The 57671-nt window shown below is 43.2% G+C and carries 55 protein-coding genes (1 of these 55 running past the window's edge); 43 read left to right on the plus strand and 12 right to left on the minus strand.

All coding sequences use genetic code 11. The features are described from left to right. Both T408_RS0103110 and T408_RS0103115 read right to left on the minus strand, forming a co-directional pair. The coding region (locus T408_RS0103110) for a helix-turn-helix domain-containing protein (protein WP_028118651.1) at positions 1-217 on the minus strand (217 nt) is incomplete at its 3' end. Between the two features lie 344 nt (positions 218-561). Next, complete coding sequence (locus tag T408_RS0103115) at positions 562-1215, minus strand: deoxynucleoside kinase (RefSeq protein WP_028118652.1); 654 nt, start codon at positions 1213-1215, stop codon at positions 562-564. 188 nt (positions 1216-1403) lie between these two features. Here T408_RS0103115 and T408_RS0103120 point away from each other — a divergent pair, with 188 nt between their 5' ends. Next, positions 1404-2360: an L-lactate dehydrogenase gene (locus tag T408_RS0103120; protein WP_035419966.1), complete on the plus strand. Its 957-nt coding sequence runs from the start codon at positions 1404-1406 to the stop codon at positions 2358-2360. Between the two features lie 159 nt (positions 2361-2519). On the opposite strand, the gene T408_RS0103125 is transcribed toward T408_RS0103120, so the two are convergent. After that, complete coding sequence (locus T408_RS0103125; protein ID WP_028118654.1) at positions 2520-3701, minus strand: aminotransferase class I/II-fold pyridoxal phosphate-dependent enzyme; 1182 nt, start codon at positions 3699-3701, stop codon at positions 2520-2522. A 175-nt stretch (positions 3702-3876) separates the two neighbouring features. Here T408_RS0103125 and efp point away from each other — a divergent pair, with 175 nt between their 5' ends. Beyond that, positions 3877-4443: an elongation factor P gene (efp, locus tag T408_RS0103130; RefSeq protein ID WP_028118655.1), complete on the plus strand. Its 567-nt coding sequence runs from the start codon at positions 3877-3879 to the stop codon at positions 4441-4443. Between the two features lie 54 nt (positions 4444-4497). Here the strand turns inward: efp and T408_RS0103135 are convergent, their stop codons facing one another. Together T408_RS0103135 and T408_RS0103140 are read right to left on the minus strand one after the other, a co-directional pair. Beyond that, positions 4498-6045, minus strand: coding sequence for a hypothetical protein (locus T408_RS0103135; protein WP_028118656.1), 1548 nt, complete (start codon positions 6043-6045; stop codon positions 4498-4500). A 228-nt stretch (positions 6046-6273) separates the two neighbouring features. Then, on the minus strand, positions 6274-7137 hold the full coding sequence (locus T408_RS0103140; RefSeq protein ID WP_028118657.1) for a VOC family protein: 864 nt from the start codon (positions 7135-7137) through the stop codon (positions 6274-6276). Positions 7138-7304: 167 nt separating this feature from the next. On the opposite strand from T408_RS0103140, the gene T408_RS0103145 reads away from it, so the two are divergent. The 8 genes from T408_RS0103145 (at position 7305) to T408_RS0103180 (ending at position 15185) form a co-directional block, all read left to right on the plus strand. Continuing rightward, a complete protein-coding gene (locus tag T408_RS0103145) occupies positions 7305-7862 on the plus strand; it encodes a LemA family protein (protein ID WP_028118658.1) in 558 nt (185 codons plus the stop codon). A 115-nt stretch (positions 7863-7977) separates the two neighbouring features. Then, positions 7978-8751: a hypothetical protein gene (locus tag T408_RS0103150; RefSeq protein ID WP_028118659.1), complete on the plus strand. Its 774-nt coding sequence runs from the start codon at positions 7978-7980 to the stop codon at positions 8749-8751. Beyond that, positions 8748-9839: a D-alanine--D-alanine ligase gene (locus tag T408_RS0103155; protein WP_028118660.1), complete on the plus strand. Its 1092-nt coding sequence runs from the start codon at positions 8748-8750 to the stop codon at positions 9837-9839. The genes T408_RS0103150 and T408_RS0103155 overlap by 4 nt, the downstream gene beginning before the upstream one ends. A 10-nt stretch (positions 9840-9849) precedes the next feature. Then, positions 9850-11253 carry a UDP-N-acetylmuramoyl-tripeptide--D-alanyl-D-alanine ligase gene (locus T408_RS0103160; RefSeq protein WP_028118661.1) on the plus strand — a complete coding sequence of 468 codons (1404 nt, stop codon included), beginning with the start codon at positions 9850-9852 and terminating at the stop codon, positions 11251-11253. Between the two features lie 111 nt (positions 11254-11364). Further along, complete coding sequence (locus T408_RS0103165) at positions 11365-12918, plus strand: DEAD/DEAH box helicase (RefSeq protein ID WP_028118662.1); 1554 nt, start codon at positions 11365-11367, stop codon at positions 12916-12918. Between the two features lie 38 nt (positions 12919-12956). Beyond that, entirely contained in the window at positions 12957-13361 is a 405-nt protein-coding gene (gene acpS / locus T408_RS10710) for a holo-ACP synthase (RefSeq protein WP_035419968.1), read from the plus strand. Continuing rightward, the gene (alr, locus tag T408_RS0103175; protein ID WP_035419970.1) at positions 13354-14535 is read left to right on the plus strand and encodes an alanine racemase; all 1182 of its coding nucleotides are present in this window, start codon (positions 13354-13356) and stop codon (positions 14533-14535) included. Before acpS ends, alr begins: the two co-directional genes overlap by 8 nt. Before the next feature lie 14 nt (positions 14536-14549). Beyond that, positions 14550-15185: an MBL fold metallo-hydrolase gene (locus tag T408_RS0103180; protein ID WP_051444764.1), complete on the plus strand. Its 636-nt coding sequence runs from the start codon at positions 14550-14552 to the stop codon at positions 15183-15185. 105 nt (positions 15186-15290) lie between these two features. Here the strand turns inward: T408_RS0103180 and cbpA are convergent, their stop codons facing one another. After that, on the minus strand, positions 15291-15926 hold the full coding sequence (cbpA, locus tag T408_RS0103185) for a cyclic di-AMP binding protein CbpA (protein ID WP_028118665.1): 636 nt from the start codon (positions 15924-15926) through the stop codon (positions 15291-15293). A gap of 374 nt (positions 15927-16300) precedes the next feature. On the opposite strand from cbpA, the gene T408_RS0103190 reads away from it, so the two are divergent. From T408_RS0103190 to T408_RS0103350, 32 genes are all read left to right on the plus strand, one after another. Continuing rightward, a complete protein-coding gene (locus tag T408_RS0103190; RefSeq protein WP_028118666.1) occupies positions 16301-17704 on the plus strand; it encodes a hemolysin family protein in 1404 nt (467 codons plus the stop codon). 168 nt (positions 17705-17872) lie between these two features. After that, positions 17873-18556 carry an O-methyltransferase gene (locus tag T408_RS0103195; RefSeq protein ID WP_028118667.1) on the plus strand — a complete coding sequence of 228 codons (684 nt, stop codon included), beginning with the start codon at positions 17873-17875 and terminating at the stop codon, positions 18554-18556. After that, positions 18543-19361: a Cof-type HAD-IIB family hydrolase gene (locus T408_RS0103200; RefSeq protein WP_028118668.1), complete on the plus strand. Its 819-nt coding sequence runs from the start codon at positions 18543-18545 to the stop codon at positions 19359-19361. The genes T408_RS0103195 and T408_RS0103200 overlap by 14 nt, the downstream gene beginning before the upstream one ends. A gap of 112 nt (positions 19362-19473) precedes the next feature. After that, complete coding sequence (locus tag T408_RS0103205) at positions 19474-20853, plus strand: L,D-transpeptidase family protein (protein ID WP_028118669.1); 1380 nt, start codon at positions 19474-19476, stop codon at positions 20851-20853. Between the two features lie 154 nt (positions 20854-21007). Continuing rightward, positions 21008-21712 (plus strand): response regulator YycF, encoded by a 705-nt coding sequence (gene yycF, locus T408_RS0103210; protein WP_028118670.1) that lies wholly within the window; start codon positions 21008-21010, stop codon positions 21710-21712. 4 nt (positions 21713-21716) lie between these two features. Continuing rightward, a complete protein-coding gene (gene walK / locus T408_RS0103215) occupies positions 21717-23600 on the plus strand; it encodes a cell wall metabolism sensor histidine kinase WalK (protein ID WP_028118671.1) in 1884 nt (627 codons plus the stop codon). Between the two features lies 1 nt (position 23601). Next, entirely contained in the window at positions 23602-25011 is a 1410-nt protein-coding gene (gene yycH, locus T408_RS0103220) for a two-component system activity regulator YycH (protein WP_028118672.1), read from the plus strand. Continuing rightward, positions 25011-25862 (plus strand): two-component system regulatory protein YycI, encoded by an 852-nt coding sequence (locus T408_RS0103225; protein ID WP_028118673.1) that lies wholly within the window; start codon positions 25011-25013, stop codon positions 25860-25862. The genes yycH and T408_RS0103225 overlap by 1 nt, the downstream gene beginning before the upstream one ends. A gap of 249 nt (positions 25863-26111) precedes the next feature. Then, positions 26112-28106, plus strand: a complete 1995-nt coding sequence (locus T408_RS0103230) for a DUF2207 domain-containing protein (RefSeq protein WP_157060750.1) — start codon at positions 26112-26114, stop codon at positions 28104-28106. A gap of 173 nt (positions 28107-28279) precedes the next feature. Next, positions 28280-29131: an MBL fold metallo-hydrolase gene (locus T408_RS0103235; RefSeq protein ID WP_084543889.1), complete on the plus strand. Its 852-nt coding sequence runs from the start codon at positions 28280-28282 to the stop codon at positions 29129-29131. Positions 29132-29317: 186 nt separating this feature from the next. Further along, entirely contained in the window at positions 29318-30760 is a 1443-nt protein-coding gene (locus tag T408_RS10715; protein WP_084543890.1) for a S1C family serine protease, read from the plus strand. 798 nt (positions 30761-31558) lie between these two features. Further along, a complete protein-coding gene (locus T408_RS0103245; RefSeq protein ID WP_028118676.1) occupies positions 31559-32155 on the plus strand; it encodes a PD-(D/E)XK nuclease family transposase in 597 nt (198 codons plus the stop codon). Positions 32156-32208: 53 nt separating this feature from the next. After that, the gene (locus T408_RS0103250) at positions 32209-32526 is read left to right on the plus strand and encodes a hypothetical protein (protein ID WP_028118677.1); all 318 of its coding nucleotides are present in this window, start codon (positions 32209-32211) and stop codon (positions 32524-32526) included. Between the two features lie 23 nt (positions 32527-32549). After that, a complete protein-coding gene (locus T408_RS0103255; protein WP_028118678.1) occupies positions 32550-32831 on the plus strand; it encodes a FliH/SctL family protein in 282 nt (93 codons plus the stop codon). A gap of 23 nt (positions 32832-32854) precedes the next feature. Continuing rightward, positions 32855-33130: a FliH/SctL family protein gene (locus T408_RS0103260; RefSeq protein ID WP_028118679.1), complete on the plus strand. Its 276-nt coding sequence runs from the start codon at positions 32855-32857 to the stop codon at positions 33128-33130. A gap of 168 nt (positions 33131-33298) precedes the next feature. Further along, the gene (locus tag T408_RS0103265) at positions 33299-34060 is read left to right on the plus strand and encodes a YveK family protein (protein WP_028118680.1); all 762 of its coding nucleotides are present in this window, start codon (positions 33299-33301) and stop codon (positions 34058-34060) included. Between the two features lie 8 nt (positions 34061-34068). Further along, positions 34069-34794, plus strand: coding sequence for a CpsD/CapB family tyrosine-protein kinase (locus T408_RS0103270; RefSeq protein WP_028118681.1), 726 nt, complete (start codon positions 34069-34071; stop codon positions 34792-34794). Beyond that, on the plus strand, positions 34794-35594 hold the full coding sequence (locus T408_RS0103275; RefSeq protein WP_035419973.1) for a tyrosine-protein phosphatase: 801 nt from the start codon (positions 34794-34796) through the stop codon (positions 35592-35594). Before T408_RS0103270 ends, T408_RS0103275 begins: the two co-directional genes overlap by 1 nt. A 33-nt stretch (positions 35595-35627) precedes the next feature. Then, positions 35628-36737 (plus strand): aminotransferase class I/II-fold pyridoxal phosphate-dependent enzyme, encoded by a 1110-nt coding sequence (locus T408_RS0103280; protein ID WP_028118683.1) that lies wholly within the window; start codon positions 35628-35630, stop codon positions 36735-36737. Positions 36738-36739: 2 nt separating this feature from the next. Further along, positions 36740-37360, plus strand: coding sequence for a sugar transferase (locus T408_RS0103285; protein ID WP_028118684.1), 621 nt, complete (start codon positions 36740-36742; stop codon positions 37358-37360). After that, a complete protein-coding gene (locus tag T408_RS0103290) occupies positions 37353-37991 on the plus strand; it encodes an acetyltransferase (RefSeq protein WP_211230824.1) in 639 nt (212 codons plus the stop codon). The genes T408_RS0103285 and T408_RS0103290 overlap by 8 nt, the downstream gene beginning before the upstream one ends. Then, on the plus strand, positions 37991-39130 hold the full coding sequence (locus tag T408_RS0103295) for a glycosyltransferase family 4 protein (RefSeq protein ID WP_028118686.1): 1140 nt from the start codon (positions 37991-37993) through the stop codon (positions 39128-39130). Before T408_RS0103290 ends, T408_RS0103295 begins: the two co-directional genes overlap by 1 nt. A 36-nt stretch (positions 39131-39166) precedes the next feature. Then, positions 39167-40270: a glycosyltransferase gene (locus T408_RS11680; protein WP_051444765.1), complete on the plus strand. Its 1104-nt coding sequence runs from the start codon at positions 39167-39169 to the stop codon at positions 40268-40270. Continuing rightward, a complete protein-coding gene (locus T408_RS11685) occupies positions 40271-41254 on the plus strand; it encodes a glycosyltransferase (protein WP_051444766.1) in 984 nt (327 codons plus the stop codon). Then, a complete protein-coding gene (locus T408_RS0103315; RefSeq protein ID WP_028118687.1) occupies positions 41247-42458 on the plus strand; it encodes an O-antigen ligase family protein in 1212 nt (403 codons plus the stop codon). The genes T408_RS11685 and T408_RS0103315 overlap by 8 nt, the downstream gene beginning before the upstream one ends. Further along, positions 42451-43431, plus strand: coding sequence for a glycosyltransferase family 2 protein (locus T408_RS0103320; protein WP_028118688.1), 981 nt, complete (start codon positions 42451-42453; stop codon positions 43429-43431). Before T408_RS0103315 ends, T408_RS0103320 begins: the two co-directional genes overlap by 8 nt. A gap of 65 nt (positions 43432-43496) precedes the next feature. Next, complete coding sequence (locus T408_RS0103325; RefSeq protein WP_028118689.1) at positions 43497-44990, plus strand: lipopolysaccharide biosynthesis protein; 1494 nt, start codon at positions 43497-43499, stop codon at positions 44988-44990. A 115-nt stretch (positions 44991-45105) separates the two neighbouring features. Next, on the plus strand, positions 45106-46026 hold the full coding sequence (locus T408_RS0103330; RefSeq protein ID WP_051444767.1) for an ATP-grasp fold amidoligase family protein: 921 nt from the start codon (positions 45106-45108) through the stop codon (positions 46024-46026). A 91-nt stretch (positions 46027-46117) separates the two neighbouring features. Beyond that, complete coding sequence (locus T408_RS0103335; protein WP_028118691.1) at positions 46118-47284, plus strand: nucleotide sugar dehydrogenase; 1167 nt, start codon at positions 46118-46120, stop codon at positions 47282-47284. 231 nt (positions 47285-47515) lie between these two features. Continuing rightward, positions 47516-48769 carry a M20/M25/M40 family metallo-hydrolase gene (locus T408_RS0103340; protein ID WP_028118692.1) on the plus strand — a complete coding sequence of 418 codons (1254 nt, stop codon included), beginning with the start codon at positions 47516-47518 and terminating at the stop codon, positions 48767-48769. Positions 48770-48783: 14 nt separating this feature from the next. Beyond that, a complete protein-coding gene (locus tag T408_RS0103345; protein WP_211230825.1) occupies positions 48784-49587 on the plus strand; it encodes a DUF3100 domain-containing protein in 804 nt (267 codons plus the stop codon). Continuing rightward, entirely contained in the window at positions 49577-50065 is a 489-nt protein-coding gene (locus T408_RS0103350) for a hypothetical protein (RefSeq protein WP_028118694.1), read from the plus strand. Before T408_RS0103345 ends, T408_RS0103350 begins: the two co-directional genes overlap by 11 nt. 527 nt (positions 50066-50592) lie before the next feature. Here T408_RS0103350 and T408_RS0103355 read toward each other — a convergent pair. Beyond that, a complete protein-coding gene (locus tag T408_RS0103355; RefSeq protein ID WP_028118695.1) occupies positions 50593-51615 on the minus strand; it encodes a nuclease-related domain-containing protein in 1023 nt (340 codons plus the stop codon). 111 nt (positions 51616-51726) lie between these two features. Between T408_RS0103355 and T408_RS0103360 the strand changes: the two genes are divergently transcribed. Next, a complete protein-coding gene (locus tag T408_RS0103360; protein WP_028118696.1) occupies positions 51727-52407 on the plus strand; it encodes a YoaK family protein in 681 nt (226 codons plus the stop codon). A 324-nt stretch (positions 52408-52731) separates the two neighbouring features. On the opposite strand, the gene T408_RS10730 is transcribed toward T408_RS0103360, so the two are convergent. The 5 genes from T408_RS10730 to T408_RS10740 all read right to left on the minus strand — a co-directional run. Next, positions 52732-53649 carry an ABC transporter ATP-binding protein gene (locus T408_RS10730; protein WP_035419978.1) on the minus strand — a complete coding sequence of 306 codons (918 nt, stop codon included), beginning with the start codon at positions 53647-53649 and terminating at the stop codon, positions 52732-52734. After that, a complete protein-coding gene (locus tag T408_RS10735; RefSeq protein ID WP_035419981.1) occupies positions 53642-54703 on the minus strand; it encodes an ABC transporter ATP-binding protein in 1062 nt (353 codons plus the stop codon). Before T408_RS10735 ends, T408_RS10730 begins: the two co-directional genes overlap by 8 nt. Positions 54704-54711: 8 nt before the next feature. Next, positions 54712-55731: an oligopeptide ABC transporter permease gene (gene opp3C / locus T408_RS0103375; protein WP_035419991.1), complete on the minus strand. Its 1020-nt coding sequence runs from the start codon at positions 55729-55731 to the stop codon at positions 54712-54714. Positions 55732-55783: 52 nt separating this feature from the next. Next, positions 55784-56719, minus strand: coding sequence for an ABC transporter permease (locus T408_RS0103380; RefSeq protein WP_028118698.1), 936 nt, complete (start codon positions 56717-56719; stop codon positions 55784-55786). Between the two features lie 196 nt (positions 56720-56915). Further along, a protein-coding gene (locus T408_RS10740) for a peptide ABC transporter substrate-binding protein (protein ID WP_035419983.1) crosses the window boundary here: on the minus strand, positions 56916-57671 show its 3' portion. 879 nt of this gene lie beyond the right edge of the window; 756 of the gene's 1635 nt are visible here — the last part of the coding sequence; the start codon falls outside the window, past its right edge; its stop codon occupies positions 56916-56918.

Raw genomic sequence — 57671 nt, forward strand, 5'->3', positions numbered from 1 at the left:
TATGTTTAGGACGACGTCCTTTAAGAGATTTATGTTCAGTGGCGTTATCTTGAGCCAGTTGGGCATCATAACTAGCTGATTGAACACGTTTAAGTTCACGATAAATTGTTGAGCGGTGTCGCCCAATGGCTTGAGCAATTTGACTAGCTGTATAGCCCTCATGATAAAGTACTTCTATTTTTGAACGGTCTTCTATGGTAAGATGTTTGTAGCTCATAACAGGTCCTCCGTGTGTGTTTTTGTGGTTACTAACATTTTACACGAACCTGTTATGGGTTTTCTTGTTTGTCGCAATTAATTTTACAATCTATCATATAGAGAAATTGATATTAACAAAAGCAATCAAATATCCCCTCAGCAGTAGATTTGGGACCATTGACTTTACTTTCCCTTACGCCTAAGGCGTTTTAGGTAGAGTAAAGTCAGTTAAGCCGGTAGAGCGTGAGCGCTCTGGAGGCGGTCCACTACAGTTGAGGGGATTTTTGATTATTGAAACTTTTTATCGATCTATTTTAACTTGTCTGATAAGCTCAGTATTGTCTTTGTCTATTTGACCTAAGCTTAAGCTCGAAGGTCTTCCAGGGCCTCTAAGACAATCTGAGCCACCTCATCGGCATGGTCGGGATTATTGACGACGTCATAGCGATCAATATCGATCTTAACTACTTGAGAGGCATGGTAATGGTTGTTAACCCAATCATCATAACCTTCCCAAAGCTTTTGGTAGTAGGAAATTAATTCATCTCCCTGCTCAAAATCCCGCCCCCGCAAACCAATGCGGTGAAGAATGGTATCAAAGGATCCGGATAGATAAACCATCAAATCTGGGGCCTTCTTAGGTAATTCCTCTAATTCTTCCATCATATTGTTGAGTAATTCTTCATAGATCTTGAATTCTAATTCTGAGATCCGACCAAGTTCGTGGTTGACCTGACAGAAATACCAGTCTTCGTAGATGGACCGGTCTAACACATTATTTTGATCCACCAAGGCTTGTTTGATGGAACGAAAGCGGGTACTTAAGAAGGTTAATTGTAACAAGAAGGGATAACGCTTAGCTTGTTCAGTCTCCTCGTCTGCTTCATAGAAGAGGGGTAACAAGTGATTATCCTCCACTTGTTCAAAGAAAACTTGGCTATTTAGCCGTTCACCCAATAGTTTTGCAACGGAGGTCTTACCAGCTCCGATCATTCCACCAACTACAATCACGCTCATTCTTCAACTCCTTTTTATCAATTCAAACTCTTATTACTCTATCATAACTGGCCCCACTTTTTGAATTTTTCGCCTTAAAAATAAAAAAGTCGCAGACTAAAATCGTTTACATGGCCAAAAGCCCTTTACTAAGCCCTATCTTTGCTAGTATAATTTGGTTATAGTAAACAAGAAGAGAGGGAATCATTATGTCAACTAAACAAGGAAAGAAAGTCATTCTTATTGGAGATGGCTCTGTCGGTTCAAGCTTCGCTTTTTCAGCAATCACGCAAGGGGTTGCGCGTGAGTTTGGAATTATCGATATCAACAAGGAGCGCGTGCTAGGAGATGTGCTTGACCTACAAGACGTACTGGCTTACGGATCTCCTGTACACGTCTTTGCAGCAGACTATAAGGACTGCCACGATGCAGATGTTGTGGTGGTGACAGCTGGTCTGCCTCAAAGAGACGGTGAAACTCGTCTAGACTTGGTCGATAAGAACTTGGCTATCTTCAAGGATATGATCGGTCAAGTGGTTGAATCCGGCTTCGACGGTGTCTTCCTAGTGGCTTCTAACCCTGTGGACGTATTGACTTATGCGACTTGGAAGTTCTCTGGATTCCCAGCTAACCGCGTTATTGGTTCAGGTACAGCTCTTGATACAGCTCGTCTTCGCTATGAATTAAGTAGCTTATTGGATGTTGATCCCCGAGCAGTCCATGCTTATATTATGGGAGAACACGGTGACAGCGAGTTTGCGGTTTGGTCTAAGGCAACAATCGGTGGCTTAAATATCTATGATTGGGTAGGCCAACATTCTTCTGTAGACCGTGAGCAATTGGAAGAGCATTTTGTCTTTGTTCGTGACAAGGCTTATGATATCATCAGCCGTAAGGGAGCTACTTTCTACGGTATTGCTGTTGCCTTGACTCGTATTCTTAAGGCGATTCTTAACAACGAGAATGCAGTACTACCTGTTTCTGCTTACTTAAATGGTGAGTATGATCTTAAGGATGTCTATATTGGTGTTCCAGCTATCGTTGGTAGCCAAGGAATCCGCAACGTTGTAGAATTCGAACTCAACGAACGCGAACAAAAAGAACTCCATTCTTCAGCTACAACCTTGAAAGAAACTATCGACAATGCCTTTGCTAAGCTAGACTAATCATCCACTTAGCAAAATAAGAGCCTCTCCTCAGTTTAGATCAATTTAGAAATACTGGAAGAGAGCGAATAGACAATTAAAGCCTAGGTAAAAAATTATCAGTAGATAATTTTTTACCTAGGCTTTTTACAATGGCGTTCAAGATTGAAGCTAGCGAGTTTACTGCTGGCTTCTTACTTGTGTCAAGTAGTCTTCAATTCGGCGGACTGCTTCTTTGATTTCTTCTAGACTTGAGGCATAGGAGAAGCGCACATGTCCTTCACCACCTGCACCAAAACCAATGCCAGGAATAATTCCCACGCGGGCTTGATTAGCTAACTCACGGGCAAAGGCCATACTGTCTTGATTCATATCCTCTGGAATCCCTGCAAAGATATAGAAAGCCCCAGTGGGTTTAATGATTTTGAAGCCGAGGCGAGTCAGATGATCAAATAAGTAGTCCCGTCTTTCTTGGTAGGCTTGGACCATCTCAAGGTGGTCTTCCTTGCCATTCTTGAGAGCTTCTAAGGCAGCCATTTGAGAGACATTATTAGTCGTTGTCACCAACTGCTGGTGAACCTTAGCGATCTCTTGGATGAGAGCTTGACGGGCAAAAATTAGGCCAATCCGCCAACCGGTCATAGCGTGAGACTTGGAGACGCCGTTAATAACGAGAGTCTGCTTAGGTAAGTACTTAGCAATCGAATGATGGTCTCCTTCATAGACAATCTCACTATAGACTTCGTCGCTAATAACGAAGATCGGCTTATCCTTCAAGACTGAAGCTAAGGCTTCTGCTTCAGCTTGGCTCCAGTTAATACCCGTTGGATTAGTAGGGTAGTTCAAAATAATGGCTTTGACTTGGTCGCCATGTTCATCTAAGGCCTCTTCTACCATCTGAGGGCTCAAGACAAAGTTATTGGCGGAGGTATCGATTTGAACCGCTTGTCCCCCGATCAGGGTTACCATGGATTGATACAAGCCAAAGAAGGGCGCTGGAATAAGGACCTTGTCTCCTGGGTTGATAACGGTTTGTAAGCTTGCAAATAAGGCTTCAGTGGCGCCAACAGTGACAATAACCTCACTATCGCCTTGATAGTCCAGGCCATATTTTTCTTTTACGAATTCACTAGCCACTTGTCTGAGTTCGAGTTTCCCAGGGGTGGGGGCATAGTGAGAATCATCCGCTTGGATGGTCTGGATCCCGGCTTGTTTGATATGGTCTGGTGTATTAAAGTCCGGTTCTCCCAAGGTTAATTTAATGAGACCGGGAATCGAAGAAATCTCTTGGTCAAACAGACGAATGGGAGATTCTGTGATCTTAGTAACATTATGGTTGATTTGAGCGAGTAATTGGTCCATACGGGGCCTCCTTTAATTTTTTACTATCATACCACAATCAACCTGTAAATCTAAGTTTTTTATTAAAATCGCCTAAATTGATTATTAGAAGTCTAACTCTTACAGAAGTATTTTTCACACTGGATTTTTTGTGCTATACTAGTTGAGTATTTGAATATAAAAGGAGCAATTAATTATGATTTCTGCAGTAGATTTAAGATCAGGTATGACCTTTGTCCAAGATGGCCGTCTAATGAAGGTATTAGAAGCTAGCCACCACAAACCAGGTAAGGGAAATACCGTTATGCGGATGAAGATCCGTGATGTGCGTACGGGTTCAATCACTGATACGACCTTTAGACCAGACGAAAAGTTTGAACGAGCCTTTATTGAAACTAAGGATGTTCAATACCTATACCAAATGGGTGAAAGTGCGGTCTTCATGGACCTAGAAACCTTCGAGCAATACGAATTACCAGTTGACAGTGTGGAAGAAGAATTGAAGTTTATCAAAGAAAATGAAAACGCAAAAATTCAATTCTACGGTCAAGAAGTGATCGGTGTAGAAGTGCCAGGGACCGTTACCCTTAAAGTTGTTGAAACTCAACCTTCAATTAAGGGTGCCACAGTAACAGGTTCAGGTAAGCCAGCTACCATGGAAACAGGCCTAGTCGTCAATGTTCCTGACTTTATTGAGACAGGTGAATTGTTAGAAATCTCAACAGCAGATGGTGGCAACTACCAACGCCGTGCACAAAAATAAGTTTAAAAATTTCGCATTCAATCCGATTTTACCGGTGGTTGAATGCGAATTTTTTTATTTTTTCAGTTTAGTCGTTAGGGCTTGGATTTGCTTGTCTTGGTATTGATCAAAAAATTCGTAGTCTGGAAATTGCTCTTGTAGCCAGTTGAGCCAATCTTTGCGGGCCTTTGGTTCTCCTAATAAATAAATGAGACCATCTCCTTCTTGCAGTCCTTCTAGGAAGGCTTGCTTGTCTTTAGAGCTAAATGAATCTCTTAGGGCAGGATAGACCTTGTTGGCCCGGGTGACTTGGTCGACTATTCCCGTGATTTTCCATGACTGATCGCTTAGGATGAGCGCAGGCTGCCCCTGGTGGACTTGGCTAACGGCCGTTAAGGCCTGACGTTCCGTATACAAATAATCTACGGGCTTATGAGTGAATCCCAAGATGAGGAGGCCAGTTACCAGAACCATGGTCAGCAGCTGGCTCAACTGTTCCTCGAATAAGATCATTAAGGCCCAGAACAGGGTCAAGCCTACTAATAGAATAATTAGAGGGTAGATCGGATAAATATAGCGGGCGGTTTGGTAATTAGAGAGAAGCTGAACGATAAAAAGATAAGCTACAATCAGGACAAAGAGGTCGAATAGCTGATTCAACTTCTGCTGCTTATACGGCGAGCGACACCCAATCACTAATAAGCTAGAGCCCATGACTAGAATCAACACCCACCAAGCGAGGCCTCCTAATAGATCTGCTTGAATAAAATCCAAGAAGGCGCCTAAGTGGTGCCCCCAAGTGGCTGTCTCCAAGAAGTGCCAAGCTTCCTGTCCCCGGTTGCTGGCTAGTAATTGACGCAGACTAGCAGGAAAGATCAAGATAGCCAGCCCTAGTCCCCCAAGACCTGTCCAAGCTATTTGCAGACAAGATCTTAAGGAACGCTTGAGCGCCTTCAAACAAAAGATTCCATACATAATCCCAGCAAAAATCCAATAATAGTAATGGGTCAAACAGCCGGCCAGGACAATTAGTAATAGAGCCAACTGCCGTTTGACTTGTTGGGGTTGCTCATAGAGGCGGATCATGAGCCACCAAGAAGCAAGGACCCACAGACCGAACAGACTATACATGCGGATGAAATGAGCAGCACTCAATCCGCCAACCGACAAGCCCCAGGCCAGCATGAGGGCCAGACCTTGGATTGGAGTCAGACCGTAGTATTTGGCCAGCCGGTAGAGCAAGTAACTTGTTGCCAAGTGTGCCAGATAATTGACCGACAAGCCCAACCATGGACTCCAAGAGCCGGGGAAAAATGACGAGATAGTATGAAGTATCCAATAGTAGAGTGGTGGATGCACGTCCTGGGTCTGATTCCAGTAGACTGCATTATAATTAAAACGATGGTCCAAGCTGGTGGTTAAATAGTCTAAATAATCCTGGCCCCTTAACCACACATTGGTCGCGTTTGGGAAGGGCTTAAAGTAGCTATTAGCTAAGCCGTAAGAGTAGATTTCATCCATGTGAAATCCAAACTTATGGCGCCCCACAAGAATCATCAGGCCCAAGATTATAAAAAGGCCCAGAGCTAGTAGTGGATGTTTGAATCTTTCTTTGGCTCTCATCTTATTCCTCCTCGCTGAATGCTCCTTATTATAAATAAAGCCAAGGGCAAAACCTAGGAAGAAAGTTTGAAATTTATCTAGGCTTTCAAACCTAAATTTAAAAAACGCTACGCCTTCTAAGCATTCAAGCTTTTAAGAAGGTGTAGCGTTTTTGTTAATTAAAGTCAGTATATTTATAAGATTGAACCTTCGAGAATCAATGCGGAGTTTGGGTTACTTTTCCTGAGATTAGATGGTCCGAACGATTATTGGCACGCCGGAGTTATCGCTAAATTCTAATTGGCCATTGACTTTTTGATAGTCGACTTGATGGGCTTGGAGTTGTTCTTCAATCCAGGCTAAATCGCTGGCGCTTCCTTGCCAGATACAAGCACGCAGACCTTGGGTATCTGCTTTGGCTTTAGGGATTCCCTTGCCCTTCCATAAGTTAACGCCTAATTGGTGGTGTGATAGGCCGGTGGCCATGAAGGCTGCCTGCCCGTTCATAATATACTTAAGGCCTAGTCCCATGATCTGGTGGTAGAATTGGAAGGTTTCTTCCAAGTTACCAACATGAAGGTGGACATGTCCCAGGATGGTCTCTGGGGATAGGCCCTTGAACTGGCCTGTTCCACTGGCTAAGACTCCTTCAGCATCCATAGGTTCAACGATACCGGCAATTAGTCCGTTATCAAGGATGTTCCACTCTGAACGATCTTTATCAGCATAGATTTCGATACCATTTCCTTCTGGGTCCTTTAGATACAGGGCTTCAGAGTAACCATGATCACTAGCACCATCTAGTGGGACAGAATGGTCCAATAAGTGCTTGAAGATATCACCTAATTCTGAGCGGTTGGGTAGTAACAGAGCTAAGTGATAGAGGCCTGCCCGTGGACTGGAATCCGTATGGTCGGTGGGATAGATCTCAATGAGGGCGGGCCCTCCTGGGGTACCTAAGGCATAGTAATCGCCATCTTCAGTTATTAGGCTAAGCCCGATCGCTTCTTGATAGAATTGAGCCAGCTTGGCAGGATTGAGCGCATTGAGTTGAATGGTTGCGTTGGTAATATTGGTTTGACTTTGGGTAATAGCTTGGATTGTATCTGTCATAATGACCTCCTAAATAATGGGTATTACTTTTCATTCAAATGATGGTTTTAATGTATCATAATGATCTCTTGCTTGTCTACAGATATTACTTAGCTAGCAAATATTTCGACATCGCTACCCTCACTCAGGTATAATAAGAAGTAAGCCAATACTTAGGAGGTAGTCATATGATATTATGGGTAATAATTGGACTCGTTATTTTAATTGGACTAGCTTGGATTGCTAGTTACAACGACTTGATCAAGAAGCGTAATTGGGTAGAAGAAGCATTCAGCCAAATCGACGTTCAATTACAGCAGCGTAACGATCTGATCCCTAACCTAGTCAATACAGTGAAAGGTTACGTCGAGCATGAAAGTTCAACCCTTGAAGCGGTCACTCAAGCTCGCCAACAGCTCATCCAAGTAGCGAGCCAAGGGGATGTTGAACGAATCAATGAATTGTCTAACCAATTAACAGGTGCGCTCTCACGCTTGTTGGCAGTCGCCGAACAATATCCTGATCTTAAGGCTAATACTAACTTTATCAAGTTACAAGACACCTTGGAATCCATCGAAAAGCAAATCGCCGTAGCCCGTCAGCTCTATAATTCTAGTGCAACGGAATACAATATAGCGATCCAGTCGGTGCCTAAGAATATTGTGGCTAATATTCATCACTTTGACCGCAAGGCATTATTAGAAGCACCTGAAGAAGCTCGCCAAGTTCCTGAAGTCCAATTTTAATGACTAGATAAGCTTTAGCCTTTCTCGATGGATCTTGAGAGAAAGGCTTTTCTTATTTAGCTAAAAGGGGTAAAATAGACGAGGTAACAGCTATTAACTAGAAAGGAGGATACCAGTGAGTCAACTCAACTTATATATTCATTATGATTCTGTCACCAACCATATGATGACTCGGGGGATTGATTTGCGGGTGGAAGACTTCCCGCCATCCTATTTTCCGAAGAATTTAATCTTAGCGGAAGCCCCCAAGGACTTTGGACGCTTCGATCCTCAGACCAACTTCAAGATTTTACGAGGTTCTGAAGAAGTGCGTGACTACATGATGACAACTGATAAGCAGAAGGTGCGCATGTCCAATTGGATTGATTTTGAAAGTATCGAATCGATGCATCTTTTGACCCCGAATGAGATCTCGGAATTATTGTATTTATTCCATGCCAACCGTAGTATGAAGTCAGCCTTCTTCTACAAATTACAAAATAACTATGTCTATTTAACCCTGCCAAACGGATTAAATAAAATGTTCTACAGGCACGTTCAACATTTCTTGCCACGTTTCCAACGGGGATTAACCCAGACAATGGAGCAATTGATTCGCGAGAATAATCGCATCTGGTTTGCTAGACGCAAAATAGTTGTCCCACTCTTAGATGGGGAGATAGCAGAGAAGATGGTCGATTTCTTTGCCGACGGTCTAAAAGTAAACTTCAAGCAATACCACCAAGAAGGGAGTCGCTGGTTTATCCCTCTGGATATCATCGAAGATGAATTGACACTTTTGTCTAGAGATCAATTGCCACAAGATCATATCGGTTACTTGATCTATGATAGCGATAATGGGACATGGCAGGCAGAATTAACCAGCTTAGGGAACGGAGGACACGAATGAAGATAGTATTATTATATGGCGGCCAGAGTGCAGAACATGAGATTTCAATTATTTCAGCGTTTAATGTAGCAAGAGGGATCAGCTATGACTTGCACCAAGTTCAGCCTATTTACATCACCAAGGATGGCCAATGGCTACAAGGCCCTCTCTTAACTCAGCCTTTGACGGACAGCAATCAATTGGCCTTAAGCCAAGAGGAAGTGGAAGCAGATCCAACTGAAGCAGCCCCACTTAAGGGTCAATTAATATCTCCAGCTAGTCTGGTGGCTGAAGGAACCGACAACTTGGTGGTCTTTCCCGTTCTCCATGGTCCTAATGGTGAAGATGGGACAATTCAAGGATTTCTTGAAGTTCTGGACCTTCCATATGTAGGAGCAGGGGTCACCGCTAGTGCAACCGGTATGGATAAGATTATTTCCAAGCAATTATTTGACCAGGCCGGCTTACCTCAAGTCCCTTATTTTGCTTTTACCAGTCGGGATTGGTCGGATGATCAAGAGAAGTTGATTCAACAAATTGAAGGTTCCCTACTCTATCCGCTGTTCGTGAAGCCAGCTAACATGGGGTCTAGCGTGGGCATTAGTCGTGTGGATTCCTCCGAGGAATTAGTCGCGGCTGTTGACTTGGCCTTAAGATATGATCGCCGCATTGTGGTAGAACAAGGAATTTCTGCCCAAGAATGTGAAGTGGCTGTGCTGGGTAATGAGGATATTCACGTTTCTTATGTTGGTAAGCTTGTTAAGTCTTCGGACTTTTATGATTACGAAGAAAAATACGTCAACAATGACGTGCAAATGGAAATCCCAGCTGAGTTAGACCCAGCCGTAGCAGATAAGATTCAAGAATATGCGATTAAGGCTTACCGGGCCATCGATGGCTGTGGCTTGTCTCGGGCTGACTTCTTTGTCACAAATAACAATGACATTTATATCAATGAGATCAACACGATGCCAGGCTTTACCCCTTATTCCATGTACCCCGTCTTGTGGGAGCGGACCGGGATCAGCCAGAAAGACTTAATTGAAGAGTTGATTCAATTAGCGCTCAGACGTCATGAACGTAAGCAAGCATTGAAAGTAGAAGGGTAGGAGGATTCAGATGCAAGCCATGAAATTACGGGATATTCTAGCGAATATTGATCATAGCGAGTGTCTAGCTTCCAATTTAGATCTGGAGATACAGGGTGTTGAGTTTGATTCCCGAAAAGTTAAAGCGGGCGACTTATTTGTTCCCTTAACCGGTGGAGCGAGTGATGGCCATAGCTATATCCAAGCGGCCATTGACCAAGGAGCGGTAGCTTGCTTCTGGTCGGCTTCTGCAGACCAAGCGCCCAGTGACCAATTGGCCGTGATTGTGGTCGAAGATACCTTGAAAGCCATGCAAGAATTGGCCCATTATTACCGTCAAGTCTTGGATCCCATTGTCATTGGCATCACCGGAAGCAATGGCAAGACTACGACTAAGGACATGACTGCCCAAGTACTGATTGCTAAATACCATGTCCATAAGACTCAGGGCAATTATAATAACGAGATTGGTCTGCCTTATACCCTCTTACAGATGCCAGCTGATACTGAAGTGGTGGTGTGTGAGATGGGGATGAGTGGCTTTGGTGAGATTCAAGCCTTGAGCCAGCTGGCTGAACCAGATATTGTAGCCATTACCCTGATTGGTGAAAGCCACCTAGAACACCTAGGTTCTCGGGCCGGTATTGCCCAGGCTAAGTTGGAGATCTTGCAGGGTCTTAAATCTGGGGGGGTCTTTTTCTACCCGGGGGCAGAGCCTTTGATCCAATCCTGCTGGCCGTCACTAGATGAGCCAGTTAAGGCCTATAGCTTTGGAGCTTCCTCTGATTATGATATCTACTCTTATGATATCATTGAAGAACCGAAGCAGACCATCTTCCAGACCAATTTGGACCCGAATATTCGCTGTGTGATTCCAGTGATTGGTGCCTATAACGTCAATAATGCTTTAATTGCTCTAGGAATAGCTAGAGAGTTAGAGGTCCCTATTGAACAGGCTATCTTCCAACTATCCCAATTCAAATTAACAGCCAACCGCTTGGAATGGCTGACCACTCAAGCCGGTACCTTGTTATTGAATGATGCCTATAATGCCAGTCCCACTTCTATGCGGGCGGTTCTAGCTAGCTTGTCTAACATTGATTTAGATAACAAGGGTAAACGCTACGCTATTCTAGGAGACATTCGTGAACTTGGACCAGATAGTGCCCAGTTGCACCGGGAATTAAGTGACGCTATTGATCCTCAAGCTATTGATGGTGTGTATCTTTTTGGGCCGGAGATGAAGCACTTATATGAAGCGCTCTTAGATAAGTATCCGGCGTCCGACTTATTCTATGAAGCTAGCGACCATCAAGTCTTAATCAACCGCCTGAAGGCAGATCTTCAGCCGGACGATATGGCTTTGGTGAAGTCTAGTTTTGGGGTGGACTTGTTGCAGGTAGTAACGGCTTTAACGGGTCACCCAACTAAATAACTTGTTTTTACCGCATGATTGTTTGCCTGATTATGATGGACAAGCCTTGTGCGGTTTATTTATTTGCCTTATGCTAGTAGAAGCATAGGCCATTTTGAAGGAGATTATAGATTGAAATTTAACGAATTACATATAGATACAAATTTACTAAAAGCCCTTGACGATATGGGCTTTGAAGAGCCAACGGCCATTCAAGAAGAAGCCATTCCAGTTGCCTTAGAAGGTAGAGACCTGATTGGTCAGGCTCAAACAGGAACCGGCAAGACAGCAGCTTTTGGCTTGCCGATGTTGGATAAGATTGATCCAACTAGCGACAAAATTCAAGGATTGGTGATTGCCCCCACCCGGGAGCTAGCGATTCAGGTTCAAGACGAACTTTATCGTCTCAGCAAGTACAAGCGGGCCAAGGCCTTTGTTGTCTATGGTGGGTCCCCGATCAATAAGCAAATTCAACGCATTCAACGCGTTAAACCACAAATTATTGTCGGGACACCGGGTCGTATCTTGGACTTGATTCAACGCAATATCCTAGGCCTTGGACGTCTAGAGACCCTTGTCTTGGATGAAGCGGATGAGATGCTGAATATGGGCTTTATTGAAGATATCCGAGCTATTATTAGTCAAACACCGACCAGTCGCCAGACCTTACTCTTCTCGGCAACGATGCCTAAAGAAATTGAACGCTTGGCCAATGAATTCTTAAAGAACCCGGCCCATGTCAAAATCAAGGCCCAGACCATGACGGCGGACTTGATTGAACAATTTGTGATTGAATGTCGCGATGATGAGAAATTCGATGTACTGACGCGTTTACTAGACGTACAAAATCCTAAGCAAGCCATTGTCTTCTGTCGAACCAAGAAGCGGGTAGATGAAGTGGGCCGTGGACTTAGCCTGCGTGGCTTTGATGCGGAATTAATCCATGGTGACATTGTTCAGCAAAAGCGTACCAAGGTTATTAACGACTTCCGTCAAGGGAGAGTCGAGTTACTTGTAGCAACCGACGTGGCGGCGCGTGGATTGGATATTTCTGGTGTCTCCCACGTCTATAACTACGATATCCCTCAAGATCCAGAGTCTTATGTACACCGGATTGGGCGGACCGGCCGGGCAGGTCAAGACGGACAGTCTATTACTTTTGTCGTTCCTAATGAACGTGCCTACTTGAAGACGATTGAGGATCTAACACGAATTGCAATGACGCCGATGGAGATCCCAACGGTTCAAGAAGCCCAACAGGGACAAGTGCAACAATTGATTGATGAGATGAATGACTTATTGTCCCAAGACAGTGTCGCTAACTATCGTCATACAGCAAAATTATTGCTCAACCATTATGAGCCTAATGATCTAGTATCAGCCTTATTGGCTCATAGTCTGGATGATAGCCGTAACGCTGATGTGTCAATCTCACCTCAACGACCACTCCCTCAAGCCCGCCAAAGCAAGCGGGAGTCATCTAACAACCGACGCCATAACCGAGGTCGTGGTGGCCAAAGAAACCGGCGAGGTCAAGGCCAAGGCAGACGCCATCGTAGCCAGTCCAATAAGAGCGGCCGTTCTTCTAATAATGACTCATCCAAGCAGAAGTCGCATCGCTCGAATCGCCGCAACAATCAGTCCAACAAACGGACCAATAATCAATTCACTATCAAACGTAAATAGGATCTATCGCTAAAGATCAAGCCAGAAGGAGGTTACTTGTGCAAGTAGGAACGGATATTGTAGAAATCAAGCGCATTGAAGCGGCTTGGCAAGCGCAAGCCAAATTTGCCCGTCGCATTCTTGCCCCAGAGGAATTAGCCCTCTTTGAAAGTTATGCCTATCCAAGGCAAGTTACCTTCCTTGCTGGTCGCTTTAGTGCCAAGGAAGCTTACGGTAAGGCCCTTAAGACGGGGATTGGGACTCAGATTCGATTCAGTGACGTCTGCATCCTCCCTGACTCCTCAGGTGCTCCTTATATCCACCGAGCACCGATCAGTCAAGCGGCCGCCCTATCGATTAGTCACTCTAGAGATTACGCGACAGCTACCGTCTTCATTAACCTATCAACTGAAGAGATTCAAGCTCACTTAACCCATTGGAAAGAGAGGAACAAACATGATTAGACCGAGTGAACATCGGCCCACTCAAGCCATTATTAATTTAGAAGCCATGCGCCATAATATCGACTGGATGCGCCAAAAAATGAATGACCAACAAAAGTTATTTGCAACGGTGAAAGCTAACGCCTATGGTCATGGAGCAGTTCCCATTGCCAAAGCAGCCATATCAGCTGGCTGTGAAGGTCTAGCCGTTGCAACAGTGGATGAAGCCATTGAGCTTCGTCAAAGCGGCCTCTCCCAAATTCCAATTTTGGTTCTAGGTTTGACGGATCCTCAGGGAATCGCAGAAATATTGCATTATAATATTACGATTACTGTTTCAGGCTTAGACTTTTTTGAAGCGGCCTACCAACAATTAGCCGATACCAAGCAAACCCGTCTGTTGGATCTGTATAAACTTAACTTCCACCTAGCCTTAGATACCGGGATGGGACGAATCGGCTTGAGAGAAGTAGCCGAAGTGGAAGCTTTCGCCGCAGGTATTCAAGCTTATCCTTGGGCCCATTGGCAAGGGGTCTTCACTCACTTTGCAACGGCTGGCGGGGGGCCGGCAGACTATATTGAAGCCCAGTGGCAACGTTGGCTAGACCTAATGGAAGCTGTACCAGCAACCGTTGATTATCGCCACTATGCTAACTCGGCCATGGGCCTCTGGCATCCGAAGTTACCCGCTAGTGATATTGTTCGCATGGGAATCTCAATGTATGGCCTAGATCCTAAGGATCAACTACCTAGCCCAGCTTGGGGACCGGATTATGCTGTCAATGAAGCCGATGATTTGCAGCCGATTCTAGAATTGATTACCGAGATCGTCCACGTCAAGAAAGTTCCTGCAGGAGCTTGTATTTCCTATGGTGCGACTTACCAAGCAAGAGAGGATGAGTGGATTGCCACCTTGCCAATTGGTTACGGCGACGGGTGGTTGCGCCACTATAAGAACTTACCAATTCTTGTTGACGGACATGAGTGTCCGGTAGTTGGGGTGATCAACATGGATCAGTTAATGATTCGTCTACCTAAACACTATCCAGTAGGCACTATCGCCACCCTTATTGGACCAGATGGCAGCTTCAACAATCACGCTTCCTACTTAGCCCAGCAAGTTGATACCATCGCTTATGAGATAGTGACCAACTTAAGTCCACGTATTGCTAGAGTTTATCTCAATGAAGATTAGAAAGGAGTCTCAATATGATTACCATTCATAAGTACGAAACAGCTAGCATGGGAGAAAATACCTATGCCTTAGTGAATGACCAAGGAGAAGCCTTGATTGTCGATCCAGGTGACCTGGGGGTTGTAGATTGGATCGGCAGTCTTGATATTCAACCTCAAGCCATTATTTTGACTCATGCTCACAGTGACCATATTGAAGGCTTAGATGCGGTTCGAGATGCCTATGACATCCCGGCTTATATCCATCCCATTGAAGAGAAGTTTGTCGAAGATCCGCGCTTGAACTTATCGGCCTATATGCCTGGAACACCTGTAGCTAATCGGCCGATTGACCATACTTGGGAAGCGATGGGGCCAATCAGCCTGGCTGGCTTCAACTTCCGTATGGCCCATGTCCCGGGTCATAGTCCCGGATCAGTGGTCTATATCTTTGATGATGAGGACTTTGCTATCGTCGGTGATACGGTCTTTCAAGGGAGTATCGGGCGGACGGACTTTCCGGGTGGTAGCTATGATCAGTTGATGAATGGCATCCAGCAGGAAATTATGACCCTGCCTGACCACTATACTCTCTATCCTGGTCACGGCCCAGCCACCACTGTCCAAGTTGAAAAAACACAAAACCCATTTATCCTAGGACTCATCCGATAAATTAATTTAATGACCAGTAAAGAACCCGGCTCTGGGGAGCCGGGTTTGTTTTTGAAGTTTTATCGATCGTTTTAATTCATTTTACGTTCTCTAATTGGCAGAATCTTATCCAAACGGATAGCTATGGACTACATACTTCTTGGCCTCCAAGCGGTTAACCAGGGCTTCAACATCATAGGAAGCCAAGTCACGTGGTAAGAAGAAGGCTAACATTCTTGGTGTCCCATAGTCCGTCTCCTCCAAGGTCATGAAGCCTTGAGGTTGGGCAAACTTGCTAATCAAGCGGTATAATCGGAAAAACTCAAACAACTTACCTTGAACATTGACGGTTACAACGGTCCCTAGATTAGGGATGTCCCAAGCCTTACCTAGATAGTCCTGCAAGGTTGAGTGATAAATAATCCCACTAAAAGCCCGGTCACGATTCAAGACCGCAATATAAGGAAGATCGCGAATCATGAACATTAGATCCAAGATAGAGTCTTCCTCATTAATCGTCTTAGAAGCATTCTTTAAGAGGTGGGTCACTGAGACCTGACTCAAATCAGCGTCCGGGTTGTGATAGCTATACTTATAAATATGATAACGATAGATATTGCCCCGATAGAGGACTCCCCGAGTGTCAAGGACGGGAGCGTTTCGGATCTTGTTGTCTTCCATGATCATCAAGGCCTCGAGGCAAGACAATGTCTCTGGTAGGCTAATGATTTTATCTTTGGGAGTAATTAAATTTCTAAGCATAGTTAGTCTCGCTCCTTCAATTCTCGTCTAAACCTTCATAATTCTAGCAAATAAGTTTAAGATTGGCAAGCGTTTTCTCATGATGCTTTAATTTATAGCGAGAATTTAGCTGATCTTTTACTTTTCAATCTGGTTAGAATTTGTTACAATGATTCTACCATGCAATTGAATAGGGGAGTAACTAGAGGTTAACCTCGTCAGTATCAACTTGGTAGTAAGACTAGCCCTTATTACTGGTACTTGACTTAAATAGTGAGACTTGTGCTGCTAGACTTTCTAGGGCACGAGTCTTTTTTTAAAATTCAGGATTGCAAGGAGTTTCTTGTTGTGTTAATAATATTCATTTTGTTTTAATATAAAGGAGAGAAAAATTAATGGATTCCTCGGGTTCCCTGTGGACACAAGTTATTATTATTTTAATATTGACAGCGATCAATGCTTTCTTTGCTTCAGCTGAAATTGCCTTTGTCTCGGTTAATCAATCAAAGATGAAGCAATGGGCTGAAGATGGAGATAAGCGTGCTCAGCGTGTATTAGATTTGCTGGAAGATTCGGATGATTTTCTAGCAACCATTCAAGTTGCTATCACTTTAGCTGGATTTCTTTCCAGTGCGTCGGCAGCGACTAGTTTTGCGGGTGTGATTTCTGAATGGTTACCTAATTTTCCAGGTGCTGAGACAGCTGCTCTTGTGATAGTGACCTTAATTTTATCTTATATTACCTTAGTATTAGGGGAACTGTTTCCTAAGCAAGTTGCCTTACAGATGCCTGAGAAGGTTGCTATGGCAACCAGTGGCGTGATTCATGCGGTTCAAGTTGTTTTCAAGCCTTTTATCGTTCTCTTATCCGCTTCAACGGGACTCTTGCAGAAGATTACCCCGATTGAATTCACGGCTGGTGAAGAGAAGTTTACGCGTGACGAGATGAAGGCGATCTTGACTCAAGGTCGGGCCCAAGGATCCATTGACCTAGAAGAGTTCTCGATGTTACAAGGTGTTTTATCCTTGGATCATAAGATGGCCCGCGAAGTGATGGTTCCACGTACAGATACGGAAATGATCGATATTGAAGATTCTTATGAAGAGAATATCGAAGAGATTTTATCGAGTCCTTTTTCTCGGATTCCAATCTATCAAGAGGATAAGGACAATGTTATTGCAGTCTTGCATGTCAAGAATCTCTTGCGTCAATCCAAGCACCAAGGCTATGATAACTTAGACCTCTTAGGCTTATCAAGCGAGCCCCTCTTTGTTCCATCAACGGTTTATATCGATGACTTATTGGTCGAGTTTCGTCGCAAGCAGACCCATATGGCTATTTTGCGGGATGAATATGGTGGAGTTGAAGGGATTGTTACCTTGGAAGATGTCCTGGAAGAAATTGTCGGAGAGATTGAAGACGAATCAGATGTCAATCCATCCGCTGAAATCCAAAAGATTAGTGATGACTTCTATAGTGTGAATGGTTTAACCACCATTGAGAAATTCAATAACTATTTTGATAAAGATCTGGAGTCACGTGAAGTTGAGACCATGGCGGGTCTGATTATCCACCACCTTGGCTATGTGCCAGAAGATAACGAGCGGGTCAGCTCTAGGTGTGAAGATCTTGTCTTAACCACTTCAGTGGTTGAGAATGGTCGTATTCGGGATATCGAAGTTGTGGTGGACCCGGACGAGACGATTGAGACCCATTATGACCTCTGCTTGGATATGGAATCAGCCAACCTTACAGAAGAATTCGAAGCCCTCGAAGAGCTAGAAGAAGACGATGACTAAGACTTTTAGTATGAGTTGATAGAGACACCTTGGTAAATGTCCATGAACATTCACCAAGGTGTTTTCGCGATTTGAGAACGTTTACTTATCAGGATTGGTGAATTCGACTAGCCAAGCCTAGCAATATTTGTTAATTTAGTAAAGAATACGATAGGAAAGGGTGACGGCATGTTAAATGAAATGATGCATCGGCCAATTGTCAATGACCAAGTCTTGAAATTTATCCGTGAAGGGCAGCAGGCTTTTGATGGAGGGGTTGGTGAGATTGAAGCCTACGCGAATGAGCGGGGAATTCCAGTCGTCCCTCACGAGACGGCCAAGTTTATCGACTTCTTTACAGCGGTTCATCAACCCAAGCAAATCTTGGAGATTGGCACAGCCATCGGCTTTTCTGCCAGTTTAATGGCCCAGCATTTGCCAGCAGATGGCCATTTAACCACCATTGACCGTTATCCGGAGATGTATGAACGCGCCAAGTCCAACTTCCAAAAATACGGCTATGCTGATAAGATTACCATGCTTGAAGGAGATGCTAAAGACATCTTACCCGGCTTAGAAGGGCCCTATGACTTAATTTTTATGGATAGTGCCAAGGCTAAGTATATTGAATTTCTACCGGAGTGTATGAGGCTCTTGTCAACTGGAGGCGTCTTAATGATTGATGATGTCTTCCAGGCTGGGACGGTCTTTGACCCTGAGAGTGAAATTCCCAAACGCGTCCGCAAGATTCACCGTAAGTTGAATGAACTCCTAGACCATGTCACCCAGGATCCGGTCAACCGGTCTTCCTTCCTACCAATTGGTGACGGTCTGCTCTTAATCAGAAAGGAAGCAAGAGATGACTCAAATTAAGCTTATAGCCATTGACTTAGACGGGACCTTACTAACAGACGATAAGCAAATCCCTCAAGAGAATCTTCAAGCCATCCAAGAAGTCGTGGATGCGGGTATCCAAGTTGTTGTCTGCACCGGGCGAACTCGCCAAGGAGCGGAACGCTTCTACACGCAATTGCCGACCTCTGAGGATGAATACCTCATTGTTCAAAATGGCTCCTTGACCTACCAGTTACCGGACCTTCAACTGATGAATGCTTATAGCGTCGACCCAGCAGTTGCCCAGTCAGCCTATCAGGCCTTGGCCAAGTATCAAGGACAAGTTCAATTGGTAGCCTTTGACCAAGATCACTTCTACTTAATCGGCTCACAAGAACCTAGCCAATTGACCCTGGCTGATTCACAGACGCTGCAGATGCCTATTCACTACCTAAGTGAAGAAGAATTTCTTGAATCTGACCGCTTGAATAAGTACATGTTTATCGGGGAGTCCCAGTGGATTGATGACCTGGAAGCAAATCTTCCGGTAGACTTGAAGACCTCGGCAGATCCTGTTAGAAGTCAGCCCTTCTTGTTAGAAATCCTACCTCAATCGGTTAACAAGGCAACCGCCCTCAAGGCCTTAGCTCAGCACTTAGGCTTAGGCCCTGACCAGGTGATGGCTATTGGTGACCAGTTGAATGATTTAGAGATGCTCAAGTGGGTCGATCATTCAGTTGCGATGGGATCTGGTGTTGCCACCGTTAAGGAGGCTTGCCGCCATATTACTTTAAGCAATCAAGAAGCCGGTGTAGCTTATGCACTAAGAAATTTTGTTCAATAATTTATTTCGATAAAATATAAATAGTTGAGCAAAATTTATAGAAAATTCATAAGTTGATGCTAAAATATATATTTGAATGAGGGGTTATTCATATTTCAAAAGAGGTGAAGAAATGAAAAAAACATTAACAGCTGCTGCCATTACTGTTATTGTACTGGCCGTTGGCTATAGCGCTGGGATTGGCTATTATGCCGATAAATTCCAAGCCAATACGCGCTTTGCAAATGTCGACGTATCCAATTTAAACTTAAAGGAAGCTGAAGCCAAGGTTGCTGATGAGATCAACAAGCAAACCATCCGGATTACGGAGAACGGACAGGAAGTGGGCGTATTAAATATTGCCGACTTGAATCCACAGATTCATGCCGAAGAGACGCTTCAAGCCACTTATAACTCACAAAATCCGAACGCTTGGGCGGCTCACTACTTTACATCTGAGAACTTTGATGCTGATCTGATGGAGAATGTGACCGTTGACAATGAAGTCCTATCAAGTAAATTGCAAGAAATGGGATTAACCAATGAAGATCGGACACCTGCCCAAGATGCTGCGATCAATTACAGTGAATCCCAAGGCTACTTTGTTGAAGAAGCTTCTGAAGGAAATCAGCTAGACACTGAAAAGGTCAAGCAAGCAATCATGGAAGGCATTCAATCAGGCAATGACACGGTTGAAATCAACGAGAATTACATTAAGCCTAGCCTAACCGCTGACTCTGAGCCTATTCAAGAGACCATGAAGCAAATTGACGAATTGAAGAACTTGAACATTACGCTTAAGATTGATGGTAAGGACGTTACTATTCCTCATGAAGAAATTGAAAAATGGATTCAATTCGACGGTAACAATCAGATTGTTTATGACCGTGAAGCTATGGATGCTTATGTAGGCGACTTGAACAAGGAATACTCTTCCTTCTATAAGACCCGTCAATTCCCTTCTACCTTACAAGGGACTGTATCCGTTCAACCAGGTACGCTTGGTTGGTCCATTGACCGTGATTCAGAAGTTGACCAATTGGTCAAAGACTTGAACGGCCGTCAGGACGTTACCCGTGAACCGAATATTGTCGGTACAGGTTACAGCTCAAATGGCGATGATATTGGAGATACTTATGTAGAAATCGATATTGCCAACCAACAAATGTTCTACTATGAGAATGGGGAACAAATGCTAGCGACAGCAATTGTTAGTGGTTGGGCAAACTCAACCGATACCATTCCAGGAGCTTATGCTATTTGGAACAAGGAGCTGAATGCAACCCTAGTAGGTGTCAACCAACAAATGGGTCACGCCTACCGTCAGCCTGTTTCTTACTGGCTACCATTTGATGATACCGGTCAAGGTATCCACGATGCCAACTGGCAAGCCAACTTTGGGGGCGATGTCTATACTTACGCGGGATCCCAAGGATGTATCAATACCCCACCAAGTGTTATGGCTCAATTATTCGATATGGTTGAAGTTGGAACACCAGTTATTATTTTCTAGAAAAAATTAAGATCAGGAAGCTCCGCTTCTTGATCTTTTTTTGATAAATGGGGGAGGTCTCCCAATCTGATCCTAAGTTTGTTATAATTAAGGAGATAGAAAAATACAGAGACCATTTATTGGTAACTAACTTGATAAGAAGGAGTTGTGGAATATGAAGAAGATACTTGTAGTAGATGATGAAAAGCCAATCTCGGATATCATTGCCTTTAACTTAGACAAGGAAGGCTATGAAGTTGTTAAGGCTTATGATGGCGAAGAAGCGCTCGAACAATTTGAAAGCGAAAAACCAGACCTTGTGATTCTGGACTTAATGTTACCTAAAAAAGACGGCCTTGAAGTGTGTCGGGAAATCCGCAAGGATAGTGCGGTTCCTATTATCATGCTAACAGCTAAGGATTCAGAAATCGACAAGGTTCTAGGCTTGGAACTAGGGGCTGATGATTATGTCACCAAACCCTTCTCTAACCGCGAATTGATTGCTCGCGTTAAGGCCAACTTGCGCCGTAATGCACTGCAAGTTGACGAGCAAGAAGAGGAAGGCAGTTCTGATATCGTGATCGGCGACTTGGTAGTTCACCAAGATGCCTATATCGCTTCTAAACGTGGGGAAGAGATTGAACTCACCCACCGCGAATTTGAACTACTCCACTACCTCGCTCAGCATATCGGTCAAGTAATGAACCGGGAACACTTATTGGAAGTGGTCTGGGGTTATGATTACTTTGGCGATGTGCGGACGGTGGATGTAACCATCCGTCGCTTGCGTGAGAAGATTGAAGACCAACCGAGTCACCCGAATTATATTATTACCAGACGTGGGGTCGGTTACTTCTTAAGAAACCCAGAACAGGAGTAAGTCTATGGTCAAACGTTCCTTTCGTTTTTTTCAGTCGATCTATTTTAAGATTCCTCTGCTTTTTATCTTTATTTTATTGATTGCCTTTCAATTTATTGGGGTCTTCTTTATCGACCGTTTGGAGACTCAGTCTGTTGAGTCCTATGAGGCCCAAATTCGAACACAGACCGACTTTCTCACCAATAACTTGGTGAGTCTAATGGAACAGTATGAACAAGCTAGTGACGACCAGGCAGTCAAGGAAGCAACGGAACAGATTAGCCAGACCCTGGAGACCTTTACGACACCTATGTCGACACGTCTTCAGGTTATTAATACGGATGAGACCTTAATTGCGACAGACTTTAATAGCGGACTCGTAGATGTCGGTACCCAAGTGTCCGACCCTGCGGTCCGTAATGTGCTCTTAACGGCGACCTCTTCTTCTAGTAAGGCTTATGATAATTCAACTAGTCGCTACTCTTACACCTTGATTCGTCCGATTCTATCCACTTCTACCGAACAGAACAATCAGGTTCTGGGGGCCGTGGTGGTCGAAGCCGACATGACCAGTGTCTACCGGCAGACGGACCGGATCATTGATATCTTTATCCAATCGATCGGCTTAGCCGTTGGGGTGGCGCTACTTGTGTCAGTCTTCTTGTCACAAGGCTTAACAAGGCCTCTAGAGACGATTCGTCAGCAAGCCATTCGTATCTCTGAAGGAATCTATAATTATCCAGCGGAAGTCTATGGTAATGATGAATTAGGTGAATTAGCGATTACGGTTAATGAACTGGCTGATAAGGTCCGTGACGCTCAGGAGTCAACTGAATCCGAACGTCAGCGCTTGGATGGAATCTTGCGACATATGACCGACGGTGTCATTGGAACCGACCAACACGGTAATGTACTACTGGTTAACGACCGGGCCTTGTATTTACTGGACGTTCACCAAGAAAAAGCCATCGGCAAAAACATTCTCCGCCTACTAGGAATCGACCAAAACTATTCTATGACCGACTTCTGGCATGGGGATAATGAAGTCTTAATTACCACTGTCGACGACGGAGCCGAGACGATTCTCAAGGGAGAATTCTCCGTTATCCGCCGGGAAACTGGCTTTGTGACCGGACTGGTCTGTGTCTTAACCGACGTCACCGAACAAGAAAAGTGCGACCAAGAACGTCGCGACTTTGTATCGAATGTTTCTCATGAATTACGGACACCATTAACCAGTCTAAAGTCATACAGTGATGCCTTAGCAGAAGGGGCTTGGCAAGATGAGAACTTGGCCCCGCAATTTATTGAAGTTATCCAATCCGAAAGTGACCGTATGATCCGTATGATTGCCAATCTCTTGGACTTATCCAAGATCGATGGGGGTCAAATTGTCTTGAACCGTGATTTTATTGAATTCAAACGACTGGTTAATTATATCTTGGACCGCTTGAACTTTACCCTTGAGAGCGGCGAACTCTTTGAAGGACGCCAATATCATATTATTCGTGACTTTACCAACCGGGACATCTATGTCGACATTGATCAAGATCGGATGACCCAGGTGATCGACAACTTGCTTAACAATGCCTTGAAGTATTCGCCGGATGGGGGAACGATTCGGGTGCGTATTGTCGACAACCACAAGAGCGTGGTCTTTAGTGTGGAAGACGAGGGATTGGGAATCTCCCAATCTGACTTGGAACATTTATTTGAACGTTTCTACCGGGTAGACAAGGCAAGATCGCGTGAACAAGGGGGAAGCGGTCTAGGACTAGCCATTACTAAGGAAGTGATTGAGCTGCATGGGGGTCGCATATGGGTAGATAGTGTGGAAGGTGAAGGATCCACCTTCAGCTTTGAAATCCCTTATTCCAGCTATGATGAGTTAAGTGAGGAGTGGTACTAAGATGAAGATGAATCGATTCGTCACCGGACTATTAGTGTTGGTAGTGAGTCTGAGTGTCTTTTTAACTTATGTTCTACTCTATGGTATCGAGAACTTTCGAGCCATCTTGAATCAATCCGACCAACAGCAGACGGCGATGATTAATGATGTGAATTCGCCTTCAGAATTTTACCAATCTACTTCTCTAACTTTTGAGGATACGGTTAAGCCGACGGATCTAATCGTCAGCAAGGACGGTTATATCGCCAAGACGACCCAGCAAGAGCTTCTGGACCAGACCTTAGCCCACTTGAGCCCGACGGTACTGAAGATCGAAGATGAGAAACCGACGGAGGATTGGGACTTTATTGCCAGTCTTTATCAAGGGGACTTTGTGCAATTTATCTTTGCGGATGAATATTATTTGGGGAACTTGACCCAGCTCTTTAATATGGATGAGTCGCTCCAGGCGAGTGAATACCGGGTGGATCGCTTGATCATCCCGACTGGGGGAACCCATCCTCAAGGAACCGCCTATCTGATTAACAGTGAGAAGGATTCTTACTTTACGCTAAGGGGTTATGATGATTCGGACTGGTTGGGTCAACTTCAAGCCATCCAACCTCAAGACGAGCCCTTCATAGAAGCGGTTGGGGCATGGACGGCTAACCGGATGGTCTACTTACCGGCTCAGACGTTAGATGAGAAGACGGAGACCTATACCTTGGAGTCCTTGCCAGATAACCTATACTTAAGTAAGGTCTTCCCCCAATCGGACTACCGGTTGAGTGAATTCTCGGATGGGTCGACCATTTACCGGGCTTATGATCTGGCTTTGACCTTGGACAATCTAACCCAGCGGATGGAATTGAAATACTCCCTCGGTTCAGAGAAGTCTCAGACCCGCTTGCCTCATGAGAAGATTGCCTATACCTTTGATCCGGTTGCTATGCATGAGTATTGGCCTGGCCAGTTGCGGATCAGCTCTCAGAGTTCCACGATTGTTCATTATCGTCGCTACTTGGATGGCCTGCCTATTTATGCAGCTAAGTCGATTCCTGATTATGGAACTGACCGGATCTATACACGTTCGGATGATGCGGGTGGGGATATTGCCCGCTTCCAGATTCCGACCTTAATTATCCGCACCCACATTCCAGACTTGAGCCAGCCAGTTAAGCTAGAGAGTGCTCAAGAAATTGATGACTTCCTAGCAGAGCATGGCTTTGCCCTAGAGACCTTTGATGATGTCTTTCTAGCCTTTGAATGGCAAAAAGAAATGCATGACAATAAGAGTGCGACCTTTGTCCCTAAGTGGTTCTTTGAATATAAGGGACAAGTCTACAGCTGGGATCAGATTGAAAACCAAGAATTCCGTCAAAAATACGACGAAATCAACCAAGGCAGAGGCAATCAAGGAGGCGATGACTAATGGACTTCAAGCGAATTCAAGTATTGATGGTCATTTTCTTTTTGTTTTTTGATTTGTATTTGGCTTGGATGTTGATTACCAGAGTAGGGCTCACGGCTCCTACAACGACACCAGTGGAATATTCGGTGGAGGAGAACTTGGCCAGTCGGAGTATCAAATACCCCAAGTTGGACCAGAACCAGTATGAAGAAGCAATCGTGCAGACTCAGACCAATAATTACTTAAGAGACAATCTCGGCCAGTTGCAGAACCAGACCGCGGATGTCGATGAGAATGGTGTCTTGCAGGCTGAATTTGATGAAGCGATTAGCCTAGGCGAGCGACCTGATGAAGAGACGGGCGAATTCTCAGACGACTTTTACCAGTCTATTTATGAGCAATTGCTCTTACGACCTGAACTCTTTATCGCGGGTGGGGAGTATCGCAATATGTCTTATTCGCCGGAAGAGAAGGTGATCTACTTGCGTCAAGAGGCCACTGAAGGACATCCGATTGTCGATGGAACAGCGGAGCTGCGCCTGAATCTGAATGAAGACTTTCAGATCATCAGTTACCGCCAGACCTATCAAGCGGATGTTAAGGTGCTCGACCAGACCATTACGACTATTTCTCAAGCGGAGGCCGTCCGTATTCTCGACCACCGGGTGGATACCCTGATCCCTGACCGGTCTGAGATCACCCGGATCCGCTTGACTTACTACCGGTCTACTTCCTTACCTAGTGTTAATATTTACGCGCCTACTTGGGAAGTGACCTATATTCGCGAAGATGGCCGCCGGCGCAACATATACGTGGATGCCAGTCGAGGGACAGTGATCAATAATAACTCACTGACGCCTTCATCTAGCTAGCCATCCGATTCGAACCAAGTAGACTTGAAGCTAAGGAAGCCCCCTGTAACTTGACTATCCTAGCGGGGGAGCTTGACTTGGCTTTTTATTTTGCTGGCAAAAATATTTTAAAATTATTTTAGGAGCTTGGAAGTTGCTGTCATCCGCTTTTACTTGCTGGATGAGAAAATGATCGCCCAATCAAATAGATGTTCGCTATATTTACAATTTGATAAGTGTTAGAATTGAGAAACTGAAGGAGTGAGTGAATTGACAGGGAATAGAAGAAGACACATTCACCCCTTACTCAAGTCGATAATGGTCCTATGGGCTCTGATGGCGACATTGAGTATGGGATTATTAACGGTAAGAGCAGAAGATTTCAATTCCATGGATCGGACACGGGAGATTAGTTACGACCTAGAGGAAGTGAATATTGAAGGCAAGATTTCCGCTGAAGGGAACGTGACCTTCCAAGAAATCTATCAGATTCAAGTGGATTACTTTAATGGGATTAAATTCGTGGTGGACCATCAAGGATCAACGCTAGGTGACTATCAAGTGAGTTACCTAGATCCAGAAACTGGAGAAGCTATCCAGATGAGTGAGGACTTTACCGGTCAGCCAGAGACCTTCTCGCTCAATGATGATGGCAGTGAAGCGGTCTTTACCGTCCACTATCCTGCTTCCAAGGAAGAAGTGAAGATCGTTCTCACCTATACGCTCAACCAATTGGTGACCAATTATGAAGACGTAGCTGAATTGAATCGCAATATTGTCGGACAGAATACGGCTGACGACTTTGATGTTCATGCCAAGATCTACCTACCCAAGGCTGTTGCTCAAAAAGAAGATTTTCGGGCATGGGGTCACGGAGCCCCGCAAGGGGAAGTCTATCCGCGCACCGAAGGCGGTCAATCCTGGGTGGAAGTGACTGTGCCTAACAATCCGGCCAATCAATTTGTCCAAGTGCGAACGATCTTCCCGCGGAGCCTCGTTCCTAACAATAGTAATGTCATTGAACGCCCGGCCAAGGAAGAGATAATTAGTCAAGAAGAAGCCGTAGTCGAATCAGACCGGTCGAGCTTTCGTCAGTTTCTACTTGCTAGAATCGGTGGCAGCCTCTTGGCTCTGGTCTTAGCCTGGTGGCTCCTTTGGAGCGGCTGGCGTTATTACCGCCAACAAAAAGAAGCCCTCAATCCTAACCCGATTCATGTGCCTGAACATAAGTATGACTTACCAGAAGACTTAACCCCGGCGATTATGGCAACAGCAGTTCTCAGAACCACGCCCAATGCCGATGACTTCTCGGCCACCCTCTTGGATCTAGCTAGGAAGGGCTATCTGGCCTTGGAGGAGATTGAACGGGTCAAGCGCGGGATCTTAAACCGCAAGGGAGAGACCACGGTCCAAATTCGGATCCTCCCGCAAAAGTCTAATCAAGAACGACCACCGCTTCAAAAGCACGAACGCTTTGTCTTGGATTATGTCACACCTGTCCAAGGAGACACCATCACCTTGGAGGAGATTGAGACCCAGATCAAGCAATCGGATGCCATCAAGAAGCAAAAAAACCGACTCTGGGAACGCTTCTCCAACACGACTGAAGTCTTGGGTCAAGCCAAGAAGGGCGGGCCTACCTTGGAGCGGTCTCGCTCTCAACGTCAGGCCTGGTTGGCCTTGTTCGCCAACATAGGTGTCCTGATCCTAACGGCCTCTGTTCTAGCCAGTACGACCTTGCCCGCTAGCGTGGCTTCGTGGGCCCAGACAGCAGGAATTGTGACCTTGGTACTTCAAGGGATAGGGGTTCTCCTAGCGATTCTGCTCTTGGTTATGGTTTATTGGCGGCCGATTATTACGGCTCGTGAAGACCAGATGGAGAAGGAATGGAAGGCCTTTGCCCGTATGTTAGATGATATTGGCCAATTTGATATGCGGTCCATTGCCTCACTGCCATTATGGGATGAGTACTTGGTCTATGCAGTTTCCTTAGGGGTAGCTGACAAGGTGATTGAAGCCATGAATGCGACTTATGGCCAAGCAGAATTAGAAGCCATGACCCTACCGCGCGGCTTCTACACCAACCCATACTTGATCCATCACTTGATGCGCCAGTCTATTCACTCTACCATCCAGAGTGCTACGCCAAGTCCCACCGTCTCCAGTGGTGCCTTTAGAGGCAATAATACAGGCGGCTTCGGGGGTGGCTTCTCCAGTGGTGGCGGAGGCGGCTCCGGTTCCGGCTCAGGTATGAGTGGCTTTTAAGCATTAGAAGCGATTGTTCATTTAAGAAAGACCATTGATGACTCAAGTATTGGCTTGATTTGTCAATGGTTTTTGACTTTAAGGAGGAATGTCTGAGTGGTCGGCAGATCTATTTGATTTTAGTGGGTGGTCGTGCTACTCTTAAGAGTGATCATTTAGGAAGGAGTGGTTCGATGCAAGAAGCGAGCCCTTCATTAATTCAATACAAGAAACCAGTAGCTACAGCCACAGACACCATCTATTATTCGGTGCTGGCGAGTGGCTCTAGCGGGAATGCCACCTATATCGAGACTGACCAGGTCCGCCTATTGGTGGATGCGGGACTCAGCGGCAAGAAGATTGAGGAACTATTAGCCCAGATCGGACGCTCTGGTAAGGACCTGGACGCCATCTTGGTGACCCATGAACATAAGGACCATATCCACGGAGTGGGCGTGCTCTCCCGGCGCTATAACTTGCCCGTCTATGCTAACACTAAGACATGGAGTCAACTGGATGGTATGTTAGGCAAGATCGCTGAAGACAACCGCCAGATTATCGAACCAGAGACGCTGATGACTCTAGGAGACTTGGACATCCAGACCTATCAGGTGAGCCACGATGCCATTGACCCTCAGTTCTACGCCTTCCAGAAAGGCAAAAAGCAGTTTGTCATGTTAACAGATACCGGTTATGTCTCCAATCGCTTACGAGGCCTTTTATCGAATGCAACGGCCTACCTGATCGAAAGCAACCATGAAGTAGAGATGTTGCGCTATGGCCCTTACCCTTGGTCACTCAAGCAACGCATCTTAAGCGACAAGGGTCACTTATCCAATGAAGATGGGGCTCTAGTGATGACCGACTTGATCGGTAACCAGACCCAAGAGATCTACTTGGGCCACCTAAGCCGGGACAACAATACCAAGGAGATCGCCATGCGGTCCATGGAAATGATTCTTCAAGACCATGACTTTGCAGTCGGCACCGACTTCCGCTTGAACATGACCGACCCTGGCCAAGCCACCCCCTTGAGACCTTTGTAAGAGTGATCCTAGTCTAGAATTAGACTAGGATTTTTTGCTAAATGAGGCAAAAAATCATAAAATGAAAGCCTAGACTCAATTTTAACTCTGAAGATATTCATAAGGTGTTCATATTTAGATGTTAGACTTAAGTCATAGGAAATAATTAAATGATTACCACGAATACAAAATGACAAGGAGCAGATTATGAACAAGAAAATAAAAGATGTAACCCCTCAAAACAACAATAATAACCCTAAATTCTGGAAAGGCGTCTTCGGCGGCGTGGTCGGGACCGTTGTGACCTTATCAGTAGCTGGTGGCTTGACTTATGATTATATGCAAGGCAACCACATTGGCTATGCCCAAGAAGAAAGCCAATCCGCTGAAGAAAGCACTAGCCAAGAAAGTCAAGCTAGCGCTCAAACCACTGAATCTACTCAAGGAGCTCAATCTGATACAGAGCAAAACTTGATCAATGTGGTTGAGAAGACACAAAGTGCCGTTGTATCGGTTGAGAACCACCAAAACCCTGCCCAAGCAGGGAACTACCCAGCTTTAGGAGCTGACGGTGGCTACGTTCTAGGTGACGCAGAGAGCCAACCGGTTCTTTATGGTACGGGGTCCGGTGTGGTCTACAAGGTTGAAGGCGACAAGGCCTATATCGTGACCAACGCTCATGTTATTGACGGGGCGGACTCGGTGGAAGTGACCATGGCTGACGGTCAGGACGTGAAGGCAGAGCTGGTTGGTCAAGATACCATCAGCGACTTAGCTGTTCTAACAATCCCAGCTGAATATGCCAAGGAAACCTTGAAGTTTGCTAATTCTGACGAGATCAAGGTCGGAAGCCACGCGATTGCCATTGGTTCGCCAATCGGTTCAGAATTTGCCTCATCCGTCACTCAAGGGATCGTCTCAGGTCTAGACCGGAACATCCCGATTGATACCAACCAAGACGGCACGGAAGACTGGTCTATGCAATTGATCCAGACTGATGCGGCAATCAACCCAGGTAACTCTGGAGGCGCCTTGGTCAACTCATCCGGCCAACTCATCGGTATCAACTCCAGCAAACTTAGCGCTTCCGACGTTGAAGGAATGGGCTTTGCTATTCCATCCAATGAAGTAAACCGCATCGTCCAAAAATTAGAAGAAAACGGCGAAGTCACCAGACCAGCCCTAGGTGTGGCTATCATGGATCTCTCTCATATTGCCAAAGAATCTCGTCAAGATGTCCTCAAGCTAGACCCAGAATTAACCGACGGTGTCGTCGTAGCTGAAGTTAACCCAGACTCTGACGCTGAACGAGCCGGCATCCAAAAATACGATGTCATAGTCGGAGCCGGCGACAAGCCAGTCACCAACATGGTTGAGTTAAGACAAGCCCTCTTTGCTCACGACATCGGTGATACAATCGAACTTAAAGTACTCCGTGACGGCAAAGAAGAAACAGTCAAGGTCGAACTCACCCAAGTCCAAGAAGTCGCAAACCAACCCGAAGTCAGTGAAAGCACTGAAGGAGGCGAAGGCTTCATCCCTTACCCAGGCTACTACGGTGAAGGCGACCCTTACAGCGAATTCGGCGGCGACTACTACGGCGAAGGCGACGGAGGCTACATCCCCTTCAACCCCTTCGGCAACCAGTAATCAACAATTATTAAATTAAAACAAGCCCCAGCACTCACTTGTGCTGGGGTCTTTGCGTGTAGACGAGTGGGAGACTTGACCCGGTGGTGAAGAGGTAGCCTATTGGGTGTGAAGCAGATTTGCTACCTAATAGGTACGCGCATTTATATGCGAAATAAATTTGGCGTATAAAAGTCTGTTTCTATTGGGTACGAAACAAATTTGGTGTATAAAAGGGTCGTTCAATTAGGTACGAAAAAATTTTGGTATATAAAAGTCTTGTTCTATTGGGTACGAAAAAATTTTGGTGTATAAAAGTCTGTTGCTATTGGGTATGAAATAGATTTGGCGTATAAAAGATGGCTTCTATTGGGTACGAAATAAATTTGGCGTATAAAAGATGGCTTCAATTGGGTACGAAAAAAATTTGGTGTATAAAAGGTGGGTTCAATTGGGTGTGAAAATATTTTGGCATATAAAAGGATCGTTCATTTGGGTACGAAAAAATTTTGGTGTATAAAAGCCGTTTTCCATTGGGTGCGAAACAAATTTGGCGTATAAAAGTCTGTTTCTATTGGGTATGAAATAGATTTGGCGTATAAAAGGCAGGTTCAATTGGGTATGAAAATAATTTGGTGTATAAAAGCCGGCTCCCTTTGGCTACAAAACAAATTTGGTATCTAGTACCCTCATCTATCTAGGTATAAAATAAATTTATTTAATGGAATTTGGAAAATAATGTGTATTTATATAGTAGGAGGGCTGGCTTCATCTCCTCCTGTAAACATGCTATAATACTAATGAAATGAGGATCAACGCATGGAACAATTCCCAGAACCACGCTATCTAGCCACAAGTGATCTCCTATTCAAGAAAGTACTCGCATCGCCTGGTAATGAAGAAATTCTACTCGAGATGATCAATCGCCTAACCAATCAGCAATTCGAATCTGCCAAGCCCCTATCTCCTTACAATATTGAACTCTACAAAGAAGCTCAGGCCCAGGCAGGTAATAAGTTGAGGCATACCGAAGTGGATGTTCGAGCTAGGACGGGTACAGGTGAGCAGGTAACCATTGAAATGCAACTCGTGGCCCCTCGAAACTTTCTCAAGCGCGTACACTTCTACGCAGCCAATACCTATACGGATTATTATGCCAACTATGACGACTCAAACAAAATGCTCCTTGATTCTGTTCAGACAACGGATCCCTATCAGCCATTACGAACTGTCTACAGTATCAATATTGTCGCTAATTCAGTCTCGCATTCAAACCAAGCAGCTTGGCGAATCTATCGAACTTTAGATGAACAAACAGGCGAGCCCATCACTGCTATACCGGGAGTTTACCCCTCTACCCCCTGTGGCGCTATTATAATGGCCTATCCCCCTTACAGGATGCTCCAGAATTTCTGAAAAAAGCTTACAGGATAATTGAAAGACATAACTTAAATGAGGAGGAACTTCAAATGATCACTCAAGAAGAATACCGTCAAGCTAACCTAAGATCCTTCCTGGTGGACATGGAACTTCGGGTCAAGGAAAGCCATGAACAAGGACTGGAACAGGGCCTTGAGCAAGGTCTAGAACAAGGCGTCCAAAAAGGTATGGAAGCAGGCCTTACCCAAGGCCTATCAAAAGGCCTAGCCCTGGGCCAAGCGCGCAGCTACCAGCACTTACTGCAAAAAGGTCTCACCCCCATTCAAATCGCCGACCTCTACGACGTGACAGAATCAGAAGTATCATCCAGCCTGTCGCTCCTCAATCACTCCACCCTTAAAAACTAGCTAGCCCATAGGAGGAACTTCAGATGATTACTCAAGAAGAATACCGCCAAGCCAACCTAAAATCCTTCCTGGTGGACATGGAACTTCGGATCAAGGAAAGCCATGAACAAGGCCTGGAACAGGGTCTTGCACAGGGCCTTACCCAAGGCCTATCAGAAGGCCTGGCCCTGGGTCAAGCACGTAGCTACCAACACTTACTGCAAAAAGGCCTCACCCCCAGTCAAATTGCTGACCTGTACGACGTGACAGAATCAGAAGTATCATCCAGCTTGTCGCTCCTCAGTCAATCCACCCTCAAAAACTAGCTAGCCCATAGGAGGAACTTCAGATGATTACTCAAGAAGAATACCGTCAAGCTAACTTAAGATCCTTCCTAGTGGACGTGGAACTTCGGATCAAGGAAAGCCATGAACAAGGCCTGGAACAGGGTCTTGCACAGGGCCTTACCCAAGGCCTATCAGAAGGCCTGGCCCTGGGCCAAGCGCGCAGCTACCAACACTTACTGCAAAAAGGCCTCACCCACAGTCAAATCGCCGACCTCTACGACGTGACAGAATCGGCCATCGCCAACAGCCTCTCCTTACTAGCCGATTCATCCTCTTAACCCTCAGCCAGCCACTAGACGGGTACCTACCAGCCAGGTGCCCGTCTATTTTATATGGGAGGGAGATGAGGGGCTTGCCAGAATCTCCCCAAAAACTAATGCAAACATTTAAGGACTCTGCTACAATAATAATTGATAAAATTATATTAAAATTCTAAAGGAGAAATTATGCAAGAAGAAGTAAGCTTATTAGAAATCTTCCAAATGTTACGTAAGCATTTGGGAGCCATTATCGGCACCACCCTCATTGCTGGAGCGATTGGTGTCCTGGTTGCCATGTTCCTTGTATCCAACAAATACAGTTCCCAGGCTCAGCTGTTAGTTAACCAACAGTCAGCTGCCCCTGCGACCCGCAACAACATGCCCGACCAGCAAATTCAATACAACGATATCCAGACTAACGTGGCCTTGATCAACACTTATAGCGATATGATTAAGTCTGACTCCGTCCTCAATGAAGTCAGCCAACAAGTCGAGGGTAATATCAGTCTAGCTGACCTTAAGGGAGCAATCAGTGTCGAACAAGAGCCGAACTCTCAGGCCTTCAACGTTGAAGCAGTCACTACTTCACCAACACTCTCTCAACAAGTGGTGGAATCTGTGATCCAAGTCTTCGAAGAGACCTTAACCGAAGTATACGGCGAAGATATCTCTAGTATCTATGTCCTCTCGCCAGCGACCTTCAACGAGAACCCCGTATCACCCAACCGGATCCTCTATGGCTTGATTGGGGCGGTTCTCGGTGCTGGATTGAGCCTGATGATTGCACTCTTCCGTGAGATGTCTGATACCACGGTTCGCGACAGCGACTTCATCCAGACACTCGGACTCGTCAACCTGGGCGAGATCTGTGCCTTAACTAAGAGCGAAGTGCGTGATAACCGCATGGCTAACAACATGTCGCGTGCTGACAATAAACGTAGAATTTAGGTGATAAGATGGGATTATTTAGCAAAAACAGAAACAGCTTAGAAAAAGAACAACTCCAAGGGGCACCTCTCATTACCTATTATGAGCCCAAATCCGTAATCAGTGAACAATTCCGGACCGTTCGAACCAACATTCAGTTCGCCCGCTTGGACACCAAGTTGAAGTCGATCTTGGTTACATCCAGTATTCCAGGTGAAGGAAAGTCCATGGTAGCAGCCAACCTGGCCAACGTTATGGCCCAGAACGGTCAGAATGTCCTACTCGTAGACTCTGACTTACGTAAGCCAACCGTTCACCGGACCTTCGCCCTAGACAATAGCCAAGGCCTCTCGACCTTACTCTCTGACCGGGAAGCGGATATTAACCAGATCATCCACCGCCTACCAGAATTAGGCTTGAGTATCTTGTCTTCCGGACCGGTCCCACCTAACCCGGCCGAGCTCTTGAACTCTGCTCGAATGACCAGCTTGATGAGTGCCTTGGAACAATACTTTGATGTTATTATCTATGACGTCTCTCCACTAACTGCCGTAACAGATGCCCAGATTATGGCCGCCAAGGTAGATGGTGTGGTCTTCGTGATGCGGCAAGATTATGTCTTGGAAGGCGAAGTGAGACATGCCGTTGAGACCTTGAACAATGTCAACGCCAACATCTTAGGTTGCATCACCAACGGAGTCGATGCAAGTTCCGCTAGCGAATATTATGCCTATGCTTATGGAGAAGATCTCTAATGATTATTGACTTACATAGTCACCTCTTACCAGGAGTGGATGATGGGGCCAAGGACCTGGAAGCGTCCTTGACTCTAGCCCGCTTGGCGGTTGAAGAAGGGATTGAACACCTAGTCTTAACCCCCCACCACAATAACCGTCAATTCGTTAATCCAGGCCCCGGTGTGGTTCAAGCCACTCAGGCCTTGCAAGCGGCTTATGACCAAGCGGGGATTCCGCTGAAGGTCTATCCTGCCCAAGAGATTCGCTTAACAGAGGCTTTCTTGGATGAACTCTATGCGGGTCAACTCTTGTCCTTGGATGGTGGCGGACGTTATTACTTGATTGAATTCCCGACCCGGGAGATTCCGGCATGTACTGAGGACGTCCTGCAAGCCTTGATTGATCAAGGCTCCACCCCAGTGATTGCTCACCCCGAGCGCCAACACAACTTCCAGAAAGACTTGGACTACTATGCCAGTCTGATTGAAAGAGGTTGTCTGGGACAATTAACCAATGGATCACTGGCTGGCCGGATGGGACCCGAAGTCGAAGCTGTCTCCAGAGAAATGATCAACCGGGGATTGGTTCACTTCTTATCATCCGATGTCCACCATCCCGACTGGCGTCCCTTCGATACCCGGGCCGCCTATCAAGTCTTAGAAGATACATACGGATCAGACAAAGTAGCCAGCTTCAAGCAAGTTGCCCGTGCGGTAATCAATGGTGACCCTGTTGAAGTCGCACCGGTCCAAAGAACCCAGCCCGTTCATAGGAAAAAGAAAAACCAGAAGAAAGCCTTCTGGCAGTTTTTGAAGTAGAGAGACGTAGTTAAAGACAGAAAGAACTAGCTCATGTCACGAATATTTCTATCATCACCTCATATGAGTGATCAAGGTTTCGAAAAAGAATATATTAAGGAAGCTTTCGATACAAATTGGATTGCTCCTTTAGGAAAGAATGTAGATGAATTTGAACATGAATTAACGGAGATGGTAGGCATTGAAAGTGGCCTTGCCTTATCTTCAGGTACGGCAGCGATTCACTTGGCCCTCAAAGCTTGTGGTGTTAAGCAAGGAGATACAGTCTTAGTTCAGGATCTAACCTTTGCCGCTACAGTAAATCCAGTACTCTATGAGAAAGCTACTCCTGTCTTTATTGACTCTGAACCCGGATCTTGGAATATGGATCCGGAATTATTGCGTCAAGCATTAGAGAAATACCAAGCTAAGGCTGTGCTTGCTGTTCATCTTTACGGCGTATCAGCTAAGATTGACGAGATTAAAAGCTTATGCCAAGAATATAATGTTCCACTGATTGAAGATGCAGCTGAAAGCTTAGGGACTATCTATCATGACCAATGGACAGGAACATTCGGCGATTATGGAATTTATTCCTTTAATGGAAATAAGATTATCACAACCTCTGGTGGAGGCATGCTAGTTTCCAATCACAAGGATGGAATCGCCAAAGCCCGTTATTGGGCCACTCAAGCTCGTGAGCCGGTTCTGCATTATGAACATAAGGATATCGGCTATAATTATCGTCTAAGTAATATTTGTGCGGGTATTGGACGTGGCCAATTGAAGGTACTGGAAGAACGCGTCCAACAAAAACGCCATATCTTCTACCGTTACCAAGAGGCCTTTAGCGATATTAGTGAGATCACAATGATTACGGAAAAGGAAAATGAGCGAGCCAATTATTGGTTGAGCGCGATTATCATCGATTCGGATACAATCCGACCTAATGATATAATTGAAGCGCTAGCAGCTGAAAATATTGAATCTCGTCCAATCTGGAAACCCATGCATATGCAACCAGTCTTCAAAGACTATGACTTCATTGGTAAGGGATATTCACAATACCTATTTGATAAGGGCTTGTGTTTACCTTCTGATAGTAAAATGACAGATGAGGAAATTGATCGTGTGATTCAAGTAGTTCGAAAGTTTTGGAGTTAAAAATGAACCTCTATGAGAAATATTTTAAACGAATGATAGATATAGTAATTTCGGGGGTAGCATTAGTAATATTGCTACCTCTCTTGTTAGTTATTGCGATCTTGGTGCGTACTAATTTAGGTTCACCTATCATCTTCTCTCAGAGGCGCCCAGGTAAGGATGAACAAATATTTAGAATGTATAAGTTTCGCTCGATGACAGATGCTCGAGATGAATATGACAATCTTTTACCAGATTCTGAGCGTCTCACGTCATTTGGTAGAGCGTTAAGAAGTACCTCTTTGGATGAATTGCCTGAACTATGGAATATCTTGAAGGGCGATATGAGTTTTGTCGGGCCTAGACCACTATTAGAATCCTATCTCCCCCTCTATAATCAAGAACAAAGAAAGCGTCATAAAGTGAGACCTGGATTAACAGGGCTTGCCCAAGTTAATGGTCGTAACGCAACTACCTGGGCGGATCGATTTCGCTATGATGTGCAATATGTTGATAATTTGAATTGGCAAATGGATATACGCATTCTATTAGATACGATAAAAGTCGTTGTATCTAAAGAGGGTGTATCCAATGATCAAGTCGCAACAATGATGCCATTTGAAGGAAATGATAATGATGAGTAGTCTATATATTATTGGTGCTGGAGGTCATGGGAAAGTTGTCGCTGAGGCCGCCCAGTTAATGAACAAATGGTCTCAAATTTATTTCTTAGATGATCGAGAGGAACTATGGGGAACTATCATCAATGATTGTAAAGTTATAGGATCACTTGAAGATGTACTAAAAAAAGAAATTGTAGATAGTGAATGGATTGTAGCGATTGGGGACAATAGAACACGTGAGAAAATTCAAAGTAAATTAGAAAAAGCAGGTTGTCAAATAGCCACAATAATTCACCCGTCCGCTATAATATCCAAGTATTCTTTAATAGGTGAAGGAACAGTTGTAATAGCTGGAGCTGTTGTCAATGCATCAACAATAATTGGTAGGGGATGTATCGTCAATTCAAATGTTTCGATTGATCACGATAATAAGATAGGAGATTTTGTGCATTTATCTCCAGGTGTTACACTTGGTGGCACTGTTGAAATAGGAGATAGGAGTTGGCTAGGTTTAGTAAGTGTAGTCAAAAATAATGTTAATATTGCAGAAGATTGCATAATAGGAGCCCAAGGACTTGTTTTGAAAAATCTTACCTTATCTAGTACTTATATAGGACAGCCAGTTAGAGCATTGAAAGGATCAGAAGTCTAATGAAGAAAGCTTTAATTTATGCATCTGTTGCATCAATGATTGATCTATTTAATATGGATAATATAAATATTTTACAGAATCTTGGTTATGAAGTTGATGTTGCTTGCAATTTTGAAGAAGGTAGCATTACTTCAGACGAAAGAGTTATGGAGTTCAAAAAGGAATTAGAGATCTTAGATGTAAAATATTATCATATACCCATTCCAAGATCTATCAGTCGTTTTAGAGATATTATAGATTCTTATGAACAGACAAAAAGTTTAACTAGAAAAAATTATGACATTGTTCATTGCCACTCACCGATAGGCTCTGTGATCTGTAGATTAGCATTTAAGGACACAAACACAAAGGTTATATATACAGCACATGGATTTCACTTTTTTAAAGGAGCACCGTTAAAAAATTGGATACTTTATTATCCAATAGAGAGATTATTTGCGAAGTACACAGATTTACTGATAACCATAAATGACGAGGATTATCAATTTGCTAAAAAAAAGCTTAGCAATGTAACTGATGTAGAGAAAATAAATGGCATTGGCATAGATATAATGAAATTTTCAAAAAAATCTTTAATGACAAGAATGTTTCTTCGAAATTATAGGATTTATGAGACGGACTGTGTCATCATTAGTGTTGGGCAACTTTCTTCTCGTAAAAATCATTCTTCAATAATTAATGCTATACACCGTCTAAATAATCCTCATTTAAAATATTTAATTATAGGAGAAGGAGAGCTTCGTTCCAAGTTAGAAACTTTAATTAAAGAACTTAACTTAGAAGAACAAGTATTTTTATTAGGATACAGAGAAAATATTGCAGAATATTTATCTGTGTCAGATATATTTGCTTTTCCTTCATTACAAGAAGGACTTCCAGTAGCTTTAATGGAAGCGATGGCAGTTGGACTTCCTTGTATAGTTTCAAATATTAGAGGAAATAGTGATTTAATTGATCAAAGTAAAGGTGGGTTTATATCAAAAGATAATACAGGAGATCAATATATGATGTATTTAAATCAACTATCATCAGATAAACAGTTAAGAGAACAAATGGGTATTTATAATCAAGATAAAGTTAGAAAATTTGACAAGTCTGTTGTGAATAAACAAATGAAGAATATCTACTCAGAAATTTGAATTATATTCAATAAAAGTATTAGAGTTGGGGATAACATGAATGTATTAAATATAATTAATAATTTGGGTGCTGGTGGAGTCGAGCGCGTACTAATGGATACTATCCAAAAGACTCATGAGAAAGTAAACCACAAAATAATGATAAAAACAGATCAAAATTTTTTTGAATCCGAGTTAGATAGCCTGGGTATCGAAGTCATTCAGGCACCTAAGTATAATTTACGGAATTATTTATCCCATTATAGGTATTTAAAAAATTACCTGGAAGATAATCAAAATAAAATCGATTTGATACATTTTTATTGTGGCTCACTAAATTATTATCAACCTATTCAATTAGCTAATAAATTAAATATACCAATACTAATTCATAGTCATAATTCGAGTTCCCGTTCGTTACTATTAAATTGTGCTCATCGATGCATTAGATATTATCACCGACGATATGGTCAATCATTTAATATTGCTTGTTCAGAAGCAGCTGGACACTGGATGTTCGGTAGAAGTAACTTCTCACTACTATTGAACGGAATTAATATTGAAAAGTATAAAGAAAATTATAATTTAGGTCGTAAAAAGATAAACCTATTCATAAATAATCCAGAGGCAATAGTCATTGGCAATGTTGGCGGATTTACGAAAGTAAAGAACCAGGAATATCTAATTGATTTATTACTATCGTTAAATAAAGAAACAAGTTTACAATTTGAAATTGTATTGATAGGTGATGGACCACTTAAAGACAAAGTAGAATCTAAAGTTTATCGAAACAACCTTAATGAACAAGTACATTTTTTGGGTTATAGGGATGATGTAGAGGAGCTGTTAGGGCTGTTTGACATATTTATTATGCCGAGTCTTTATGAAGGCTTACCATTGGTTTTGTTAGAGAATCAGGCAGTAGGAACGCCTATCTTAGCGAGCGATACAATTGATAATCAATCTAAAGTTAATAAGAACTATCTAGAGTTTAACTTAAATGATGATTTTAACGACGTTATTGAAAAAATTAAATATTTGCTTAGTATAGGGAATGTAGGTTCACAAATGCAAGGTACATCTTATGACTTAGATGTTTTTTCAGAGAAAATTTTAAATGTTTATGAGACTATTAATACTAAAATTGAAAAGGAGATATAGATGGGAGAGCCTAAAATATCTGTATTAATGTCAGTCTATAATGAAGAGACTTACTTGATTCGACAGGCAGTAGATTCAATCTTAAATCAAACATTTACTGATTTTGAATTTATTTTAATTAATGATAATCCAAATAGTTCAAGAATTAGTGATCTGTTAAAAGAATATGATAAGAATGACAGCAGGATAATCCTCATTACAAATCCTGAAAATTTAGGATTACATGAAACTTTACGAAGAGGTATAAAACTATGTAATACAAATTATATTTTAAGAATGGATGCGGATGACATATCTTTTGAAAATCGTTTTCAAGTACAATTTGATCTCATAACCAAATATGATTATGATCTTATAGGATTAAACTATCAAAGAATAGATTTAGAAGGTAATATAATTAGGAAAGGATCAAGCGATGATCTTCAGGGTGCGGTTAACACAAATTTGCTCATCAAAAACTCAATACCTCACAGTTCATTTTTAGTAAAAAAGTCAGCTTTAAATAAAATCGGAAGCTATAGGGATTTATTTTATGCAGAGGATTATGATCTTTTGTTAAGAATTATCAGTGCAGGAGGAATAATTTATAGAACAAAAGAAGTATTAATGCAAGTTAGAGAAAATCCTGATGGTATAACTATGGGTAACCAAATTAAACAAATTATTAGTGCCATGTATGCTAGAGACTTATATCTTGAAAGAGTTAGCAATTCTGATTTTAAGGATTCATTTTCAATAGAGAATCAAAGTAGATATCTAAGTCGTTATCTTCAAGGTTACACCGAAGAAAAAGAGAAAAGATCGATGTCTTTCTTAAACAAAGCATCTTTAGCTAAAGTTAATAAAAACTACACAAAGGCAATATTTAATTATTTTATGTTGATTGTATCAGATCGAATATTTAGGTCTTTATTTTTACAAAGATTGAAAATATATTTTTATTCACTTAAAAAGAGAGAAACAATAGGAGGGAAAAATGGCTAAATATACTAACAAACTAAATGTTTTTTTCCTAACTATATTTTATTTGGGATTTACAATTACTACTGTTGATAAGGCATATTTTCCTACAAAATATAAAATTTTGTGTCAATTTGCTTTAACTTTAATATCATTATTGTACTTTTCTTTTCGCTATTATCAGGTGAACCGTGGAAAGATACCCATTCTTAAATCTTCAATTCAAAAGCTTATAACAATTATTTGGTTTTCATTTTCTTTTGTTGTGCTTCTTTCGTCAACTGTTAACGGTGAAGTTTCATTAAACGGCTTTATTTACTTGATTTTCATCCCTGTTGCTCTTTTCCTAATTATTCCAAATAGTCTATTTGATCCATTGAAGGAAATTAATAAAGCTACCTTATACTCAAATTTTTACTTTATAATATTTATCATTTTAATTAGTAATCAATCTATATCAGATTCTATTGCTTATAAAGGAATCACTGCTAACCCAAATACTTTCGGTATAATTGCTTTGCAGGCAACGTTTAGTAGTGTTTATCTTATTTATGATAAAATTAAAAATAAAGAAAAAAATATTATTTATTTTGTTTTAATTCTGTTTTTAAGTATATGGTGTATGCTTGCTTCAGGTAGTAGAACAGTTTTGTTATCATTTATCTTCTTTTTAATTCCGATATCGACAGTCTTAATTTTTGAAAATCTTCACAAGATTTATAAGTGGATTTTCCCATTAATTATTTTTTCAGGGATTTTATATTACTTTTTCCAGGATATCTTCTACAATTCAATATTCCTTAAATTTAAATCGACGATTTCGAATGATCTGTTATTATCAAAACGTGATGTTATTTGGAATTTAGTACTTGATGACTCTAGATTATTCGGGCATGGAGAAAATTATTTCCTAAATGATGTTGGAATTGAGGGGCATAATATTTTTATCCAAACACTTGGCTATTATGGTTGGGTGGCAGTAATACTCCAAATTGTATTCTTTGCTTTAGTTTTATATCTGTCGTTCAAATTTGCTATTAAACTTAAAAAAAATACTTATTCTCTTTATCCTTTATCCTTTACAATATGCTTTCTTGTATTAGGTATGGCTGAAAGTATTTTTGGTGCGTTTCAAAAAAATCCAGTTATGATTTTATATAATATTGTCGGAACGTTGATGTTCTCGCAGAAGATTTATCGTAATGAAGGGAAGATGACTAATGGTTAAAGAGGTTTTTCTATCGATTATAATACCTATGTATAATTCAGAAAGCTTCATTCAATCACTACTTAAATCTATTATTTATCAGAACGTAGACTTTCAAGTAGAAGTCATAGTTGTCGATGATGGATCTACTGATAATTCTGTTAAAATAGTTAAAAGTTATCGAAGATATGATGATAGAATTATACTATTGCAACAAGAAAACTCTGGAGCACCAAAAGCGAGAAATTACGGTTTAAGGAATTCAAGAGGGAAATATGTTTATTTCGTAGATGCTGACGATAATTTAGCAAAAGATAGTTTAAAGCATATAGGTAACAAGTTAAAAGATCAAAGTCCAGATCTATTGATAGGATCTGTAAAAGTAGTTGATCAGGATTTCAATATAAAAACCTCGATGATTTATGATAATGAAACTTATACTAATTCGTATCATAGTATCTCTGATTTAATAATGATGAAACCACTACCGGGTAATAAAATCATTTTAAAGGAAATTCTAATCGATAATGACATTTATTTTTCTGATTTAAAAATAGGTCAAGATTTAAATTTCTATTTAAAGTACCTACCTTTTTGCAAAAAAATTATTACGATGGAAGAATTTGTTTATAAATATTATTTAAGAGAAAATAGTATTAGCCATTCTTATTCTAGTAAAATAGCGGATATAGTCAATTCAATAGAAAATGCTGAAGACTTTCTTAAAGATAATGGAATTGAGGAAGTAATGAATTGGGAGACTCTAAAGTTACAACATTACTATTTACAATATTCCAAAGTTCCACTCATTGAGGATGATCAAGAGAGAAAATTGACTGGGGATATACTTTACACTTCCATGAAAAAGGTAGATTTATCGAAGGTAGTTAATTTACAACATATTCTGACTAAAACTAAACTAAAGCTTTTTCTTCATCCAATTTATATGAGTAATTCTATCTCTAAAATTATTCGGAAACTTCATTTTGCGTAAAATTATTTGTCTTTATTACGAGAACAACAATAAGCTCAATATAAAATAAGCAGAGGTTAAATGGTATGGGAAGTACATCAAATTTAAATAATTTAAAATTTAATTCCGTAGCTGCACTTGTTTATCAGGCGGTAGTCATCATATCTGGGCTAATAATTCCTAGATTTATACTTAAGTTTTATGGTTCAGAAACAAACGGACTCCAAGCCTCTGTATCGCAATTTTTATCTGTTATAAATTTTTTAGAACTAGGAGTCGGATCGGTCGTACAGTCTGCACTTTATAAACCATTATATGAATCGAATATGAATTTAATAAGTGAAATTCTAAGCGCTGCTCAGTCTTATTTTAAAAAAATAGCAGCGATTTTAATTATTTACGTGATCATTTTATTAGTTCTATTTCCAAACATTATAAACAGCCCTCTGAATGATATTAGTACTGGCTTACTTATAATTGCAATGTCAATTAGTCAATTTTCCCAATTTTACTTTGGATTAACGAATCAACTATTGTTGAACGCAGACCAGAGAAATTATGTTCAAATATCAGCTAGTATAGTAACGGTAATATTAAATACAGCACTAACAGTCTTTTTTATTTACTTAAAGTTTAGTATTGTTACGGTAAAATTTATTTCAGCTTTTGTATTTTTATTAAGACCATTATTTTTAAAATATTATGTGAGTAAACATTACCAAATTTCACTGAAAGAAAAATTTACTTCTAATTCTATCCCCCAAAAATGGAATGGAATGGCCCAACATATAGCTTATGTGGTATTAGATAGTACGGATATAATTGTACTGACTGTTTTTTCAACGTTAGAAAGTGTATCCATATATACTATATATAATTTAGTGGTTAACGGCCTAAAACAATTAGTGATGTCCCTAGGATCTGGATTGCAATCTTTCTTTGGTCATTATTTAGCTAGAGATAATGTGAAAGAGGCTCTTGAATTTTTAAATAAGATTGAGTGGATATCACATACGATAATTGTTTTACTATTTTCAATGACACTAAATCTAATTATTCCATTTATTCACCTATATACTAAAGGAGTAAATGATGTTAATTATGAGCAGCCCTTATTTGCATTATTTATTGTGCTAGCTCAAATGGTATTTTGCCTAAGATTACCCTATAGCTCAATAGTACTTGCAGGAGGACATTTTAAACAGACTCAAAATAGTGCTATAATCGAAGCTACTCTAAATGTAGTAATTTCTATAGTACTAGTTAACCAATTTGGTCTAATAGGCGTAGCTATCGGAACTTTAATAGCTGTAAGTTACCGAACCTTATACCTTGTGAATTATTTACGGAACAATCTAATCTATAGGCCATTGTCTATATTTTTGAAGCAGGCTTTTATTGATGTAATATCTTTATTCATCCTATATTTTTCAGCCAATTTTATAAATATTAAATCAGATAATTTTTTTCAATGGATTATAACCGCTATTATTCTTGGCTTACATCATATCGTGATAATATTAATTATTAATTTAATGTTTTTTAAAGATAATATATTACAACTATTAAAAGATTATTAATGAGGCATATTGAAATTATATTGGTTCAAATTAATATTTTACTGTACATCAATTAATTTGAACCATTAAAGTTTTTTACAAGTTTTTATAACTATAAAATAAGAGGATGAGAACTGTGAAGCGATTTTTGAAAAATAACATTCAAATGATAGTATATTTATATTTTCTTCTAAGAGGAAAGGGACGATATTCTGATTTTGATAAGATGAACCGTCTGTCTATAGAAGAGAAAAAAGCTTACCTAGATCAGATGTACTTGGAGAAACTTAATAGGCATATTAATTGGGAATCACCTCAGCGATACACTGAGAAGATCCAGATGAGCAAAATTTATGATGATTCGGAATTAAAAGCTTTATTAAGCGACAAATATATGGTGAAAAAATGGGTCTCTGAGAAAATTGGGAGTGAACATGTCATACAGACTCTCGGCGTTTATAGTGATTTTGATGAAATTGACTTTAAAAAACTTCCTAATCAATTTGTTATGAAAACAAACAATGCTTCTGGGACTAATTTTTTGGTAACTGATAAAGAAAAAATAAATATGAATAATACTAAATATTTATTCAAAAGATGGCTAGAATCTGACAATGGATTAGCGCAATCTTTAGAATTACATTACAGAAAGATACCCCCTAAAATATTAATTGAGGAATATATTTCTGATGGTACAGGTGAGTTAAAGGATTTTAAGTTCCTGTGTTTTGATGGAGAACCTAAATTTTGTTGGGTCGATATTGATCGATATGGAAATCATAAAAGAAATATTTACGATCTTGATTGGAATCTTCAGCCATGGAGTCAAAAAAATTATGGGAATTCAGAATTTAAAATTAAAAAACCACACAATTTTAATGAAATGATTCGTCTTGCCAGAATATTATCAAAAGGTTTTCCTCATGTCAGGGTTGATTTTTATAATGTTGAAGGAAAAATCTATTTTGGTGAAATGACCTTTACTAATGGCAGTGGATTTGAGCCCATTGTACCGGATGAGTATGATTATAAATTAGGAGAATTATGGAGTATCTAAAATAATATATTAGTTTCCATATAAAATGTTCGATGTAATATGTAATATAATAAGTTTTATTACAATGCTAGTCACCATCAAGGAGGTCCCCATGAAAATCACTGTTACCGGTATTGGCTATGTTGGGTTAGCCAATGCAATTCTCTTAGCCCAACACCACCAAGTCACGGCCATTGATGTTCTTCAGGACAAGGTTGACTTATTGAATAGTGGCATTGCCCCGATTGAAGACCGGGAAGTGAGTGAGTTCTTAGCTCGTGGGGGCTTGAACTTGCAGGCGACAACCGATAACCACGAGGTCTATAAGGACACAGATTTCTCGATTATTGCAGCTCCTACTAACTATGACGATGTCACCAACCACTTCGATACGTCAGCTGTGGAGGCAGTGATTGAGGATATATTAGAGTCAGGATCCCAGACGACCATTATCTTGAAGTCCACCTTGCCGGTTGGCTTTACTGAACGAATCAAGGCTAAGTATGATACTGACCGGATTATCTTCTCGCCGGAATTCTTGCGTGAAGGTAAGGCTCTCTATGATAACTTGTACCCAAGTCGGATTGTGGTAGGTGATAAGGGTGAAGCTGCCCGTCAATTCGCTGACTTGATGGTCGAAGGGGCTAAGAAGTCGGATATTGATGTTCTCTTCACGGAGCCCACGGAAGCTGAAGCGATTAAGCTCTTCTCTAATACTTATCTGGCCTTGCGGATTGCCTTCTTTAATGAGTTGGATACTTATGCGACCGTTAAGGGCTTGGATTCGCGGGCGATTATAGAAGGGATTGGTCTTGATCCTCGGATTGGGTCCCATTACAACAACCCATCCTTTGGATATGGCGGTTACTGTCTGCCTAAGGATACCAAGCAAATGTTGGCCAACTACCAGGATGTACCGCAGAACTTGATTGAAGCCATTGTCTCCTCCAACCGGACGCGCAAGGACTTCATCGCCAGTGAGGTCTTGAAGCAAGAACCCAAGCGGGTGGGAATCTACCGCCTAACTATGAAGGCCGATTCCGACAACTTCCGCCAATCCGCGATTCAAGGAATCATCGAACGCTTACGAGGCAAGGGTGTGGACTTGGTGATCTATGAGCCGACCTTAAAGGCGGCAGAATTCGACGGCGTACCTGTTGAAGCGGATCTTAAATGCTTTAAAGACCAAGCCGATGTTATCCTAGCCAACCGCTGGGAAGAAGACCTAGCTGATGTCAAGGATAAGGTTTATACGAGGGATATCTTTGGGGAGAATTAAGAAACAAGAATAGAGGTACCCAGCAGACGTAATGGTACGACTGCTGGGTGTTTTACTAATTTATAGCGGTATTTTTTCCAATCGTTCGCCTTTTGAATCCCGCTAGCCATGTGGTTTTCACAAGGCTTTTTCTTTTTGTACGTGATGTAAGCATTTACATTGTTAAGAGAGCATTTAATCCGGGCTTTAGCTGTGCTAAAATAGGCGAGGACAATTAAAGAGGGGGATATCATGTTTTTTGAAGAACAGTTTGACCGAGTTCGTGAATTGACGATGGCGATTTTTGACCATCCGGAATTAGGTTATCAAGAGTTTGGAACCAGAGACCGGATCAAGGACTACTTGTTGAGTCTCGATCCTGGTCTTGAGATTCAAGACTTCTCGACCACTGGGATGCGGGTGGACTTGAATTCAGGTGCTGACCAGACCTTAGCTTTCGTCGCGGAGTTGGATGCCTTGATTCAACCATCCCACTTCCAAGCCGATAGCCAGACTGGGGCGGCCCATGCTTGTGGTCACTTCACCCAGATGGGGATTGCGGTGGCACTGTTTAGCTACTTGCTGGCTGATGACCATTACCGGGATTATGATTTTAACTTTGCTTTTGTCTTCGTGCCGGCGGAAGAGTACATCGACTTGGACTACCGTCAAGGCTTGATTGACCAAGGTAAGGTTAATTATTTTGGCGGGAAGCCCGAGGCTATGCGTCTAGGCGTCTTCGATGATGTCGACTTGGTGATCTGTACCCATTCAATTGGTGAGGAGCCGAATAAGACGGTTGAGATTAATTGCGACTTGGCGGGCTTCTTGTATAAGTACTATACCTTTAAGGGTAAGGCTTCGCATGCGGGGTGGGATCCTTTTAGCGGGGTGAATGCCTACTCCATGTCGACCTTGTTCAATACGGGCTTGGGCTTGATGCGTCAGCAGATTCGCGAGGACTTGTATGTGCGGATGAACCCGATTCTGATGGGTGGGTCTATGTCAACCAATGTGATTCCGGAGGAAGTGCGGATTGGAACGGACTTGCGGACAGTCTCAGTGGACTATATGAAGGAAGTGGCTGACCGGATGGACCATGTAGCTCAAGGAGCGGCCTTAGCCCTGGGCGGTCAGGTAGAAGTGACCACTCAGATGGGTTACTTGCCTTTTGTGCAAGATCGCTACCTGTCGACCTTTGTCCAAGAAGCCTTTGACAATCAGTCTACGGTCAAGGAGATCATCAATGATCGCGGCGCGGTAGCAGCGGCTGGTGATGTGGGGGACTTGTCCTTCATGCGTCCGACCATTCAGATTTCTTATGGTGGCTTTGACGGAACCATTCATGGGGCTGATTTCCGCATGGTGGATGATTTCTTTGTCTTGGTGGAGTTCCCAGCCTTCTTGGTTCAAGTCTTGGACTTGATGAAGGGGAACTTGGACCCAGATAAGCTTTATAAACGGTCTTATGAAGACTATGCTGCTTACTTGGCAACATTAAATTAAGAATTAGAGGAGAAATGATGAAGAATAAGCATTTTATTTATTTAATTGGCTTTGTCTTGTTGGTTATTTTCCTAGCGGAAATGATTGGCTTCCAAGCGATTGAGATTGGTAGCTTCAAGATTGCGATCCTGCCTTTGGTCTTTGCGGTCGCCTTGGCCATTCTAGGAGCCGTGCCATTGTGGCGTAAGGGGATCTTCCAGAAGATCTATAGTGACGCTAATGTGGAGTTCGCTGCGCGCAACTTGATGTTGATCATGTTGCCTTTGATGGCTTATTATGGTGCCAATGTGGCCCCACAAATTCGTGAAATCTTGTCTGTTGGTTGGGTCTTTTTGCTGCAAGAGATTGGGAACTTGGGTACGATTCTTTTCGGTCTGCCGGTGGCCTTGGCCTTGGGCTTGAAGCGAGAAGCGATTGGAGCAACGCTTGGTATTAGCCGGGAAGGTGAGCTGGCTTATATTACTGAGAAGTATACCTTGGAGTCCCCAGAAGGGCGTGGGGTCCTATCGATGTACTTGATTGGGACCTTGTTTGGTTCGATTTTCTTTAGTTTATTTGCGCCGATGTTGTTGAACTTCGGCTTTGATGTGCGGGCCTTGGGAATGGCAGCCGGTATGGGGTCTTCTTCCATGATGACGGCGGCCGCTTCTTCTGTGGCAGCGATTGTTCCTGAACAAGCTGAGACCATTATGGCCTACGCTTCTGCCAGTCAGTTGTTGACGAGTTTCTTGGGAACTTATACCATGGTCTTCCTAGCGGTGCCATTGCAACGTTTCTTCTATAATCTACTAACCCGAGGTGATAATTATGACCGATAAATTCATGCACAACCGTTATGTGAAGATGGGCGCTGTCGTCAGCTTGAGTCTGGCTTGTATTCTCTTCACCCAATTCGTGAAGCTCTTGAAAAATCCTGAGTCAACGCCAATTACCGGCATGACCTTGGTGGGCTTGGTTTGCTTGTTAGCCTTTAGCTTGCTGGGAGTCTGGGTGTCCGATCTGTCTAAGAAGATTGACAACAAATATGTCCAAGACTTCCCAATCTTAGGCTGGGTGTCAATTGTATCCATTATCTTCTGCCTCTTGAGCCCTTTTGTCGTAGAAGCCATCCAATCGGTTGACTTCCTGGCCATCACCACCACCATCCTGGCCTTTGCGGGAATCTCAGTAGCCAATCAATTGGTGGAACTCTCCAAGACTTCTTGGAAGATTCTGATCGTAGCCATCTTCGTCTTTGCCGGCGCCTACACGGTCACCACCATGGTCGCCAACCTAGGCTTACTGATCGCTGGTTAATGCCAATCGATATCAGCTCATGTCATTCAGGCATAAAAAACGACCGTTCAGGCAAGAATGCCCCCTGAAATTATCAGAGCTGATATAATATAGTTAGGGATCAAGGAAAGCCAACCAATCAGACTAGTAATTCCTTTTGAAATATGTGTAAATGATACATTTCTAATAGTCGATTAGGGCAGGGTTGGCCCCATCCCCTTCCAAGAGCCAAGCGCTCTTGACACACAAGCAGACATTCGGGCAAATGTCTGCTTTTTTGTGTGTTTTTTTACTTTTGCGGGACTTGGGGTTGGGTTATCATACACTTCCCGAAGGCAAAGTGTATAGCAATTGTTCGTTATCATACGCTTTGCCAGGTTGAAGTGTATAACAATTGTTCGTTATTATACGCATTACCCAATTGAAGTGTATAGCAATTGATCGTTATTATACGCTTTGCCAGGTTGAAGTGTATGACAATTGATCGTTATTATACGCTTTGCCAGGTTGAAGTGTATGAAAAGTGTTCGTTATTATACGCTTAAGTTTTACGAACCGTATAAAAAGCGGAAATTTCGCTTGGGTGGTCTGTAACTTCTTTTGGTTATATTTGCCTGACTTAACCTTAAGGATATGTCTTTAGAATTAAATTCACGGTCAGGCTTTGAATATTCATAGTATCTGTCACGGTTGCTTCCATGTTGGATTAGATGCTTGCTGAGTGTCGTTTGCACAGTTACTCGACGCACACGTTGCCCTAGGTACTGATGGACTCGGCTCGTGGTTATTATCTGATCTTCTTGTGGGAAAAGCACCGTCAATTCCCTGACGCTGCGAAGAATCAGGTCCTGTTTTTGTTCTTGATGCCCACAGAATAGGCAGGACGTGCTATGGTGTTGTACCTCTATATGAGTGCTGGCACAAGAGGCACAATCTATACCTGTGCTTAGTTTGCACCAATCATCTATCGTTTGCCCGGGGTGATGATAGGGGTTAGTGGTCCTATGCTTGGTAATAAGATTGTTAAAATAAACAAATTCTTGATCGGTCGTTGCCTGTAGATGCTGTTTATTAAGGGAATTTAAGTAGTTTTGCACTCGCGGTCGGGGGATTAATGTGAAGTCTGGTAAATTTGGCAAATCAAAACTTGATTCTTCATGAGTAAAAATCATCACCCCTTCTACTCGCATCTGGTGGCCGACCAATCGTCGCATCGCTTGCATGCGGTCTGTCATGGCTTGCATGATATTACCGCCTAATGGTTGATTTCCTAAGTAATATTGGTGGTCCTTGTAAGTTAAATGTCCGGGATAGTGTTTACACTCCACCACCACACAGCACCCCTTAGCAACTAGTATAAAATCATACTGCCTCAAGCTATCCAAGTTCAGGTTCAGATTATAGTAGACTTGCCACTGTTTGCCTAGCTGTTCTTCTAACCATTCTCCGAGTAACAATTCGCCATAGAAGCCTCTTAGTTGGCGTTGGATTGTCTGCTTTTCTTCGATGGTTAAACGACTTCTCATCCGTCTTAAGACCAAGTCCAGGCGGTCCATTTCATGATTTAGCACGGTGATCCCTCCTCATTATATAAATACACATTTTTTGAAGATATCCATTTTTCTTTGCAAGAAAAAGGCCGGCTTAGTATACTGGAGGCAGTAGACTTAAGGAGGAACGGCATGAGAGAAGAAATGAGAGGCTTAGGGCCGGCGTCTTGGCTATTGATTTTGCGCTTTGTAGCGGGTTATATTAATGTGATGACGGTCTTGAATTATTCCAAGATGCTGGCGGGTCACACCGGGGCCATCTCCCATGCGTCCATCCAGCTGGCCGAAGGGGACTTTACCACCTTCTACCAAATAACGGGTATGACCCTGGCCTTCTTGATCGGTGCTGTCGTATCGGGCTATCTCTACCGGGACAAGGAGTTTCGGCCCCGTCAGCAGCTTTCTTGGGTTTTCTTCATCTTTGGGGCCATCCTCTTGGCCTTCAACCGCCTGCATGAATCGCCGACGGTCTTTTTGAGTTTTGTTGGCTTTGCCTTGGGAATGCAGAATGCTATGCCAACGTATTTCCGGGGGATGTCCGTTAAGACAACAATTCTAACAGGAACCCTAACGGACCTGGGAACGTCCATCGGGCGAATCCTACGCCGACAGCAAGGAGCCAATTGGAAGTTTATCTTCCACCTGGAGAATCTCCTGGCCTTTACGGCCGGTGGGGTGGCGGCGACTTATTTCAAGAATAGCTTGGGTTGGAATACGCTGGCCGTTGGGGGTGCGATCTATGTGGCCCTAGCTGCCTACTTCTACTTCATGCCAACCAGCTGTGTCCAACAAATTCAAGCCAGCCTCAAGTAACATTCATCTGATGAAAAGAGTTTGTAAAGTAAGCTAACAACACTCCCGTCAATACAAATAATAAATTGCAAAGATTTGTAACTTTTTTACGTATAAAAAATAAAAGTTGATAATAGCGAAGGAAACCAAACATTCCCTCAGCAGTAGTTTGAGGACAATTGACGCATAGCTCTCCCTTGCGCCTATGGCGTTTAGGGAGAGCATAGTCAATTAAGCCGGAAGAGCGCTTGCGCTCTGAAGGCGGTCCACTACAGCTGAGGGAATGTTTGGTTTTTGAAGCATTTTATAGTTCTATTTTAACTTATCTTACATTGATGTTTTTTATTATTCTGGACTTCGCAACCAGTGGTTGGGACGGACTTCACGCCAGACACCCGGTCCAGAAGCCAGCTGACTCTCATCAAGGATAATGCGCTGGTGATTCTGCTCGTAGTCTGGATCCGGCAGTGGAATGGCGGACAAGAGACTTTGAGTATAGGGATGGCTGGGGTGCTCGTAGAGTTCATCTGAACTAGCGAGTTCAACCAAGCGTCCTTGGTGCATGATGCCAATCCGGTCGCTGAAGTAGCGGACCATGGACAGGTCATGGGCGATAAAGAGGTAGGTTAAGTTGAATTCATCTTGTAAGTCATCCAGCAAGTTAATAATTTGAGCTTGGATGGAGACGTCCAGGGCTGAGATGGGTTCGTCAGCCACGATAAACTTCGGCTTAACCGCCAGCGCCCGGGCAATACCTATCCGTTGCCGTTGGCCACCTGAGAATTCGTGAGGGTAGCGGTTGGCATGGTCCTTATTCAAGCCGACCGTCTCTAGCAGTCGGTCCACTTCTTGATCAATGGCCTGCTTGCCGGAGGCAATACCATGGACCTTAATTCCTTCAGCGATAATATCCCGCACCTTCATGCGAGGATTCAAGGAAGCATAAGGGTCCTGGAAGATCATCTGGACATCCTTATTGAAACGCCGTCGGTCCTTCAAAGTTTGAATCTGGTCGATGGCCTGCCCTTCAAAATAAATCCGGCCCCCGGTTGGCTCTAGTAGCTTGACGATACTGCGACCGATGGTAGACTTACCCGAACCGGATTCACCAACAAGACCAAAGGTCTCTCCCGGATAGATGGCAAAGGAGACATTCTCGACCGCTTGCACTTCCTTGGCCGTCCCCTTGTTGTAGTAAATTTGGACTTGGTCTAATTCCACCAAGGCTTCTCCAGGGGTCTGGCCATTCAATGGTTTAGTCATGGTTTCTCGCCTCCTTTTCCTTGAGATGTGGGTGGTTAAATTGCTGGTAACGCTCTAAGATTGGCTGAGGCGGTGTGACTTCCGGCGCTTGGGGATGCAAGAGCCAGGTGGCTGCATAATGGTCGGGTCCCACTTGGAATAGAGGGGGTTGTTGCTGGAAGTCGATGGCTAAGGCATAAGGATTGCGGACAGCAAAGGCATCACCAACAGGCGGTTGGGTCAGATCGGGCGGACTACCCGGAATGGAAATCAGCTTATCCTTGGTATCAGGCGTAGGCATAGATGCCAAAAGCCCCCAAGTGTAAGGGTGTTGCGGGTGGTAATAAATATCCCGGACACCGCCGATTTCAACAATTTGGCCGGCATACATGACGGCTACCCGGTCAGCTACCTTAGCGACCACACCTAAGTCATGGGTGATGAAGATAATGGCCATTTGCTTTTCGGCCTGGATCTTCTCTAAGAGTTCAATGATTTGGGCTTGGATGGTCACATCGAGGGCGGTTGTCGGTTCGTCTGCGATCAGGATTTCCGGGTCCCCCGCCAAGGCAATAGCAATAACAATCCGCTGTCTCTGCCCTCCAGAGAACTGGTGGGGATATTGGCCCAATCGGTCAGCTGGGTTCTTGAAGCCACATAAGCTAAGGAGCTCAATGGTCTCTTCCAAGGCCTGGTCCTTACTCATGCCACGTTGCTTGGTCAAGACTTCCATAATCTGGTCACCAATGGTGAGGGTAGGGTTCAAGGAAGTCATCGGATCTTGGAAGATCATGGCAATTTGCGAGCCACGGATCTTTTGCATCTGCTTGGCTGATTTATCTAAGAGATTATCACCCTTGAAGAAAATCTCGCCACTTTTGACAAGAGCGTTGGGAGCTAGTAAGCCCATGATTGACCGCACGGTGACCGTCTTGCCACTGCCGGATTCTCCGACGATGGCCAAGGTTTCCCCAGCTCGTAGGTCGAAGGAGATATCGCGAATGGCGTGGACGGTGCCGGTATAAGCTTGGAAATCAATCTGTAAATTTCTTACTTCTAGTAATGTTTCACTCATCTAATCACCTACTCTTCTGTACGCGGATCAAAGGCATCGCGCAAGCCATCTGCCAACAAGTTAAAAGACAACATGAGAATAGAGATCACCGCTGCCGGGTACCACATCAAGTGTGGCAGGAAGCGGAAGGTCTGGTAGCCGTCGTTGATCAAGGTTCCTAGTGAAGCTGCAGGGGCAGGAATGCCAATCCCGATGAAGCTTAAGAAGGCCTCGAAGAAGATAGCCGAAGGCAGGGCGAACATCATTTGCACGATGATGATCCCAACCATATTGGGGAGAATGTGCTGAGTCATAATCTTAACCGGATGCTGGCCCAAGACACGGGCAGCCAGTACATATTCTTGATTCTTGAGTCTGAGCGTCTGGGCCCTGACCACCCGGGACATAGTAATCCAGGAAGTGAGGGCGATGGTAATGATGATCGAGGTGATACCTGGCTTAAGAACCAAGAGCATCAAGACCACGATTACCAGATTAGGTACCCCAGACATAATCTCAAGTACCCGCTGCATAAAGGTATCAACCTTACCTCCCATCCAGCCAGAAATCGATCCATATAAGATACCAAAGACCAGGTTGATCAATACTGCTATAAAGGCCACCAAGAGTGAGATCCGTGTCCCATAGAGTATCCGTGACAAGAGATCACGGCCTAGACTATCTGTTCCTAGATAATAATAGGTATCACTGGGAACATTGGCTTGTTGATAAGCGTCGTAGACTCGTCCGCCACGGTTCTCCGCTAGACCATTAAAGAGCGGGATACTCTCCAGACCCGGGATCTTGGGTGGCAAGTTGGCGTGGGCGGGATTTTGCGCGTAAGGGTCAGCCGGGGCCAATTGCGGAGCAAAGAGAGCCGCTAAGACAATCAGGATGACCACAAAGAGGGAGATCATGGCTCCCTTATTCTGACGGAGTCGCCGCCAAGAGTCTTGTAGGAAGTTCAAGGATTCGCCGTGAATCGCTTCTTGTTCTTCATGATGGTCTTGTTTTTCTAGTTGAAATGCCTGAGGATCGATAGGACCCATGGACTGGAGGAGGTCGCGGTTGTATTCAGATTCATAATAGGTCTGTTTCATCTTATTCCTCCTTCATTCTAAGTCTTGGGTCAACAATGCCGTAGAGAATATCAACAATCAAGATAATAACCACCAAGAAGGTTGAATACATAATAGTAATACCCATAATGGTCGGATAATCGTTGACCAGAATCGACTTGGTGAATTGCTCACCGATCCCTGGGATCGAGAAGATCTGCTCGACTACAAGAGAGCCGGTCATCAAGCTAGCTGTGAGAGGTCCCAAGATGGTCAACAAGGGGATTAGGGCATTTCTCAAGGCATGCTTGAAGATAATATAGATCTTACTGAAGCCCTTTGCCTTGGCTAATTCGATGTAATGACTGTTCAACACTTCGATCATCTCCGTTCGGATAAAGCGCGCCGATTCGGCCATCGGTTGAATCGATAAGGCCAAGGTCGGAAGAATGGTTGATAAGAATCCCTCCCGCCAGAAGGCGATCGGCAAGACTTCCAACCAGACCGCGAAGACAAACTGCAAGATCACAGCAAAGACAAAGTTAGGTACCGACCGGCCACTAATGGCAAAGATAGAGGTAAAGGTATCAATCCAAGTGTTGCGGTAGACAGCAGATAAGATACCTAGCAAGGTTCCCACCACCGTTCCTAAAGCCATCGCCTGTAGTCCTAGCTGGATCGAAGGCCCAGCCCGGTCTGCGATAATCTGGGTCACCGGTAGGTTATTGAATTGGAAGGAGACGCCCAAGTCCCCCCTGAGAACATTGGCTAAGTAGTTGATATATTGCTGGAAGATGGGCTGGTTGAGGCCGTACTTCTCATTTAAGAGTTCTAATTGTCGATCCGTTAGCAAGTCCTGGTTGGCAAATGGCGTTCCTGGAAGCAATTGCAACAAGAGAAAGGTAACGGAAATGATAATAAATAGCGTCAAAACCATGTATAAGATTCGTTTAGCTAAATATTTTGCATAAGATTGCATGGGATCACCTCATTTTTCTAGTATCATTACCATTATACGCAAATTTCAAAGAGCCTCCAAACTTGAGGCTCAATAGGGCCGGATAGCTGGGGAACCTAGGCCCACGCCCCCCGAGCAGGAGCCAGAAGCAAGCCCCACACCCGTCTCAACTAATGCAAAAACCGCCAGATAACTGGCGGTTTAAGGCTAAAACAGCTTATTCAGCCGTGCGGTAAGTGTTACGTAAGTTCATGGTCCGACCGAATGGCAACACTTCAAATCCTTCTACATTTGGATTTAACAAGTAACTAGTCGCTCCTTGGTAGAGTGAAGTCGCATAGCCATCTTCTCCGACAGCCTTCGCTTCAGCATCAATAAGAGCTTGACGACGCGCTTGTGGGTCGTTAGCCAATTCCGTGCGGGCCTTTTGGATGAGTTGGTCGACTTCTTCATTTGAGTAGTCACCAAAGTTAATGCCGCCATCGGTTTCGAATTGTTCCACAAAGTTCATGGCATCTTGGTAATCAGGTGACCAAGTACCATAATAGAAGTCAAAGTCTAAGTTACGTTGGAATTCCAAACGGTTCTGTAATGGAACGGAGCGGATAGTAATCGTTAAGCCCGGTAAGTTCTCTTGCAATTGAGCTTGAAGGTATTCAGCAGTACGACCAGATAGGTCAACGTCTGATACAAGTAATTCAAGGCTAATCTCATCTTGTCCTAGCTCTTTCTTGGCTTGTTCCCAATCTTTTTGGGCTTGTTCAACGTTGTAAGCAAGAACAGGTCCAGCTTGTTCACGGAAGTCTCCTTCTTCATTGACATCGAAGCCTTGTGGGACAAAGCCGTCTAATGGAGTGGAGCCATCCTGAATAACAGAAGCAGCGTAGAGCTCCTTGTCAAACGCTTGGCCAATGGCCCGGCGAAGAGCAGCATTGCTAGTCGTCTCACGGGTATCATTGAACATGATATAACC

Origin of the sequence: Hutsoniella sourekii ATCC 700629 (assembly GCF_000518205.1) — a bacterium.
Classification (GTDB): domain Bacteria; phylum Bacillota; class Bacilli; order Lactobacillales; family Aerococcaceae; genus Hutsoniella; species Hutsoniella sourekii.

Coding starts and splice junctions, on each gene's coding strand:
- alr (WP_035419970.1), top strand. CDS start 13,354: ATGATTAGACCGAGTGAACATCGGCCCACTCAAGCCATTATTAATTTA.
- T408_RS0103360 (WP_028118696.1), top strand. CDS start 51,727: ATGAGAGAAGAAATGAGAGGCTTAGGGCCGGCGTCTTGGCTATTGATT.
- T408_RS0103135 (WP_028118656.1), bottom strand. CDS start 6,045: ATGAGAGCCAAAGAAAGATTCAAACATCCACTACTAGCTCTGGGCCTT.
- T408_RS0103200 (WP_028118668.1), top strand. CDS start 18,543: ATGACTCAAATTAAGCTTATAGCCATTGACTTAGACGGGACCTTACTA.
- T408_RS0103250 (WP_028118677.1), top strand. CDS start 32,209: ATGATCACTCAAGAAGAATACCGTCAAGCTAACCTAAGATCCTTCCTG.
- T408_RS0103140 (WP_028118657.1), bottom strand. CDS start 7,137: ATGACAGATACAATCCAAGCTATTACCCAAAGTCAAACCAATATTACC.
- T408_RS0103155 (WP_028118660.1), top strand. CDS start 8,748: ATGAAGATAGTATTATTATATGGCGGCCAGAGTGCAGAACATGAGATT.
- T408_RS0103160 (WP_028118661.1), top strand. CDS start 9,850: ATGCAAGCCATGAAATTACGGGATATTCTAGCGAATATTGATCATAGC.
- T408_RS0103125 (WP_028118654.1), bottom strand. CDS start 3,701: ATGGACCAATTACTCGCTCAAATCAACCATAATGTTACTAAGATCACA.
- T408_RS0103345 (WP_211230825.1), top strand. CDS start 48,784: ATGATGAAGAATAAGCATTTTATTTATTTAATTGGCTTTGTCTTGTTG.
- T408_RS0103205 (WP_028118669.1), top strand. CDS start 19,474: ATGAAAAAAACATTAACAGCTGCTGCCATTACTGTTATTGTACTGGCC.
- T408_RS0103245 (WP_028118676.1), top strand. CDS start 31,559: ATGGAACAATTCCCAGAACCACGCTATCTAGCCACAAGTGATCTCCTA.
- cbpA (WP_028118665.1), bottom strand. CDS start 15,926: ATGCTTAGAAATTTAATTACTCCCAAAGATAAAATCATTAGCCTACCA.
- T408_RS0103340 (WP_028118692.1), top strand. CDS start 47,516: ATGTTTTTTGAAGAACAGTTTGACCGAGTTCGTGAATTGACGATGGCG.
- T408_RS0103315 (WP_028118687.1), top strand. CDS start 41,247: ATGGCTAAATATACTAACAAACTAAATGTTTTTTTCCTAACTATATTT.
- T408_RS0103285 (WP_028118684.1), top strand. CDS start 36,740: ATGAACCTCTATGAGAAATATTTTAAACGAATGATAGATATAGTAATT.
- T408_RS11685 (WP_051444766.1), top strand. CDS start 40,271: ATGGGAGAGCCTAAAATATCTGTATTAATGTCAGTCTATAATGAAGAG.
- T408_RS0103255 (WP_028118678.1), top strand. CDS start 32,550: ATGATTACTCAAGAAGAATACCGCCAAGCCAACCTAAAATCCTTCCTG.
- T408_RS0103275 (WP_035419973.1), top strand. CDS start 34,794: ATGATTATTGACTTACATAGTCACCTCTTACCAGGAGTGGATGATGGG.
- efp (WP_028118655.1), top strand. CDS start 3,877: ATGATTTCTGCAGTAGATTTAAGATCAGGTATGACCTTTGTCCAAGAT.
- T408_RS0103190 (WP_028118666.1), top strand. CDS start 16,301: ATGGATTCCTCGGGTTCCCTGTGGACACAAGTTATTATTATTTTAATA.
- T408_RS0103295 (WP_028118686.1), top strand. CDS start 37,991: ATGAAGAAAGCTTTAATTTATGCATCTGTTGCATCAATGATTGATCTA.
- opp3C (WP_035419991.1), bottom strand. CDS start 55,731: ATGGGTCCTATCGATCCTCAGGCATTTCAACTAGAAAAACAAGACCAT.
- T408_RS0103335 (WP_028118691.1), top strand. CDS start 46,118: ATGAAAATCACTGTTACCGGTATTGGCTATGTTGGGTTAGCCAATGCA.
- T408_RS11680 (WP_051444765.1), top strand. CDS start 39,167: ATGAATGTATTAAATATAATTAATAATTTGGGTGCTGGTGGAGTCGAG.
- T408_RS0103235 (WP_084543889.1), top strand. CDS start 28,280: ATGCAAGAAGCGAGCCCTTCATTAATTCAATACAAGAAACCAGTAGCT.
- T408_RS0103195 (WP_028118667.1), top strand. CDS start 17,873: ATGTTAAATGAAATGATGCATCGGCCAATTGTCAATGACCAAGTCTTG.
- walK (WP_028118671.1), top strand. CDS start 21,717: ATGGTCAAACGTTCCTTTCGTTTTTTTCAGTCGATCTATTTTAAGATT.
- yycH (WP_028118672.1), top strand. CDS start 23,602: ATGAAGATGAATCGATTCGTCACCGGACTATTAGTGTTGGTAGTGAGT.
- T408_RS10715 (WP_084543890.1), top strand. CDS start 29,318: ATGAACAAGAAAATAAAAGATGTAACCCCTCAAAACAACAATAATAAC.
- T408_RS0103120 (WP_035419966.1), top strand. CDS start 1,404: ATGTCAACTAAACAAGGAAAGAAAGTCATTCTTATTGGAGATGGCTCT.
- T408_RS10735 (WP_035419981.1), bottom strand. CDS start 54,703: ATGAGTGAAACATTACTAGAAGTAAGAAATTTACAGATTGATTTCCAA.
- T408_RS0103270 (WP_028118681.1), top strand. CDS start 34,069: ATGGGATTATTTAGCAAAAACAGAAACAGCTTAGAAAAAGAACAACTC.
- T408_RS0103325 (WP_028118689.1), top strand. CDS start 43,497: ATGGGAAGTACATCAAATTTAAATAATTTAAAATTTAATTCCGTAGCT.
- T408_RS0103350 (WP_028118694.1), top strand. CDS start 49,577: ATGACCGATAAATTCATGCACAACCGTTATGTGAAGATGGGCGCTGTC.
- yycF (WP_028118670.1), top strand. CDS start 21,008: ATGAAGAAGATACTTGTAGTAGATGATGAAAAGCCAATCTCGGATATC.
- T408_RS0103145 (WP_028118658.1), top strand. CDS start 7,305: ATGATATTATGGGTAATAATTGGACTCGTTATTTTAATTGGACTAGCT.
- T408_RS0103115 (WP_028118652.1), bottom strand. CDS start 1,215: ATGAGCGTGATTGTAGTTGGTGGAATGATCGGAGCTGGTAAGACCTCC.
- T408_RS0103280 (WP_028118683.1), top strand. CDS start 35,628: ATGTCACGAATATTTCTATCATCACCTCATATGAGTGATCAAGGTTTC.
- T408_RS0103265 (WP_028118680.1), top strand. CDS start 33,299: ATGCAAGAAGAAGTAAGCTTATTAGAAATCTTCCAAATGTTACGTAAG.
- T408_RS0103180 (WP_051444764.1), top strand. CDS start 14,550: ATGATTACCATTCATAAGTACGAAACAGCTAGCATGGGAGAAAATACC.
- T408_RS0103260 (WP_028118679.1), top strand. CDS start 32,855: ATGATTACTCAAGAAGAATACCGTCAAGCTAACTTAAGATCCTTCCTA.
- T408_RS0103225 (WP_028118673.1), top strand. CDS start 25,011: ATGGACTTCAAGCGAATTCAAGTATTGATGGTCATTTTCTTTTTGTTT.
- T408_RS0103320 (WP_028118688.1), top strand. CDS start 42,451: ATGGTTAAAGAGGTTTTTCTATCGATTATAATACCTATGTATAATTCA.
- T408_RS0103380 (WP_028118698.1), bottom strand. CDS start 56,719: ATGCAATCTTATGCAAAATATTTAGCTAAACGAATCTTATACATGGTT.
- T408_RS10730 (WP_035419978.1), bottom strand. CDS start 53,649: ATGACTAAACCATTGAATGGCCAGACCCCTGGAGAAGCCTTGGTGGAA.
- T408_RS0103290 (WP_211230824.1), top strand. CDS start 37,353: ATGAGTAGTCTATATATTATTGGTGCTGGAGGTCATGGGAAAGTTGTC.